Source organism: Rhodococcus sp. IEGM 1302, from assembly GCF_030056935.1.
Lineage (GTDB): Bacteria > Actinomycetota > Actinomycetes > Mycobacteriales > Mycobacteriaceae > Rhodococcus_F > Rhodococcus_F qingshengii.
On record NZ_JASHKY010000003.1, the window covers coordinates 57,672 to 114,929 of the forward strand.

56 protein-coding genes and 1 tRNA gene (2 of these 57 running past the window's edge) are annotated in these 57,258 nt (G+C 60.4%); 18 read left to right on the forward strand and 39 right to left on the reverse strand.

The annotated features are described in order from the left end of the window. From QM609_RS07365 to QM609_RS07375, 3 genes are all read right to left on the reverse strand, one after another. On the reverse strand, positions 1–403 hold the 5' end (the start) of the coding sequence (locus QM609_RS07365; RefSeq protein ID WP_050656812.1) for an acyl-CoA thioesterase. The gene continues 419 nt to the left of window position 1, outside the view; 403 of the gene's 822 nt are visible here — the first part of the coding sequence; its start codon is at positions 401–403; the stop codon falls past the left edge of the window. A 75-nt stretch (positions 404–478) separates the two neighbouring features. After that, entirely contained in the window at positions 479–1,318 is an 840-nt protein-coding gene (locus QM609_RS07370; RefSeq protein ID WP_003945355.1) for an alpha/beta fold hydrolase, read from the reverse strand. 35 nt (positions 1,319–1,353) lie between these two features. Then, positions 1,354–2,049: a TetR family transcriptional regulator gene (locus tag QM609_RS07375; RefSeq protein WP_003945327.1), complete on the reverse strand. Its 696-nt coding sequence runs from the start codon at positions 2,047–2,049 to the stop codon at positions 1,354–1,356. Positions 2,050–2,217: 168 nt separating this feature from the next. Between QM609_RS07375 and QM609_RS07380 the strand changes: the two genes are divergently transcribed. From QM609_RS07380 to QM609_RS07390, 3 genes are read left to right on the forward strand one after another with little or no spacing between them, the layout of a single operon-like run. Then, a complete protein-coding gene (locus QM609_RS07380) occupies positions 2,218–3,351 on the forward strand; it encodes a ferredoxin reductase (RefSeq protein ID WP_050656813.1) in 1,134 nt (377 codons plus the stop codon). Positions 3,352–3,386: 35 nt separating this feature from the next. Continuing rightward, entirely contained in the window at positions 3,387–4,559 is a 1,173-nt protein-coding gene (locus QM609_RS07385) for a fatty acid desaturase family protein (RefSeq protein WP_003945297.1), read from the forward strand. A gap of 13 nt (positions 4,560–4,572) precedes the next feature. Beyond that, positions 4,573–4,818, forward strand: a complete 246-nt coding sequence (locus QM609_RS07390) for a hypothetical protein (RefSeq protein ID WP_003945295.1) — start codon at positions 4,573–4,575, stop codon at positions 4,816–4,818. Positions 4,819–4,972: 154 nt separating this feature from the next. Here the strand turns inward: QM609_RS07390 and QM609_RS07395 are convergent, their stop codons facing one another. The 4 genes from QM609_RS07395 to gdhA all read right to left on the reverse strand — a co-directional run bounded on the left by QM609_RS07395 (position 4,973) and on the right by gdhA (position 8,978). Further along, on the reverse strand, positions 4,973–5,140 hold the full coding sequence (locus tag QM609_RS07395) for a hypothetical protein (RefSeq protein WP_003945367.1): 168 nt from the start codon (positions 5,138–5,140) through the stop codon (positions 4,973–4,975). Positions 5,141–5,383: 243 nt separating this feature from the next. Beyond that, positions 5,384–5,527: a hypothetical protein gene (locus QM609_RS07400; protein ID WP_003945326.1), complete on the reverse strand. Its 144-nt coding sequence runs from the start codon at positions 5,525–5,527 to the stop codon at positions 5,384–5,386. 363 nt (positions 5,528–5,890) lie between these two features. Further along, positions 5,891–7,150, reverse strand: coding sequence for a PucR family transcriptional regulator (locus tag QM609_RS07405; RefSeq protein WP_047270262.1), 1,260 nt, complete (start codon positions 7,148–7,150; stop codon positions 5,891–5,893). A gap of 484 nt (positions 7,151–7,634) precedes the next feature. Continuing rightward, the gene (gene gdhA / locus QM609_RS07410; protein ID WP_003945368.1) at positions 7,635–8,978 is read right to left on the reverse strand and encodes an NADP-specific glutamate dehydrogenase; all 1,344 of its coding nucleotides are present in this window, start codon (positions 8,976–8,978) and stop codon (positions 7,635–7,637) included. Between the two features lie 268 nt (positions 8,979–9,246). On the opposite strand from gdhA, the gene QM609_RS07415 reads away from it, so the two are divergent. Continuing rightward, the gene (locus tag QM609_RS07415) at positions 9,247–10,581 is read left to right on the forward strand and encodes a glycoside hydrolase family 183 protein (RefSeq protein WP_007733338.1); all 1,335 of its coding nucleotides are present in this window, start codon (positions 9,247–9,249) and stop codon (positions 10,579–10,581) included. Positions 10,582–10,664: 83 nt separating this feature from the next. Here the strand turns inward: QM609_RS07415 and QM609_RS07420 are convergent, their stop codons facing one another. Further along, positions 10,665–12,842: a glutamine synthetase III family protein gene (locus QM609_RS07420; RefSeq protein WP_003945365.1), complete on the reverse strand. Its 2,178-nt coding sequence runs from the start codon at positions 12,840–12,842 to the stop codon at positions 10,665–10,667. 225 nt (positions 12,843–13,067) lie between these two features. Here QM609_RS07420 and QM609_RS07425 point away from each other — a divergent pair, with 225 nt between their 5' ends. After that, positions 13,068–13,337, forward strand: coding sequence for a putative quinol monooxygenase (locus QM609_RS07425; RefSeq protein WP_223257903.1), 270 nt, complete (start codon positions 13,068–13,070; stop codon positions 13,335–13,337). Between the two features lie 211 nt (positions 13,338–13,548). Here the strand turns inward: QM609_RS07425 and QM609_RS07430 are convergent, their stop codons facing one another. The 6 genes from QM609_RS07430 to QM609_RS07455 form a co-directional block, all read right to left on the reverse strand. Beyond that, a complete protein-coding gene (locus QM609_RS07430) occupies positions 13,549–13,701 on the reverse strand; it encodes a hypothetical protein (RefSeq protein WP_003945315.1) in 153 nt (50 codons plus the stop codon). Beyond that, positions 13,702–14,517 (reverse strand): class E sortase, encoded by an 816-nt coding sequence (locus QM609_RS07435; RefSeq protein ID WP_042923869.1) that lies wholly within the window; start codon positions 14,515–14,517, stop codon positions 13,702–13,704. A gap of 66 nt (positions 14,518–14,583) precedes the next feature. Then, entirely contained in the window at positions 14,584–14,727 is a 144-nt protein-coding gene (locus tag QM609_RS07440; RefSeq protein WP_167398201.1) for a hypothetical protein, read from the reverse strand. Positions 14,728–14,854: 127 nt separating this feature from the next. Further along, positions 14,855–19,462: a DUF5979 domain-containing protein gene (locus QM609_RS07445; RefSeq protein WP_050656181.1), complete on the reverse strand. Its 4,608-nt coding sequence runs from the start codon at positions 19,460–19,462 to the stop codon at positions 14,855–14,857. A gap of 1,115 nt (positions 19,463–20,577) precedes the next feature. Then, positions 20,578–20,769: a hypothetical protein gene (locus tag QM609_RS07450; RefSeq protein WP_039973327.1), complete on the reverse strand. Its 192-nt coding sequence runs from the start codon at positions 20,767–20,769 to the stop codon at positions 20,578–20,580. Between the two features lie 419 nt (positions 20,770–21,188). Next, positions 21,189–21,347, reverse strand: coding sequence for a hypothetical protein (locus QM609_RS07455; RefSeq protein WP_003945304.1), 159 nt, complete (start codon positions 21,345–21,347; stop codon positions 21,189–21,191). 300 nt (positions 21,348–21,647) lie between these two features. Between QM609_RS07455 and QM609_RS07460 the strand changes: the two genes are divergently transcribed. Continuing rightward, the gene (locus QM609_RS07460) at positions 21,648–22,754 is read left to right on the forward strand and encodes a tyrosine-type recombinase/integrase (RefSeq protein ID WP_283337220.1); all 1,107 of its coding nucleotides are present in this window, start codon (positions 21,648–21,650) and stop codon (positions 22,752–22,754) included. Positions 22,755–23,775: 1,021 nt separating this feature from the next. Here the strand turns inward: QM609_RS07460 and QM609_RS29255 are convergent. The 6 genes from QM609_RS29255 to QM609_RS07485 form a co-directional block, all read right to left on the reverse strand. After that, positions 23,776–24,186, reverse strand: a complete 411-nt coding sequence (locus tag QM609_RS29255; RefSeq protein ID WP_502942712.1) for an HNH endonuclease — start codon at positions 24,184–24,186, stop codon at positions 23,776–23,778. Positions 24,187–24,412: 226 nt separating this feature from the next. Beyond that, the gene (locus QM609_RS07465) at positions 24,413–25,825 is read right to left on the reverse strand and encodes a phage major capsid protein (protein ID WP_283337222.1); all 1,413 of its coding nucleotides are present in this window, start codon (positions 25,823–25,825) and stop codon (positions 24,413–24,415) included. Between the two features lie 11 nt (positions 25,826–25,836). Next, entirely contained in the window at positions 25,837–26,442 is a 606-nt protein-coding gene (locus QM609_RS07470; protein WP_283337224.1) for an HK97 family phage prohead protease, read from the reverse strand. A gap of 232 nt (positions 26,443–26,674) precedes the next feature. Beyond that, positions 26,675–26,977 (reverse strand): hypothetical protein, encoded by a 303-nt coding sequence (locus QM609_RS07475; protein ID WP_283337225.1) that lies wholly within the window; start codon positions 26,975–26,977, stop codon positions 26,675–26,677. Positions 26,978–27,316: 339 nt separating this feature from the next. Beyond that, positions 27,317–27,541: a MarR family transcriptional regulator gene (locus QM609_RS07480; protein ID WP_147343766.1), complete on the reverse strand. Its 225-nt coding sequence runs from the start codon at positions 27,539–27,541 to the stop codon at positions 27,317–27,319. After that, positions 27,538–27,666: a hypothetical protein gene (locus QM609_RS07485; protein ID WP_283337228.1), complete on the reverse strand. Its 129-nt coding sequence runs from the start codon at positions 27,664–27,666 to the stop codon at positions 27,538–27,540. The genes QM609_RS07480 and QM609_RS07485 overlap by 4 nt, the downstream gene beginning before the upstream one ends. Positions 27,667–27,910: 244 nt before the next feature. Between QM609_RS07485 and QM609_RS07490 the strand changes: the two genes are divergently transcribed. Further along, positions 27,911–28,054: a hypothetical protein gene (locus QM609_RS07490; protein WP_283337230.1), complete on the forward strand. Its 144-nt coding sequence runs from the start codon at positions 27,911–27,913 to the stop codon at positions 28,052–28,054. 51 nt (positions 28,055–28,105) lie between these two features. On the opposite strand, the gene QM609_RS07495 is transcribed toward QM609_RS07490, so the two are convergent. From QM609_RS07495 to QM609_RS07530, 8 genes are all read right to left on the reverse strand, one after another. Further along, the gene (locus tag QM609_RS07495) at positions 28,106–28,531 is read right to left on the reverse strand and encodes a hypothetical protein (protein WP_283337232.1); all 426 of its coding nucleotides are present in this window, start codon (positions 28,529–28,531) and stop codon (positions 28,106–28,108) included. Then, positions 28,531–29,205 carry a hypothetical protein gene (locus QM609_RS07500; RefSeq protein WP_283337234.1) on the reverse strand — a complete coding sequence of 225 codons (675 nt, stop codon included), beginning with the start codon at positions 29,203–29,205 and terminating at the stop codon, positions 28,531–28,533. The genes QM609_RS07495 and QM609_RS07500 overlap by 1 nt, the downstream gene beginning before the upstream one ends. Continuing rightward, a complete protein-coding gene (locus QM609_RS07505) occupies positions 29,202–29,393 on the reverse strand; it encodes a hypothetical protein (protein WP_283337236.1) in 192 nt (63 codons plus the stop codon). The genes QM609_RS07500 and QM609_RS07505 overlap by 4 nt, the downstream gene beginning before the upstream one ends. Beyond that, on the reverse strand, positions 29,390–30,196 hold the full coding sequence (locus QM609_RS07510; RefSeq protein WP_283337237.1) for a hypothetical protein: 807 nt from the start codon (positions 30,194–30,196) through the stop codon (positions 29,390–29,392). Before QM609_RS07510 ends, QM609_RS07505 begins: the two co-directional genes overlap by 4 nt. Beyond that, the gene (locus QM609_RS07515; RefSeq protein ID WP_283337239.1) at positions 30,193–30,360 is read right to left on the reverse strand and encodes an excisionase family DNA-binding protein; all 168 of its coding nucleotides are present in this window, start codon (positions 30,358–30,360) and stop codon (positions 30,193–30,195) included. The genes QM609_RS07510 and QM609_RS07515 overlap by 4 nt, the downstream gene beginning before the upstream one ends. A 327-nt stretch (positions 30,361–30,687) precedes the next feature. Beyond that, positions 30,688–31,566, reverse strand: coding sequence for a hypothetical protein (locus QM609_RS07520; protein WP_283337241.1), 879 nt, complete (start codon positions 31,564–31,566; stop codon positions 30,688–30,690). Positions 31,567–33,520: 1,954 nt separating this feature from the next. Further along, complete coding sequence (locus QM609_RS07525; protein WP_042923865.1) at positions 33,521–34,279, reverse strand: hypothetical protein; 759 nt, start codon at positions 34,277–34,279, stop codon at positions 33,521–33,523. A gap of 927 nt (positions 34,280–35,206) precedes the next feature. Next, positions 35,207–35,279 (reverse strand) — tRNA-Arg (locus QM609_RS07530). Between the two features lie 97 nt (positions 35,280–35,376). Between QM609_RS07530 and QM609_RS07535 the strand changes: the two genes are divergently transcribed. Both QM609_RS07535 and ssb read left to right on the forward strand, forming a co-directional pair. Beyond that, on the forward strand, positions 35,377–37,512 hold the full coding sequence (locus QM609_RS07535) for a bifunctional copper resistance protein CopD/cytochrome c oxidase assembly protein (RefSeq protein ID WP_042446115.1): 2,136 nt from the start codon (positions 35,377–35,379) through the stop codon (positions 37,510–37,512). A 181-nt stretch (positions 37,513–37,693) separates the two neighbouring features. Beyond that, positions 37,694–38,107, forward strand: a complete 414-nt coding sequence (gene ssb / locus QM609_RS07540; RefSeq protein WP_007733347.1) for a single-stranded DNA-binding protein — start codon at positions 37,694–37,696, stop codon at positions 38,105–38,107. A gap of 4 nt (positions 38,108–38,111) precedes the next feature. Here the strand turns inward: ssb and QM609_RS07545 are convergent, their stop codons facing one another. Next, on the reverse strand, positions 38,112–38,570 hold the full coding sequence (locus QM609_RS07545) for a MarR family winged helix-turn-helix transcriptional regulator (RefSeq protein WP_050656179.1): 459 nt from the start codon (positions 38,568–38,570) through the stop codon (positions 38,112–38,114). A gap of 106 nt (positions 38,571–38,676) precedes the next feature. Between QM609_RS07545 and QM609_RS07550 the strand changes: the two genes are divergently transcribed. Next, complete coding sequence (locus QM609_RS07550) at positions 38,677–40,494, forward strand: ABC transporter ATP-binding protein (RefSeq protein ID WP_007733348.1); 1,818 nt, start codon at positions 38,677–38,679, stop codon at positions 40,492–40,494. Between the two features lie 119 nt (positions 40,495–40,613). Here the strand turns inward: QM609_RS07550 and QM609_RS07555 are convergent, their stop codons facing one another. The 10 genes from QM609_RS07555 to QM609_RS07600 form a co-directional block, all read right to left on the reverse strand. Further along, the gene (locus tag QM609_RS07555; protein WP_283337244.1) at positions 40,614–42,302 is read right to left on the reverse strand and encodes an FAD-dependent oxidoreductase; all 1,689 of its coding nucleotides are present in this window, start codon (positions 42,300–42,302) and stop codon (positions 40,614–40,616) included. 147 nt (positions 42,303–42,449) lie between these two features. Continuing rightward, positions 42,450–43,649, reverse strand: coding sequence for an acyl-CoA dehydrogenase family protein (locus tag QM609_RS07560; RefSeq protein ID WP_007733351.1), 1,200 nt, complete (start codon positions 43,647–43,649; stop codon positions 42,450–42,452). Positions 43,650–43,674: 25 nt separating this feature from the next. Continuing rightward, entirely contained in the window at positions 43,675–44,655 is a 981-nt protein-coding gene (locus QM609_RS07565; RefSeq protein WP_039973333.1) for an NADPH:quinone oxidoreductase family protein, read from the reverse strand. Further along, the gene (locus QM609_RS07570) at positions 44,652–45,074 is read right to left on the reverse strand and encodes a MaoC/PaaZ C-terminal domain-containing protein (protein ID WP_007733354.1); all 423 of its coding nucleotides are present in this window, start codon (positions 45,072–45,074) and stop codon (positions 44,652–44,654) included. The genes QM609_RS07565 and QM609_RS07570 overlap by 4 nt, the downstream gene beginning before the upstream one ends. Next, complete coding sequence (locus QM609_RS07575; RefSeq protein ID WP_003945322.1) at positions 45,071–45,520, reverse strand: FAS1-like dehydratase domain-containing protein; 450 nt, start codon at positions 45,518–45,520, stop codon at positions 45,071–45,073. The genes QM609_RS07570 and QM609_RS07575 overlap by 4 nt, the downstream gene beginning before the upstream one ends. A 27-nt stretch (positions 45,521–45,547) precedes the next feature. Beyond that, positions 45,548–46,333: an SDR family oxidoreductase gene (locus QM609_RS07580; protein WP_076948677.1), complete on the reverse strand. Its 786-nt coding sequence runs from the start codon at positions 46,331–46,333 to the stop codon at positions 45,548–45,550. Continuing rightward, a complete protein-coding gene (locus QM609_RS07585; protein WP_007733359.1) occupies positions 46,326–47,201 on the reverse strand; it encodes an SDR family NAD(P)-dependent oxidoreductase in 876 nt (291 codons plus the stop codon). The genes QM609_RS07580 and QM609_RS07585 overlap by 8 nt, the downstream gene beginning before the upstream one ends. 1 nt (position 47,202) lies before the next feature. After that, entirely contained in the window at positions 47,203–48,333 is a 1,131-nt protein-coding gene (locus tag QM609_RS07590) for an NAD(P)H-dependent flavin oxidoreductase (protein WP_042446094.1), read from the reverse strand. Then, a complete protein-coding gene (locus QM609_RS07595; RefSeq protein ID WP_042446091.1) occupies positions 48,330–49,088 on the reverse strand; it encodes a CoA-transferase subunit beta in 759 nt (252 codons plus the stop codon). Before QM609_RS07595 ends, QM609_RS07590 begins: the two co-directional genes overlap by 4 nt. Beyond that, the gene (locus QM609_RS07600) at positions 49,085–49,948 is read right to left on the reverse strand and encodes a CoA transferase subunit A (RefSeq protein ID WP_007733364.1); all 864 of its coding nucleotides are present in this window, start codon (positions 49,946–49,948) and stop codon (positions 49,085–49,087) included. Before QM609_RS07600 ends, QM609_RS07595 begins: the two co-directional genes overlap by 4 nt. Before the next feature lie 160 nt (positions 49,949–50,108). Between QM609_RS07600 and QM609_RS07605 the strand changes: the two genes are divergently transcribed. The 8 genes from QM609_RS07605 to QM609_RS07645 all read left to right on the forward strand — a co-directional run. Further along, positions 50,109–50,741, forward strand: coding sequence for a TetR/AcrR family transcriptional regulator (locus QM609_RS07605; protein ID WP_007733365.1), 633 nt, complete (start codon positions 50,109–50,111; stop codon positions 50,739–50,741). Next, positions 50,738–51,784, forward strand: a complete 1,047-nt coding sequence (locus QM609_RS07610; protein WP_007733366.1) for a phosphotransferase family protein — start codon at positions 50,738–50,740, stop codon at positions 51,782–51,784. Before QM609_RS07605 ends, QM609_RS07610 begins: the two co-directional genes overlap by 4 nt. Positions 51,785–52,101: 317 nt before the next feature. Continuing rightward, positions 52,102–52,896 (forward strand): IclR family transcriptional regulator, encoded by a 795-nt coding sequence (locus QM609_RS07615; RefSeq protein ID WP_007733367.1) that lies wholly within the window; start codon positions 52,102–52,104, stop codon positions 52,894–52,896. 407 nt (positions 52,897–53,303) lie between these two features. Next, positions 53,304–53,507 (forward strand): hypothetical protein, encoded by a 204-nt coding sequence (locus QM609_RS07625; protein WP_007733369.1) that lies wholly within the window; start codon positions 53,304–53,306, stop codon positions 53,505–53,507. Continuing rightward, positions 53,504–53,743 (forward strand): hypothetical protein, encoded by a 240-nt coding sequence (locus tag QM609_RS07630; protein WP_007733370.1) that lies wholly within the window; start codon positions 53,504–53,506, stop codon positions 53,741–53,743. The genes QM609_RS07625 and QM609_RS07630 overlap by 4 nt, the downstream gene beginning before the upstream one ends. A 127-nt stretch (positions 53,744–53,870) precedes the next feature. Then, entirely contained in the window at positions 53,871–55,049 is a 1,179-nt protein-coding gene (locus QM609_RS07635) for an acyl-CoA dehydrogenase family protein (RefSeq protein WP_076948656.1), read from the forward strand. A 166-nt stretch (positions 55,050–55,215) separates the two neighbouring features. Beyond that, positions 55,216–56,895, forward strand: a complete 1,680-nt coding sequence (gene ettA / locus QM609_RS07640; RefSeq protein WP_007730925.1) for an energy-dependent translational throttle protein EttA — start codon at positions 55,216–55,218, stop codon at positions 56,893–56,895. 4 nt (positions 56,896–56,899) lie between these two features. Beyond that, positions 56,900–57,258, forward strand: partial view of an acyl-CoA thioesterase gene (locus QM609_RS07645; RefSeq protein ID WP_050654618.1) — the 5' portion only. 61 nt of this gene lie beyond the right edge of the window; the window shows 359 of its 420 coding nt (coding positions 1–359); it begins with the start codon at positions 56,900–56,902; the stop codon falls past the right edge of the window.

Below are 57,258 nucleotides of genomic sequence, written 5' to 3' on the forward strand. Positions count from 1 at the left end.
CGTCTTCGGCCGACGGAACTTCCGGCATCGTGATCTCGGTAGACGACCAGGTTTCACGCCTGGTACCGAACACTGCCGTCGCGGTAGTGGCGACGGTTCCGTCCTGAGACAGTTCGATGGACCAGTGCTGCGTCGAGCGGTTGGTGCGCACCGGCCGGGCGGAGATCTCGAAGGCGCCCTCGGTGATCGGACCGGCAAAGTTGACGGTCAACGACAGCGGATCGCCGAGGCGTTCGGGGTGCTTCAGTACGGATTCGAGCAACGTGGCAGCGGTGACGCCGCCGAATGGCCCGACCATGTTGTTGTACGCCGGATTGGTCTCGCCGGTCGACAAGCCGGCGGTGAGTGGCGTCAATCCGACAGCAGCGTCGAAAGGATGGGGTGGTGAAACGGTCTCGGTCATCGCAGAACTCCTGGTGATGGAATCAATTCGGCTCTATGTATGACAACATACATAGAGCCGAATTCGTCGCGGCGATCAGGATCCTGCACGTGCGAGGATCGCCTCGGCCAACTCTTCGGCTCGCTCTTCCGGAATCCAGTGACTTCCGCCGTCGAGCACGACGAACTCGTAGGGGGCGTCCACGAATTCACCACAGCGTTCTGCGCCTGCGCGGCCGAGCGCTGTGTCGCCGGTGCTCCAGACATACGTGGTCGGCACGGTGGTGCGATCGATGTCGCCGAAGTCGCGGGTCATCGCGCGGTACCAGTTCAAGGCGCCGGTCAGCGCGCCCTCCCCGCTCAGGACACGAATGTGCTCGTCGGCGAATTCAGGATCGATCTGGCCGTCGAACATGGCGCGCAGCCGGCGAAAGTTGTCCTCCGACAACACTTCCTCGGCTTTTCCCTCCTGTCGGAGAAGTCCGATGTAGGACGAGCGTTGTTTCTGGTCCTCGTCCTCGCGGAGTGCCCAACCGAAGGCGGTGGGGTGGGGGACCGAGATCGCCGTTAGGCTGCGGATCCGGTTCGGATGGCGACCGGCGACCTGCCAGGCGACCGCCGAACCCCAGTCGTGACCGACAAGATGCGCGTCGGACAGGCCGAGCGCGTCGAGCAATCCGACGACGTCGGCTACCAGGTGCTCGATCTTGTAGGCATCCACCCCTTCGGGGCGCGCGCCGGCGGAGTAACCGCGCTGATTCGGTGCGATAACGCGGTAGCCCGCTGCGGTGAGCAGTGGTGTGACCTTGCCCCAGGATGCGGCGCTCTCCGGGAAGCCATGCAGCGCTACCAGCGGAATGCCGTCGTCCGGGCCCGAGATCAGTACGTCGAAGGTGAGGTCGCCAACGGGGATTTCGTATGTACTCGTGGAAGACATGACTCTCACCGTACGTCGAAAAGGTGAACCCGAGGTCAGTTTCGAGGTGGATTCCAGGTGGCCATTCCGAGCATGATGACTCGCAGTTGCTTCTCGGCTCGTGTGATGACGGCGGCTTCGTCGCGATACCCGGCCGTCCCGGCGTCCAGCAGTTCGACGACAGCACTGAACATCGTCGAGACGATCAGGTCGGCAGCCATTTCCAGATCGTCCGACGACCAGCTTTCCAGTCCGGCAATTCTGGAGAGGTCGATGGTCAGTTCGCTGACGAACAACCGCATTTCAGTGGCTATCGCACGTCGTACCTCACTGACGCCGCTGTAGCGTTCGCGGCAGAGGAACCGAAACTGTCGCTCGTGTGTATGCACTTGTCGCACAAGGATGCCCAGTGACGTAGCGGCGTCCTTGGTGCTGGGATTACGCCTTGCGTCGCGCAGCATCTGGCGCAACATGCGCATGCTCTCTTCGACGAGGACGACACCGACGTCCTCCAGTGAAGCGAAGTGGCGGTAGAACGCCGTCGGAACGATCCCGGCTTCCCTGGCTACCTCTCGCAGGCTGATTCCGGCGAAGCCGCGATCGGCCGAGAGGTCCATGGCAGTGTCCAGGAGTGCTTGGCGTGTGCGTTCCTTCTTTGCGGCACGACTTTCCGGCTCCCTGTTGTCGGGTTCCCTGCGCTCTGGGTTCACCGGTCCGGCCTTCGTCACGACGTCGAGTGTAGGTACAGGCATTCCGGCTCCTTTCGGCAACTCGTGTAACTCGGATCACATTCTTGTTGACATGTACTTATGTGCACCTGTCACACTATCTTCGGTGAACATTTGTACACTGAATTCACGCAGTCGGGGGAAGCTAGCCCAGCAATCGATACACCCGGCAATCGAAGTACGAGGAGGGTCATGACAATCGCATCTGCTCCTGAGAACACGACACCGAAGTCCACACCTCGGCGCGGACTGTCCTTGGTGGGACTGATCGAAGCCATGGCTGCTCCACATCAGATCGATCGGTACCTCGAGTTGGTCAACCCGATGGCGACCGTTCGTGACATCCGCGCGCAGGTTGTCGCCGTCGACCATCCGACGGCTGACTCCGTCACTCTCACGCTGCGCCCGACTCGCCAGTGGCGCGGTTTTCAGGCGGGCCAGTTCGTGCAGTTGGGCGTGGTGATCGACGGTGTTCGTCACACTCGCTGCTACTCGCCGGCCGGGGGCGCGTCTACGCGCAGCGGGCTGATCGAGCTCACCGTCAAAGCGCATCCGGGTGGCTTGGTGTCGCAGTATCTGTACGCCAACGCAGCGCCCGGGCTCGTTGTCAGCCTCTCGCAGGCAGACGGGGTGTTCTCCCTTCCCGTCGACCGCCCGCGTCGGGTGTTGTTGATCAGTGGCGGCAGTGGAATCACCCCGGTCATGTCGATGCTTCGGACGCTGGTGGAGGAGCAGCACTCGGGCGAGATCGTGTTCGTGCATTACGCGAACACCGATGCCGACGTGGCGTACACGCGCGCGCTGAAGACCATCGCCGAGCAGAACCCGAACGTGAAACTGGTACTCGTGTACACCGAAAGCGGTGGAGGTGACCTCGAAGGTTTCTTCGATCGCGGGCACCTCGACGCGGTGGCTCCTTGGATCGCCGATCCGGACACGATCGACGCTCAGGCTTATCTCTGCGGACCTCCCGGACTGATGCGGGGAGTGCGTGAGGTGTTCCGTGAGGTCGACGTCGAGCACTTGCTCAACACCGAGGAGTTTGCGCCGGCGGTGGCCGAGCCGGGGGAGGCCGGCGGCGAGGTGTCATTCACCAAAAGTGGGGTGGCGGCCGAGAACTCCGGCGAAACACTTCTCGAACAAGCAGAAGCTGCGGGCCTCAATCCCGAGTACGGATGCCGGATGGGAATCTGCTTCTCCTGCACCTCCGTCAAGAAGGCGGGCCGTACCCGAAACGTGCGCACCGGTGAGACAGACGACGAGCCGGACAAGAAGATCCAGCTGTGCGTCAGTGCTCCCGTCGGCGACGTCACCGTCGACATCTGAAGTCCCATTTTCCACACGACTGTCTGGAGACCGACATGTTTGGACTTTCACTTCCCACCCTCCCGTTCCTCGGCAACGGTTCCGATGCGAAGGACGACGCTCCCGTCGTCCTGACGTACGAGCAGGTCGAGGAGATCGGCCGCGAGTTGGACGCATTGCGCGATCGCACCGTCGCCTCGCTCGGGGCGGAGGATCGGGAGTACATCTACAAGATCATCAAGGCTCAGCGCGGGTTCGAGGTCGCAGGTCGCGGCTTGATGTATCTCGGCTTCCTGCCTCCGGTGTGGCTCGCGGCAGTCGGTGCATTGAGCGTGTCCAAGATCCTCGACAACATGGAGATCGGCCACAACGTCATGCACGGTCAGTACGACTGGATGCGTGAACCAGGGCTCAATTCCGAAGTCTTCGAATGGGATACGGTGTGCCCGGCCGACCAGTGGCGTCACTCGCACAACTACATGCATCACACGTACACCAATATTCTCGGCAAAGACCGCGACATCGGATACGGCATCCTGCGTATCGACGACGCGCAGAAGTGGAACCCCTATTACCTCGGTAATCCGGTCTGGGCCTTCGCCTTGATGGTGCTCTTCGAGTGGGGCGTGATGATGCATGATCTCGAGATCGAGAACGTCATTCAGGGCAAGCGCAAGTGGCACGACGTCAAGCCGCTCCTGAAGGGCTGGTGGAACAAGGCGGGCAAGCAGGTCCTCAAGGACTACGTCATCTTCCCGGTTCTCACGGGGCCGCTGTTCGTGACCACTCTCGCGGGGAATGTCACCGCCAACCTGGTCCGGAACGTGTGGACGTACTCGATCATCTTCTGTGGCCATTTCCCCACCGGTGTCCAGAGCTTCACCGAGGACGAGACGGCCGACGAGACTCGCGGGCAGTGGTACGTGCGTCAGATGCTCGGCAGCGCCAACATCGAGGGAAGCCCGCTCTTCCACATCATGTCCGGCAACCTCTCGCACCAGATCGAGCACCACCTGTTCCCGGACCTGCCTGCGCATCGTTATCCGGAACTCGCTCCCCAGGTGAAGGAATTGTGTGGGAAGTACGGTTTGCCGTACAACACCGGTGGGTTCTTCAAGCAGATCGGTTCGGTATGGGGCAAGATCTTCAAGCTCGCTCTTCCGCCCGGTTTGGTCAAGTCGACGACCCCTCCCGGTGTTATCGTCGAGCGCCAGCGAACTGCAGCCTGAGAGGCACACACTGATGGTCGGGAAATTCGAACGCCGCAAGGACACGGTCCAGGAACTGACCGAAAGTGCAGCCAACCACGTGGGCTCGATCGCGATGATCATCGCCGGGGCCGTTCGAGACGTGACGCGCGAGATCGGCGACTGGGTGTCCGACGGAATCGAGATGCGTGAAGCAGCGAAAAAGGCTGCAGCTGACGATCGTTCGGAGTCCGTGACCATCGAGCACGACGATAGCGATCCACCTGAAGACTGGCGTTGATTCACCGCGGCGGACGGCCTGATCGCGCAACCGCGAGCCGTCTCGCCTGAACGACCACGTTGCCCTCCGTCACAGATGACGGAGGGCAACGTGGGTTTCGTGGACTGTTTCGGCGGCCGAAGACGCGGATCGAACGCCGATCACAAGTGAGGTCCTAAGCAGCGCTGCCGAGGCTCGCCGAGTCGAAGCTGCCGAGCCCGGTGCTACCGAGACCGCTGCTACCGACTCCGCCCAGTGCGAGTGCATTGCTGCTGCCCGCGCTCAGTAGCTGGACGATGATGTTGATGACGATGGGGTCGCCGGTGAGCGGAATTGTAGGCACAGGGGGACCTGCTTTCTGTTTCGAGATGTGGTGAGAAGGTGAGCGGCGACGGGATCGTCGACGTGGTCAGGCGGGCTGTTTCAGCCACTTCCGGTGCTGCCGAGCGACACGATGGAGCCGTTGCCGAAGCCGAGTGCTCGGGAGAGTGAGCCGAAGTCGATGACCAGGCTGCCCAGGGTGTGCTGGTTTATCACGGTGGTTCCTGTCTGTGCCGCGACTGTGTGATGCGAGTGGGTAAGTCGATCAGGGAGCAGGCGTCGTGGGAGTTTCGCCGCCGCCGCCAATCGGAGAGTTGTCGGTGTAGAGGAAACTGCTGCCGGCGTTGAACATCTGTAGGACGGTGTTCAAAACGACGGCCAAAGCGCCTGTGGTTGGTGCGGCGATCATGTGCTTGCTCCTGGTTTCAGCGGTGGCGACGTGGTGGTCACCGTGGTCACCGCCATCACAGTGTCAGGCGGCTTGGAGCGGGCCCTGTGCGAGAGATTCTCTCGCACAGGGCCCGAGATTCGTCCTAGGAGACGCCGCCGCCATCCGTCGAGCCCGTGCCGGTGCTGCCCGCGTTGAAGAGCTGCAGGATGGTGTCGAAGAAGGCACCGAGGAGAGCGTTATCCTGGCCGTTGATCATGTGTTTCCCCTTAATTGTTACTGGTTTGCGCGGTGATTCGCACCACACTTTTATAGCCCGGTTCGGAGCGGAAAAGTGGGGTCCAGGCGCCACACGTGGACAGCTAATAGCGAGGATGTGAGTGTTCACATTTTCGCTGGACGATTGTCCACATCAGTGCTTGCGAAGGTCAGCGAGATCATGGCAGCGCGCAGTTTGAGCAGTTCAGAGGGCAGGGCCGGATCCAATCCGGTCAGGGTTGCGATGCGCTTGATTCGATTGTCGACGGTGTTGGTGTGCAGGCCGAGCGCCGACGCGGTGCGCTGACGATGCTGGCCGTTGGCGAGATGTATGGACAATGTCTGCAGCAGTTCCGGATTGCCGTCGAGTGGCTTGAGAAGATTGATCAAGCTGTCGCGGCCTACGCCACCCCGAGTGAGTTGATACTCGAGCGCGAGGTCTTCCATTCGGTACGACCGCGCCGGCAGTCTCAGGCGCCGCACGAGTTGTGCCAATTCGTGAGTGGTTGCTTGGGCGGCGGCGATATCTCGTACCGCGGCGTTCTCGGCGATTGCTGTGATCTCCACCCCGACCGTTGCGCGTGCACGTTGGATGACCTCGCACACTGTTCCCCAGTCGGGTGTGCCCTCGATCAGGACCAGACCACGTTGCGGTGCAGGAGCTTCGAGCAGCGCCGACCCGAAGTGGGCCGCGATTTTCGATTGAGCGACGGAGAGGTCACGGTAGGCCTGTATGCGCTGGTGGTTGCCGTTGCGTGCTCCCGGGCGGATGGGCGGCAGGTTCACCAGGAGCCGCAGGACGAGATAGCGGGGTGCGAGTTCGACGCCCATCTGCAACGCAAGCTGGGTGGGATCGTCGCCGTCCAGCATGGCCTTCACGAGGGCGCCGGCGGAGTATTCCCCGAGTTGGGAACCGGCTGGAAGAGCCGAGAGATAGCTGATCGAGATGAACGAGTGAAGCCGCTGCGCAAGTGCGAACAAGAACTCGTTGAGATCCCCGAGATTGGCGGAGTCCTCGGCGTCGGCCCGGCTGAGGATGAGGGTGCGAAAAGTGCTGATGCCCTCGTTGGTCAAGTTGAGGATCGCGCTGAGTGGCACGCCTTTCAATGCTTGTTGGACGGTCATCGTGTGAATGCCGTCCAACTCTTGGTCGGTGGGAAGTTTGCGGTGATCCAATAGCTGGATCCCCACTTGGAGCCCCTGCACGATCACCGCAATCAGTTCCCGACGAACTGCCTCCGTTTGGAGGGAAGTCAACGTCGGGTTGGCACGGGACAGGTGATCTACGAGATCGCTTGCCAGTGGGATGACGTCGTTGACCGCTGTGGAGGCGGGCTTGCCTCCCAACATGAGCGGTCCCGGGTTGTTCAGCAGCGCTGGGGACATGGGTGGCCTCCTCTAGACAGGTGCGTCGCCTGGCACAGGCACCCGGAGGCTCGGCGCGTTACGAAGCGGGGTACACGCTGAGGCCTTGTTCGGGGGCATACTCGCCGCTGAAATTTGCGGATCGAATTGCGCCAGGCGTTGTGATTTCTACCACATGAACGATCGTCCAACTGTGAAATGGACAAATGTGAAGATAAGTCCATATGCCCCACGCGCTGCGGACCTAAACAATCGTCCACTTACGGTGTTTTTCGACGTCAGAGCGGAAAACGGTTTCGGAGGACACCACGAGTTCCGTCTGGGATCATTGCCGCGCCTACGGTGCTCGTCGCGGGCGATTTGCTCGGAGCAAGCTCGAGGGCCCTGGGTCCTCGCGGACCCAGGGCCCTCGAGGCCTAGGTATTGATTCGACCAGTCCGATGTACGGGAACCGGTCCAGGGTGAAATCACCCTTTTTGTACTGCTGTCTGTGGTGCGGAAATCTCTAGATGACGCCCAGTGAAATCATGGCGTCGGCCACCTTCACGAAGCCGGCAATGTTCGCGCCGTGCACGTAGTCGCCGGGCTTTCCGTACTCGGCAGCGGTGTTGATGGTGCGCTTGTGGATGCCGCGCATGATTCCGGCGAGACGCTCGTCGGTGTACTCGAAGCTCCAGGAATCACGCGAAGCATTCTGCTGCATTTCGAGAGCGGAGGTTGCAACGCCACCGGCGTTGGCCGCCTTGCCGGGTGCGAAGGCTACGTTCGCGTCACGGAAGAGCTGGATGCCACCGGGGGTGGTGGGCATGTTCGCGCCTTCGGCAACGGCCTGAACGCCGTTGGCGATCAAGGTCTTTGCGGCATCTTCGTCGAGCTCGTTCTGAGTCGCGCAGGGGAGTGCGACGTCGCACGGCACGTCCCAGATGGAACCGTCGGCGATGAACTCGGCATGCGGAACTGCGTCGGCGTACTCGCTGATGCGGCCGCGGCGAACTTCCTTGATCTCCTTGAGGAGGTCGAGATCGATGCCCTTCTTGTCCACGATGTATCCCGAGGAATCCGAGCAGGCGATCGCGACGCCGCCGAGCTGGTGGATCTTCTGGATTGCGTAGATGGCGACATTGCCGGATCCGGAGATCACGACGTTCTTGCCTTCGAGGCCTTCACCCTTCGCCTTGAGCATTTCGGCGACGAAGTACGCGACGCCGTAGCCGGTGGCCTCGGTGCGAACCTGCGATCCGCCCCAGGTGATGCCCTTGCCGGTGAGGACGCCCGACTCGTACGTGTTGGTCAGCCGCTTGTACTGACCGAACAGGTAGCCGATCTCGCGACCGCCGACGCCGATGTCGCCGGCCGGAACGTCGGTGTATTCACCGATGTGACGCTGCAGTTCGGTCATGAAGGACTGACAGAAGCGCATGACCTCTGCGTCGGAGCGGCCCTTGGGATCGAAGTCCGAGCCACCCTTGCCGCCGCCGATGGGCAGGCCGGTGAGTGAGTTCTTGAAGATCTGCTCGAAGCCGAGGAACTTCACGATGCCCAGGTTGACGCTGGGGTGGAAGCGCAGGCCGCCCTTGTAGGGGCCGAGTGCACTGTTGTACTGCACGCGGAAGCCACGGTTGACGTGAACGTTGCCCTGGTCGTCGGTCCACGGCACGCGGAAGATGATCTGGCGTTCCGGCTCGCAGAGCCGCTCGATGAGTCCGGCGTCGGCGTAGCGGGGGTGGCGTTCGAGCACTACGTGAAGAGACTCGAAGACCTCTGCGGCGGCCTGATGGAACTCGGGCTCTCCTGCATTGCGAACCAAAACCTGATCGTAAATCTGCGCTACGCGGTCACGTACGGACACCGCTCACCTACCTCGTTGTGAGAACTCTTTTACATTTCCGTTACATACTAGGCGCCTTTATTGCTGTATCGGACAACTGTCCTGTGAAGGTGAAATCGGACACAGCTGTCACTTGTGTCAGTTGAACGGGCGATTTATAACAATTTGCTCAGCTTTCACTCTCTTAACACATTCCAAATGGTTTGCTTCTGCGGTCGGGGATCACTGTGCCTGTGGTCCGAACGAGTCGAAATGATCAGAGGGGCTGCACGTGCGTAATAAACACTCCATGTCGGCGATGTTGTCGATAGGCGTCGTCACGATTGCCGCGACGATTGCCGCAGCACCGTCTGCGTCGGCGATCGGTGGACCGTGCGGTTCGGGAGGAAGTGGTTCCGCCGGATCGATGACGGGTTCGCTCGGCTCGCTGACCGGATCGCTCGGCAGTGGATCCGCCGGTACCGGCTCCCTCGCCAACGCGCTGCCTTGGATCACCGGCGCCCCCAACGGTGCTCTGCCGGTGCTGACCGGCCGCACCAAAGCGATCGAAATGGTCACTGGCCCAGGCAGTCCCAACAACACTATCGAGCGGTTCAACGTGTCGGGAACCGACCTCGGAATCATGTGGGACAACGGTCTTTCGGGGCCGGATCACGACGTTCTGATGGCATTCGGCGACACGGTGGGCGACTGCGACACCCCGGGTGACGACTGGCGCAGCAACGTATTGTTCCGCAGCAACGACACCGCCATTGCCGACGGGATGAAGATCGACAGTTCTCCTTTGGACGGCCCCAATCATTCCAAGGAGATCATTCCGGGATTCGGCATTCCGGGTGAGTTCACCACCATCCCGACCGCTGGAATCTCTTACGGTGGTGTGCAGTACATCAGATTCATGTCCGTTCGGTCGTGGGACGAACCTGGAGCCTGGACCACCAACTACTCGGCTCTGGCCTTCTCCACGGACAACGGTGAGAACTGGGAACTCGATCCGGCGACAGTTCGCGCCAATACCGAAGGACTTGGCATTCCGGGGATTCCGGCAGTATCGCCGATCAATTCCAACTTCCAGCAGAGCGCCTTCCTCGACGGTCGGGACGGCTACATTTACGAATACGGAACTCCCTCAGGTCGTTTCGGTAAGGCGATCCTGGCGCGAGTGGCCGGCGCCGACATCAGAAATCTCGGCGCCTACGAATACTGGGACGGCTCCGGTTGGAGTCCGCGAGATACCGATGCCGTTCAGGTCATCAAGGCACCGGTCAGTGAACTCGCAGTGCAGTGGAACGACTACCTGAACAAGTACGTTGCCATGTACACCAGTGCCGAGGGCAACCTGGTGATCCGTCAGGCCGACCAACCGCAAGGCCCGTGGAGTGGTACGCAGACCCTGTTGAGTGGAATCACGTTGCCCGCGTTGTACGGCGGATTCATGCACCCGTGGGCGAGCGGACAGTTCCTCGAATTCGTCGCCACCACGTGGGACCGTTACAACGTCATCTACATGCGGACCGATTTGAACGGACTCCAGATGGCGTCGTCGGATTCGCGCGATCGTCCTGACCCCGCGACCACCGGTGAGGCTCGCGTACTCGAAGTCACGATGCCGGAAGACCGCTAGCCGAGCAAGATTCGACAACTATGGCCTGCAACTCGATCGAGTTGCAGGCCATAGTTCTGTGGGTAGTGATATTCGGGTGATACTCAGAGAATGAAGAGCATTTCCTGATACGTCGGGAGTGGCCAGTGATCGTCGGCGACGATGGTTTCGAGGAAGTCGGCCGCTGCACGTACCTCTGCCATGGCGGGCAGGAGTGCGTCCTGTGCGTGCTTGGCCTGATCGAATGGCGACTCGCCGGCGTCGGTGTCGATTGCTGCGCGCAGGGCCGCGAGCGCTGTGCGCAGAGCCGCAACGGGCGCCGACACTTCTTCGAGCGGTGCTGAATCCGGTTCGAGGCCGGCAGACTTCAGTGCGACGAAGTTCTGCGCAACTTCCGTCTGGTGGCGCACTGCGGCCGGAAGAATCAGCGTCGTACCGATTTCGGCGGCCAGGCGTGCCTCGACGCCGATGCTCAGTGCGTACTGTTCGAGTCCGACCTCGTAGCGGCTGTGCATCTCCCGGTGGTTGAAGACCTTGTACTTCTCGAAGAGTTCCATCGAGGATTCGGTGATCAGTTCAGGAAGGGCGTCCAGCGTGGTGCGAAGGTTCGGCAGGCCGCGAGACTCGGCCTCGATCTGCCAGTTCTCCGAGTAACCGTCGCCGTTGAAGACAACCGCACCGTGGTTGGTGATGATCTCGGTGAGCAGATTCTGGACGGCGGTGTCGAAATCGGCGCCGTCGGCGACCGCGGCCTCCAGTTCGGTGGCCATGTAGTCCAAGGCCTCGGCCATGATCGTGTTGATGGTGACCATCGGGCCGTTGACTGTTTGCAGCGATCCTGGCGCGCGGAACTCGAAACGGTTGCCGGTGAAGGCAAATGGGCTCGTGCGGTTGCGGTCGCCCGGGTCGGTCGGTAGGACGGGAAGGGTGTCGGCTCCGATCATCATGGTGCCCTTGTCCTTCGACGATGTCGCTGCGCCCTTGGCGATCTGCTCGAAGACGTCGGCCAGCTGATCGCCGAGGAAGATCGAGATGATGGCCGGGGGAGCCTCGTTGGCACCGAGACGGTGATCGTTGGTTGCCGATGCGACCGACGCGCGCAGGAGGCCGGCGTATTTGTGGACGGCCCGGATGACTGCGGCGCAGAATACGAGGAACTGGGCGTTGTCATGCGGATTGTCGCCGGGGACAAGCAAACTGCCGAGTTCGGAGTTGCCCAGCGAGAAGTTGACGTGCTTGCCGGAGCCGTTGACACCGTCGAACGGCTTCTCGTGGAACAGACATTCCATGCCGTGCTTCTTGGCGATTGTCTTGAAAGTGGTCATCAGCAACTGCTGGTGGTCCGCGGCGATGTTGCCTCGCTCGAACATCGGGGCGATTTCGAACTGGCCGGGCGCAACCTCGTTGTGCCGCGTCTTGGCGGGGATACCGAGTTTGAAAAGTTCCCGCTCGGTGTCCATCATGAATCCGAGCACACGTTCCGGGATCGCCCCGAAGTAGTGGTCGTCGAACTCCTGGCCCTTGGGCGGCTTTGCGCCGAAGAGTGTTCGGCCGGCGTTGAGGAGGTCGGGGCGGGCGAGGAAGAAGTGTCGATCGATCAGGAAGTACTCCTGCTCGGGTCCGCAGAACGACACGATGTGCTCGGGATCGGTATGACCGAACAACTTAAGGATTCGTTCGGCGTGGAAACCCATTGCCTGTTGTGAACGCAGCAGGGGAGTCTTGTGGTCGAGCGCTTCGCCGGTCATCGAAACGAACACGGTCGGGATACACAGTGTGTTGCCGTTGGGGTTTTCGAGAACGTAGGCCGGGCTCGTGACATCCCAGCCGGTGTATCCGCGAGCCTCGAACGTGTTGCGCAGCCCGCCGTTCGGGAAACTCGAAGCGTCGGGTTCACCTTGGATCAAGGTCTTGCCGGCGAACTCCGCCAGTGCACTGCCGTCGCCGACCGGCTCGAGGAAGCTGTCGTGCTTCTCGGCGGTCAACCCGGTAAGCGGATAGAAGACGTGGGCGTAGTGGGTTGCGCCTTTCTCCAACGCCCAGTCCTTCATCGCGGATGCGACCGCGTCGGCGACCATGGGATCGAGCGGTTTGCCTTGCTCGATCGTCGCCATCACCGATTTGTAGACAAGCTTGGGCAGTCGCTTCTGCATGACCACCTTGTTGAAGACGTTGGCTCCGAACACCTCTCCGGGTGTCTCGTCGGTCGTGAAACTGACCACCGGAGGTGTGTAGGCCTCGACGTCCTTGATCGCTTGCAAGCGAACTGCATTTCCACTCATGTGCTTACCCCTCGCCCGGGCCCAGGGCTGCGCTGCTGATTGCGAGCCCGACTTCGGCAAACCCTACGAACCTCCGGTATCGGGGGTGTTTCGTAGATATTGCGCCTGTCCGCAAACTTCGAGTCACAACGGAAATGTCGATCTGTCGGAGGTCTACGGCAGACTTCGAGCCGACGGGCTATTGCAGGACAGTCGAATCGGAGAGTCTTTGTGATCAGGGTGTTGGTGCCAACAACGGTGGAGCAGGGCGATCTCGCGGAAGTGCTTCGGTTGTACGACGAACTTGTCACCGAGACCCGAAAAGAGGTCGGCTGCATCAATTACGAGTTACTGCAGCGCACCGACAATCCCTGCGAGCTCGTGTTGGCGGAGGAATGGGAATCGCAGGAGCACCTCGACGCCCACACTCATACCGAGCACTTCGTCAGGTTGGTTGAGGCGCTGGACAAGCTCGAGACGGCAGCGCCGGCGCAGATCTTCACGAAGGTTCTGTAGCGGCGGAGTCAGGTTTCAGTGCTCGCTCAGGCGTCGAACAACCATTCCGGAGAGCCCCGAGCGTCAACTAGGCGACCCGTTCCGACACACGCGGAAACTGGTTTGCATCGACACGCCAGAATCATCGTAGATCCGTCGAGTCCGATGTAGGACAGCACCTTCGGGCTCCAGCCGGGCTTTGTGCAGGTGTCGGCCGACCTGCACGGGCGCTCTATACGGTGACGTCGGAGTAGGGCATATGCTCTGACACCCAAGGAAATACGAATTCCATGAGTAGCAGCACCACCGCGACCACGAGAACGATCGCCAGCAGGGCCTTCACTGGTCGGGGGCCGGGGAGCGCTCCCCAGAGGTATCCGTACATTCATTGCTCCTGGAATGCCGCGGGAATGGTGCCCGAAGTCTTCGAGATTGTTTCGACGAGAACCGCGTGGACGATCAAGCGTTCGCTGTTCGAGTAGAGCGGATGGCACGTGGTCAGTGTCAACATACTTTCCAGCGTGGCGTCGGGCTCGGCCCAAGGGCTTCCGGGCAGCGGGTTGACGACCGCAACATCCCCGGGCACGGTGATGCGCCGCCCGAGGAGATGGACGTAGTCGCCTTCGGAAACACGATCGGCTTGCTCGGGATTCAAGCAGGCTTTCGCCGCAGCGCGACGTTCGGGCGAGGCCTGGTCGAGTGGGAGCAACCGGTACGTCATCCATTGGAACTCGGTCTCCACGACGACGGCATCGCATGCATCGAGTCGATCCAGGTGTTGGAAGACTGCGCCGGAACCATTGCGGTGCCCGGCGAGCGCGAAGTTTCCGGCTTCGCCGGGCATCTGCGAGTCCGGGTAGTGGCCGGGGCCGGCCCGCAGGTCCTCGTTGCGTGTGCCCTCGACGATTGCGTACGCGGCGCCGAGTGTGGGGAAATGCACGCGCGCGAATCCCTCGCCGAGCACAGGGATCAGCGGGGACACCGGCTGACCATCGATCGCTCCTGAGGCTTCGGGGACTTCGGCCCAGGATTCCTCCAGACTGTTGTTGAGCTCGTCCTGCAGCCGCCCTGAGACGATATTGGTCCAGAACGCCTCATAGATGACGAACAGCAGGATGACGACCCCGGCCGTGAGGAGCAGTTCGCCGATTACCTGGCCTGCGCCCGGCCGACGACGCCCTGGAACTTCGGTATCGCTCACGGACCGGGGTCTCCTCTTCACAGATCTACCGAGCTAGCTGATGGGTCGAATTGGTGCCGTATCGAACTAGCTGCCCGCGTTGATCGTGGCGCTTCCGGTACCGCCGAGGAGATCGTAAAGGAGTACGGACAGGCGACCGAGGCCGTCGATCGCGGCAGAACCAGTGGTCTCGATGCCTTCGATGACGGTCGGGAACGGGAGGAATGACATGGTGTTTCTCCTTCGAGGGGTGGGCCACGGGGGCGGCCGCGAGATAAATACGTCGTGACGGTGAAACAGGGCGGGTGCGACCAGGCGTATGTCGCACCCGCCCTGTTTCGGTATTCCTGGTTGGGAGTTACTCCTGGCCGGGTGCACGCTTGCGGTTACGCAGGGTGAGCCATGCTCCACCGCCGATCAGTGCCAGCGCCAGACCGGCGAGCCAGATGACGTTCGCGCCGGTTACCGGCAGGGACGATGACTGGTCCGGTTTGGCCTGAGCAGGATTTCCCGGAGCAGGTGTGCCCGGAGCACCGTTGTGTCCACCACCGTTGTTGCCGGGAGCGTTGTTGCCGGGAGTCGACACGTCAGTGCCTGGTCCTCCGGGTACTTCAGAGCCCGGCCATGTCGGGATTTCCCACGGCGGCAGCGGGATCGGGATCGGGATGATGATCAGCCCATTGCTGCTGGTGTTGTTCTCGAGTCCCAGGACCACCGACTTGTTTGCTTCGCCGGTGAGCTCGACGGAAGTTGCGGTCGGTTCGCCGTCGATCTTCGAGACATCCGCCTTGCCTTCCTTGACGCCCCAGATCACTTCACCCCACTTGACGTTGGTGACGTCGGTGTGAGCACCGGTTTCTGTGAAAGTGATGTCGGTGTTCAGCGGGAACTGGACCCGGCCGTCGATGACGGCTGCGTCGCACTGGGCGGTCGGAGTGACCGAAGCGCCCGGCTTGACATCGAGAACACAAGACCGCGCCTCATTGTCGATGTCCGTCCACGTAGCCGTGACCTGGAAGATCGTGGATCCGTCCTTGGCCACCTGGCTGCCCTTGGGGCCGGTCACGATCTTGTCGATATCCACCTCGGTGGTCGGGATCGGGCGGTTGTGGATCTCCACCACAGCCTTCTCACCGGCCACCGCCTTGACGGTGTCGCGGTAATCGGCGTCACCGGCATCCGCGGAGACGTAGTAGTACGGCCGCGCCCAGTCGATACCGGCCAGTGGCTTGGGGTCGACCTCGGAGAAGGTGATCACGGTGTTCCGCGGCACAACCTCGTCGGACGTCCAGCTCCAGTCGTTTGCGGCATCGAGGGTGATGGTCTGGCCCACTGCCGGGAAATCAGTTCCAGCGGGGAGTGCCGGATCGATCCCGTCGATACGGACCTCGAACGTCGCGCTGTCAGGCAGGTCGGCCTCGGGTGCGCGGACGGGGTTGCCGTCAGCGTCGAGGATGAACTTCGTGAATTCGACCGATCCGAATTTCCACAGCGCCTCGTTCGACAGCGTGATCAGCCGACCGTCGGTCGGGTCGTCGGAGACTATGCCCGTCGCGGTGCCGTCGAGGTTCGAGTGCAGCCACGATTCGCCTTCCGGGCTGGTGCCCCAGGAGATCGTGCCCCACTCGACTCCGTCGACATCGGGACGGCCGGTCTCGGTGAAGGTCACCTCGGTGCCGACAGGGAGGTCGACGCCGAGCGGTGTGGTCTGTCCCTGCTTGACGCTCAGCACCTGGGTGCGGTACTCCACACCGTCGCGCCAACGCGCCTCGACCGTGAACTCCACGTCGTCGCCGACGGCCTCGGCGGCCTCACCGCCGACCTGCTTTGCGATGCGCAGAGTGCCGTCGTTGACGTCGACGAAGTTCGACACCTCGATCTTGCGCAGATCCTTGCCGATGGTCACCACGGCTGCGTTGTCCGGACTGATCCTGACATTCCCGGAGTATGCGGGCACGCCATAGGCGAGACCGTCACCGTTTGCCGGAACCAGCTCTGTCAGTGTGACTTCGGTGCCGCCCGGCAGGTTCTCGCCGAACGGAACCGGGGTGCCGTCGGACGGAAGAGACAGCGTCTTGCTCTGCGGGTTGTCGTCCGTATCGAGCCAGGTGGCAATCACGTCGAAGCTCGCCGGTACGGCCTTGTCGGACGCCTTCGGGCCCGTGAGCTTTTTGCTCACTTCGAAGGTGCCTTGCGTGATCGTGGCCTCGTTGGTGACGGAGACCGTGTTCGCCGACGCGTCGGTGCCGATGGTGAGCGTCTTCGGGCTGATCACCGGCAGCGACCACGTCACGAGGTCGGTGTTCGTCGGTTGGACCTCGGTGAAGGTGACTTTCGCTCCGATGGGCAATTTGCCCAGGTCGTAGTGCTGACCGTCCTTCAGGGTGAATTGACGCAGCTCGTTGCCGGCGGCGTCGTCACCGAAGGCGATCTCTGCGTTGACGACGAAAGCCTCGAGCCCCGTGCGCGCTCCGTCACCGATGACGGATTTGGTGATCCTCGCCGATCCCAGGCTCGCTTTGTTGAGCAGTGTGACACCGACATTGCTCTTCGGCGTGATGGTCACCAGCGCCTCGGTGCGGTCCCCGTTGAGCGTCACACCCTCCGACGGGCGGAACGTCCCTCTCTCGAAGTACACACCGTCAACGGTCGGGAGGTTGATCTCGGACAGGCGGATCTGCCAGCCGGTTCCGCGGGGGTTGATCCCACTGACGGGTGTCCCGTCAGCCTTCACCTTGATCTCGTAGGAGCTCACCGGGGCGTCGGTCGCTGGATCTTGCCCGGGGGCGAACTCCTCGACTTTCACAGTGAACTCGGTGTCTTCCGGGAATTTCTCGGAGAAGGGAGCGATCTCCTTCAGAAGCGAGAACGAGCCCCGCGACACACCTTGGCCGGTGCCGCCGCCGCCCCATTCCTGCTTGACGCTCTTCGACAGCGTCTGCTTGCCGGCATAGGTGAGGGTGTTGGAGTATTCCGTGTCGCGCTGGTCCAGTCCGCCGCTGCTGGTGCACAGGGTGTAGCTGACGAGGTACTTCGTCTGACGGCTGTAACCGTCCGCGTCCCGAGGGAGGGTGAGATCGAAACCGCCGTCGGCGCGCGCCACCGAGGTGGCGTCGGTTATATCGCGTTTCTTGTTGCCGTCGAAGAAGTCTTGCGCGACGACCTTGAGATTGAGGTTGCTCTTGAGATCGCCGCCGATTTCACACACCGTCATGTTCGGTGAGAACCTGTCGTTGATGACCGCCGGTTCCGTAAGGCCCTCGAGATCGTGTCCGGAGATTTCCACGGTCCAATTGAGGGTGGTGCCTGCCGGCTGCTCCACACCGCCGATCGTCTGCGACGTGGTGTTGATCGCGCCGTTCTTGCCGCTCGTGAACCCAGGTCCCTCAGTCTTTCCCGTGATCGACGTCTTGTTGACGACCGCCGAGTTGGTGAGATGGTCCTCGGAGTCCGGCACCTCGGTGGTGGTCAGGCAGGTCCGGTACGTGAAGTAGTAATACTGTTCTTCGTTGAATGTGTCCGGGTTATCCACAGTGATCGCCGCGGTGAAGGTACTCGCGCCGGCTACTGCGCCGATGGGAGCAATGGTGAATCCTGCGGCAGGAGTGCGGTAGTTGGGTTCGTTCTCCCGCCCTGGGAGGTAGTCAGACTTCTCGATGACTACCTGCACGCCCGAGGCACAGACCGCATGGGGGCCGCCGAAGGTGTCGGTGATGTCGATCTTGTGGTTGTTGGCGGCAATGTCGGTGCCCGGAACCACAATCGTCCAGACGGCTTCCGTATTGCGCTTACCGCCGTCGAGGTAGCCGCCCTTCCAGGGCTCGGTCTGCGGCGCGTAGTCCTGTCCCACGCCATCCGAAGCCACCGTGTTGTCACCGATCGTCACGGAGTTGGTGTACTGAGTCCCCTTGAGATCCACAACGCCGCTGGTCGTGCATGAGGTGTACTCGATGCGGTAGAGCTTGCTGCCCTCGAAGGGCCCGCCGTTGTTGATGTTGATCGTGACCTGAACACCCGCGTCGGGTTGGGTGACGGTGACGCCGCCAGGGGTCTCTTTGAGATCGCCCGGGCGACCGGACCACAGCTTCGCGTTGAGCAGGCTGCCCGCACACACCTTCATGTTGTCGGAGAGCTCGTCGCTCAGGGTCACCGAACCGGTGTTGCCTGTGTCCAACTTGGCCAGATCTGCGCCGGGGATGTCGATGGTCCACCGCACTGACTGCTTGTTGTCCTGGAGTTTGCCGGACTTCGTCGACTCGCCGATTACGCGGCCGTCGGTGATGCCGCCCGTGCCGGGCAGGTCGACCTGCGTGACCTTGTTGTTGATCGTGAAATCCACAGTCTCTGACGTGGTGTACTCGACTGCCTTCGTGTAGACGAAGAAATCGCCCTTCACCTCGTCCGGCCGATCCGCCACAGCGTCGGAGAGCACGCAGGTCATGAGATTGGTGGAAGCAGCCAGATCGCATGTGCCCCAAACCGTCCCATCGTCGCCCTCCAGCGCGATCGTCGGGTTGGACTGAAGCTTCAGCTCGCCAGGGAATTCAATGGTGAACTGGTCGCCCGGCTGCGGACTCGCGCTTGACGCGTCCCAAATGCCCTTCACCGTGACGGAGTCCCCGACCGTGATCTGCTGGTCGTTCTTTCCCTCGACCTGGACGTCGGTGATTTTCACATCGATGCCGGGATTGACTCCGCGTGCGGCCAGTCGCTGCGCCGCCACAGAAGTCGTAGACGGGGGCGCCGTGGTTGTGATCGGCGGTTTCGCAGAAGTGGGTGACTCCGACGTGGAAGTAGGCGGCGCCGTCGTTTTCAGTGGCGCCTCCGTCGTAGTCGCGGGCGGCTTCGTTGTGGTCGGAACTGTGGTGGTCGGACCTGTGGTGGTCGAGGTCCCGATGTCATCTGCTGAGGCAACTTGGACGAATGAGAACGACGATATGACCAGCGCCAGGACCGCAACGATCATCCCCAAAACTGCCCACCGAGACACCACCCCCTCCCCGGCACGGCGTGGGAAGACACGGTTACGCATGACGAACACCTTTCGTTCAGAACACATGATTTAGGCCCCGTTTCCGGGGCCGTCGAATAGGGAAACGGGACCTTTGAGCCGCTCTGGAGCCTGGTTGCGAGCGTTGGTGATTCTCAGGCGACCTATTGCGGAGCCGAACAGTTGGTAATCGGACCTGGTTGGCGCCAGCGCAGACCGACGGCCGGCTCTGGGTAGGCCAGGAAATTCCAAGAAAAATCGACCGCCGGTATTACCTAACGCGACGACCTACGAGGTACTAAAGGCTGCGGCCGAGGATCTTTCCTGCGCGATTCATTGCAGTTCGAGCATGAGCACCATCCCGGATAGCAAAAGCAACAGTGCGATGGCTCCGAGGGGGGAGTCTTCGTGCTACGTGCTTCGCTGCCGTGACGGTTTTCATGAAATTCCTTTCTTTTGCACAACGTAAAGAAATGTGCGCGGGGCCGTTCGCGAGAAGATGCAAATTCCGCGCAAACAACGCAGAAGGCGCAAACCGGGCGATGCGCAATCAGGAATCTAACACGAGCAAATCGCATAGCTGGACACGCCATGGACGTGCGTCCATGCAAAAAAAACTGCGCTTACCTGGGTATATCTATCTTCCGTTGATTTCTTTCAAGTTAACTGGCTGGTTCATCACAATTCGATCTCGACCATCGTTTGCATGCCTGCCTTTGCCCTTGTCGACAATCGGTGAGCGGCCGAGCCGAGTCGGCGCTGCTGTACCGAATGAGCCTTTATGCAGTTCACTGCCCCTTATTTGCTGTCGGAACGACAAGGTGTGGAGCGAATTATCTGTGCGCACACGCTCGACATAAATGCAAATCATTTTTCTGTGTATAGGAGGAGGGTGAATTAGGGGGTGAATTCAGTCGCGGGTCATCGAAACCCCTGTTCTGAAATGATCCAGAGATAGGGGTCACATTAGATTCGTTTTTCTTAGCAGATTGAATTCCGGCCTGAGTTAACTGTCGATAATGCTTCGGGGGCCGACATGGCATTTCGAGACAAAGAATCGCCCAGCTTTTCGTAGAAAGCCTTCGGTACGGTTACGTCAGTCCAGCTGATCGCGCGCCGCAGCGACTTTTGGCGACGCTCTTGTGCGCACGGATGAGGCACTGCCTGGGATGTGTGTGGATCTCGGAAAATGCCACGTCGGAGGCTTCTTCGAAGATCGCGAGACCCCACAGGTTCACGTCGTCCTCGCGCGCCTCGGCACGATGAACTGGCTTACTTTTCAAGCGCTTTCGATGCCTGGAGTCAAATGGTGACGGTCGTTGCGTAGTTGCTGACGGTGGAAGCGACCGGTTCGATCGGCGTGCAGTCGCCACATCCGAGCAACCGCACCGAGTGGCCGCGAGGTCCCTCATCCGGTACTTTTCGCAGCTCTCTGGACACTTCGCGAAATCGGACCTTCGAATCGAGTTCTCGCGCAACCATTCTGACGCAGCTTGTGTCAATGGCGCTACACCCGCGGCTGCCCGCAAGGTTTGACTGCCCCGGCTGCTGTGACGCCTTGGGATCCGGAGCGCAGAGATTCTGTGACAGTCGCGGCCGCTCCGCGCAGCGTGTTGCATGCGACTCAGCCGCCATTGGTGGACTCTTGCCTACCGACTCGTCGTCGTAGAACTTCGTGAGACGACCTTGTCGCAGGGAAGGGCTACAACGATTGGTCGGGCCCGGTCAACGACGCGGGACCGGTCGTCGGTTGGTGTGCGCCGGTGAACCGCTCGACGACGGATACCACGACGATCGCGAGTGCCAGGATTCCAACGGTCCGGGCGAGTGACTTCAGGGTCTTTGGAAGCGCCTTCTTCATACGAGGCAGATTACTGCGGACGGTACGCAATTTGTGGGCTAGGTTTCGGTCCGGATCGGATCGGTCTGGAGAGAGATCGCTTTATCCACGCAGCGTGACTATTCGTGATGCAAATCTTGTGGTGCCCCGGCAGGATTCGAACCTGATCACGCCACAGGGGATAGGTGCAGGTAGGCACGCCAAAAAGTCATTCTGACCAGCATGCAAAGCTCTCAGCCGATGTTGCAAGTAGGTACATAGGTATGCAGAGAACTACTCTCGTAAGGGAACGCAGACGGAACGATTCCAGGGGAGTGCAGCATGACGGTCAAGCGGCGTCGTAGCTGGGGAACGATCAAGAAACTGCCGAGCGGCAACCACCGTGCGAGCTATGTCGGCCCTGACGGGATCACCTACGCCGCGCCACAGACGTACAAAGCGAAGATCGACGCGGAGGGCTGGCTCGGCAACGTCAAACGCACCATTGACCTGGAGACCTGGACGCCGCCTGGTGCGGAGAAGTCGCGCGGTCTGAGCCTGGCAGCGTATTCCGCGATCTGGCTCTCTCATCGCACGCTCAAGCCGCGCACCCGCTCCCTCTACGACGATCTGCTGCGCCTGCACATCAATCCGAAGCTCGGGGATCTGAAGGTGTCGGCAGTCTCTCCTGCTGCTGTTCGGGTCTGGTATGCCGAGCTGGCGACCGGACCGACTCGCAAGGCTCATGCCTACGCACTACTGCACGCGATCATGGCGACGGCTGTCTCGGACGAGGTGATCGACGCCAACCCTTGCCGTATCCGTTCGGCAATGCAGACCAAGAGGAAGCGCGACATCGGTCTACTGACGCCACAGGAGTTGTCTCGGCTCGCGGGGGAGATGCCCGAAGCGTTGGCCGTCGCGGTGCTGCTGCTCGGGTGGTGCGGTCTACGGTCTGGTGAGCTGAAGGAGCTTCGGCGCAAGGATGTCGGCAAGGATGCGGCGACGTTGCGTGTCGAGCGGGCCGTGACGTATCGGTCCGGCGTTACCACTGTGGATACGCCGAAGACTGCTGCCGGTGTCCGTACCGTCGCGGTGCCTCCACATATCCGTAGCGCGATCACAGTGCACCTGGACCGGATTCCGAAGCATCCCGACGCCCTTCTCTTCGCTGCCGACGATGGCGGGCACATCACCGATTGGGAGTTCCGCAAGCCGTTCAAGAAAGCCGCTGCCGCGATCGGTAAGCCGGATCTGCGCGTGCACGATCTTCGCCACGTCGGCGCGGTGCTGGCCGCTCAAGCCGGTGCCACCACCGCCGAACTGATGTTGCGTATCGGGCACACGACTCCGGCGATGGCTATGAGATATCAATCGGTAGCGGCTGGACGTGATGCCGAATTAGCAGAGAAGTTATCGAAGATGATGGCGGAAGATAATTCAAAATAATAGGGCTCGGCCACAGAAAGAATAGGTGGGGTAGGTGCTTACTGTGGTGATCGGAGCTTTATCGGACGGCATTAGCGCTTGGCTGTCGGCCATTCTTCGATCCATTCTTTTGCCATTGTTTGGTGCCCAGGAATGGCGCTCGGCGGTGCCGGTTCTCGTCGTCTCATGGCGGATTCTCTTTTGGACCCCGTTTCGGGCCACGTACATGCCGCCAATAATGCTTTGAACTGCGGTTATGCAAAGTAGTTGAAGAAAAAATCATAGAGGGAGAAGCGATCGGAGGCAGGGTCAGGGAGTGCCTGACAGCACTACGCAAATAGATGACCCCCCTACCCTCGGCCCATGGGGCACCATTCCCTTGAGTACGCTCCTACCTATGTGACAAATAGAAAGAATGGTATTAGCGTCGTAGATATCGAAAGGAATGAATCCCTTTAGTGCGGTGTTCTCTTTGATATCTATTCACCAACTGGAAGGGGTGAATACAATGACTACACAAGCGGTAGGCGATTGGACTGCATTAGTCCGGCAGGAGCTACCAAGCGGTGCCACAGTGAGGAGGGTGGGTTGGGCAGCGTTGCGTGCATGCGTTGGTCTGCTGGTCGTGTCCTTCGCGGTCGCTGCTGCACTGCTGCTGGCTCTGCTCGTCGTCGTCGGCAGCATCGTGCGCAATGGACCAGCGATCGTGGGCAATGGTGTGCAGTGTGACGTGAGGAAGCTTCGAACGAGAGACATGAGTTGCAGTCATGCATGGTCAGCGTTGGGCAACGTGCTGATGGCAGTGCATCGTTGGGTGGTAGGTAGCAGCAAGGCATAGCATGCAGTGTCATGGTGTGCAGTGTGGTTGTGGTGCAAAGGCTGAGATTTACTGAGACGTAAGGGATCTGAACTAGGCAAGGGCACAAGGCATGCAGTGTGGTAGGCATGCAACATGGTAGGTGTCACATGCAGTGCAGTGTCAGTCAGTGTGAAGCAATGTTGTGTTGATCAATGAGTGTGATGGTGTGAGATGCAGTGTGGCTTACCAGATCTGGCTACCAGTCACGTCGTCGGGTCCAACAGGTTCGATCGTGATGGGCTGTGGTGCGGCCTGCCTAGGCTTCGGTGTTGTGCCTGGTGCACGTCGTGCTCGGCGTCGGAACGGCGCTTGATACGGCGCGGATACGGTGCCAGCCAGGTTGCGACCCTCCCTCTTCCCTGAGTTGCATTTACCGTGTGCGGGAGCGGTGTTGGCTAGATCGAACAAAGCACCACCACGACTGACCGGCACGATGTGGTCTATTGAAAGCCCGAACCTGGTGCGACCACTGACGTTTGGATCAATTCGCTCGTTGCAAAGATGACACGTCCAGCCGCCCGGAGGAGTGTTGTCCTTGTACCACTTGCGTATGGCGACCCAACGTGCATCCTTCAACCACCACGAGTCCGACATGATATTCCTAGCCTTCCAACAGGTTTCAATATGTGTATCAGGGTTTGTAGTAAGACCCTATAGGTTTCAATACACCAAAGGCTCTGTCTCCCATAGTGAAAGAGACAGAGCCTTTGGCGGGTAGATGATGCCGCGTCCGATATGGGGACCGCCACTACCTAACCGGGCCGATCAAACTGGTGAACTCCGTGCGAGGAAGTCCAGATGACCGACCCGGTAGCTTTCATCAGGCCGTGGTGTTGATGCGGAGCAACTTGAACGCTGCCGGATTCACCACGTCACTGCCGATGCGCCGATGCAGGAGCAATCCGCGCTGTCCCGTTGGTCGGCGGTTCGGGCCGAATACCTGAGGGACGAGTTCGACTGTGCTGCCGAGCTTGTCAACGATCACAAAGTTCCCGAAGTCCCCGTAGATCGCGACGTAATTACTCTCGGTAGCGGCCGGATTCAGTGTCCCGTCGATGTTGCTGACCTCGTGCAGTGGCCGCCCCAACAGTGTCGCCGGAACATTCTGAGCCGAAGGAAACTTCAAAGCCCCTGAGCCCGTTTCGAATTGCCGAATCGTGTTGATAGTCGCCAGGTTCGCTGCAAACGATGCATTCGGCTGGAATCGCGGCCCCAGGGCATTCTGGAGGTTGTAGAGGTCCGCTGCCGCAAGAGCTTCGGTGCCGCTGCCCGGTACGATGACGCTGCCGCCCGCTGCGACCAAGGATGTCACGATTCCGGTCGGCTGAGTCGTTCCGTTGCCGTTCACCAGTGCCGCGTTTTCGAGTTCGAGTGCGCCGTCTGCCAGGAGCCGCTGGAGTTCACTGAGCAATCCCAACGCGTCTTCCTCGGCTTCGAACGAAAACTCGATCCACGCACTGGATTTGAATAGCGGGACAGGCTCTGGCGCAAAGGACGGACTTGCGTCGGCTGCCTCGGCGGTCTCTGCAAGCCATTCTGCCGTGACACCAGCCGAGCTGACCCCGTTCCACTGATTGCTCGAAGTCGTGACCACCCTGGAGATTTCACGCAACGGCGAAACACTCCCTGCGCTGGTCAAGATCACTGCCGGGTCCAGATCCCAAGGGACGAGGTGCTTTCCGGTTCCGCTGCTGCCGGAGATGATCGAACGCACCGACTCTGCATTGCGGTAAGCCTCGGATTCCTGCGGGGTCCACAGGAGATGCCCGCGCTCGGGGTTCACGACCAGCTTCGCGAACGCACTGCGGTAAGCATCACTGCCCGTAGTCGCTGCGAGTCGTGCGGCGATACTCTCACTGCCGATCAGCTTCTCGGACAGTGCTGCAGCGGCGTCGGTGAGCCTGCCTGCCTTGTGCGAGCGTTCGACGTTGGACAGCGCTGCATCCCTCGTCGGGTCAGTGTCCTTTCGCTTCGGACCGTCGAACGATGCACCCGCTTCGATGTGCCCGCCAGCGTCGGCAAGGCTCAACATACGTGCACGGGACTCGCTGCGGATCTTGAAGTACTCCAGCGTATCTGCCAGCTCTTCGAAGCGGTCAGCATCGGCCCCCTGCAATTCGGAACGCTCAGCCAGCTCGTGCGCCTCGGCGCGGATCTTCTGAGCCTCGGCGGCAACCTGAGCCTCCGGGAGGCCGTGGTACTTCGCCCAGCGTGGATCTTTGATGTCAATCATTGGTCTATTCCCTAAAGTTCGATGAGTCGAAGCCGCCGTGCGGCCTGGCTCGAAGTGATGGTGGTGGTGTCTCTCACGCCAACCGATGTGCCCGCGTATGCCGGTGAGACAACGGGACCGGCCTCGCTGAGCGCAACCTCGCGGATAGTGCGCGCCACAGGGTTGCCTCGGTACATTTCATCCTCGGCCTGGTTGGCGTCGAGCTTGCGGCCCTTCGAATCCGTCCAGGTGTCTTGAATGACCCTGAACCGGAACGACATACCTGTCAGCGCGCCTGATGCGATCGCCTGCCGAATCGGCAAGACCAGATCGTTGTCATGCAAGCGGCCAGCAACGAATAGTCCGTGGGTGTCCTCGCGGAGTTCGGTGTAAACGCCGATGGGAACGGTGCCTGTGCGAGGGTCGTGGCCGTGGTCGAACTGCATGACCGGGGTGCGCTCGGAGAGTGTTTTCTTGAATGCACCTGGCGCAATGCGCTCGGTAAAAGTGCCTTCCCACGACGATATCTCGGTGTCCTGGTTGAACACTGCGGCATAGCCGGAGAGAGTGAGACCGTCGCCGGGATCTGCATCGCTGCGGAACTCGACGGCCCTGGTGATGAGAGATTTGGTGCGCATTTCGGTGATTCCTTCGAACGAAGTGGATACGACAAAACAGGCTGTACCTGCTTGGACCCGGCTTTCCGTTCGATCAAGTGATGCGCGCTTGGGCACCGGCTTGTCTCTCCGAAACTATCTGGGGTGAGTGATTTCTCGGCTCACAGGTCCAAGTGTAGTGGAAGTTCTGGGATAGTGCGGGAGAAGTGGCCCCCTCGGCAGTGCGGGCTGCGTTGGGGGCCACAGGGATCGGCTAGTCGGTGAGCTGGCTGGGGTCCAACTCGTCAACAACGATCCACTCGGGATGAAAGCTGTCGTCGTCAGGGTCGGTGAGCCAGGAGCGGTCTGCGATCGCAATGACTTCGCCGGTCGCTTCGAGGATGAACGACACCTCGTCTCCGTTGGTGTGGCACATGATTCCCGGCTTGAACGCTGCGAGTACCTTGTCGGCAACGCTTAGCCGTTCGTAGGCAAGTGCAAGTAGTTTCTTCACCTTGTCGCTAGTGGTGTGGATAGGGTCGATTCCGAAGTCGTAGTTTGGATCGTCGGGTGTCATTGTCCTGCCTTCTCTTTCACTGGAAGTAGTAGTTTTCGTTCAATCGGTAGACCTGTGCGGCTGGCTTTCCTTCCAGCTCGTAGGTAATTCGTCCCTCGTAGAACAATTTCTCTACGGCTGTGATCACGTTTTGCAGACTTACCCTCACTCGGTCCGTAGTGAGGTGCTCGTGAATCTCTCCGCGTGTGAGTCCAGGGTGCCTGCGCAGTGTTTCGGTAATCGCGTAGTCCAACTTCCGGCCTCGCGCTTGTTGTTTGGTCCTGCGCTTCGCATGCTTGCGGTGCGTCTGCGGAGTCAGGTCCAGGTTCACGGTCGGGCCGTACGGTCTGCGCGCTACCGTCATAACCAGACCGATTCCGTAGTACGCCAGCGACTCGCGAACCCTCGGCGGCTGTCCGGGACTCGGGCCACCAGTTCCGCTGCCTCACTTGCCGCCAGGGCGTCGAGAACGATCGGCAAGGGTAGTTGAGTCCGGTCGGCCAGTTCGGAAGCTGTGAGGGCACCAGGCGCGGCTTTGAGTGCAACGATCACGCGGAGCGCTTCGGCCACAGGGGATCTGGTCATAGCGTGCACATCACATCGGCTTCGACTTCGCCGGTCTCAGGGTTCACGTATTCGCCCGGTTCGTACCAGGTGACCCCGTCGATCTTGTAGTTCGGGACGAACCAGGTAGTAGTGTTCTCGGTCATTGCCTTCTCCTTCATTCGATGTCCTGCAACCGATTTCGGCCACTGGGAGGAGAACAAGCGCTGTTGAGTCGTCGGTGAGATCCCAAGGGATGCAACCGTTTATCTTGGGCGAGCGAAGCGAGCTGCAGTTGGCGGCGAAGCCGCTGCCCTGTGGAATCGCACTTGGTCGATCGTTCGCTAACCGGTATAGTTATTCGTGTTGCCGGGAGACCCGCCCCAGGCATTCTTCGAAAGGTTGTTCGACATGACTGCTGCCGCAATCGACACCCACGAACTCACCGTCGTCGCCTGGACGGTTCCCGAACATCCGCTGCCGGGTGTCACCTGGTATCAGCCAGGTGAGAGGTTCAACCCCGACAACGGAAATCCGGTCCTCTTCACGATGTAAAGCGAAACTAGGCTCTCAGTTGACCGCTGAGGGCCTTTTTCGTGCCCATCCTCACTCGGAGATCTGGGAGGCATTTTCGAGCGTCTCCGCGAAGCTCAGGACGCCCTCCAGCCATTCTTTGCCGCGACAGACGATCCGCTGGACGGCTTCGATTCCCACAGGGAGTGCCTGCCAACCTCTGCCGTCGAAGTCGCTGGTGACGAGCAACCACAATCCGATCGACTGCTGCTGCGGCGTGCCGGAAGGCGTGAAGGGCTTGCTGACGTAGGCGTCGACGCGAGGGACGTACTCCACGAACCCCGGCATCGGTTCGTCGCCGAACTCCTCGGTCAGCCAGCGTCGAACAAATTCCATCGCGTTGCTCAGATGAACTACGTTGCCACCGAGACCGACCAACTTGTACTTGACGAACCATCTTCCGGCATCGTAGATCGGCCCGTAGTTCGTGAAGTCTTGTTCGAACCGAAATTTGATCATCAGAACTCGAACCTTTCACGACCGTCGGCGGTTCTCGTCGCCACAGGAGTGCTCGGGCTTCGCTTTTCGCTTTCCGGAGGCGCAGCGACCGGAGCGTCAGCGGAGGGCGGCGGAGCCGGAGGTTTCTTCTCTACTTCGCTTCTCACTCCACTCTCGCTTCGCTTCGTTTCGTGACGCTTCGTATCGTGCAACGTCACATCGCTAATCACATCTGTGGTCACGTGACCAGGGTCGTGACGCGTCACATTCTGTAGTGACCAGCACCGCTTCGGATCGCATTTGCTATGGTCACCGGCCTTGTGGCGTCGATTCCGCTCGGTGGTGATTGCGGAATTTTTGGCGCGCGTTTGAACTTCTTCTGCCGACAACTGTTCGTCCAGGAAATCGACAATCCGCCATCGTTTCGACTGACATCTGACCGACTTTTGACCATCATTTTGACTGACATCTGACCAAAGTCCGGCTGCGACAAAGGCCTGCGCGATCATCGCGGGTTTGCTTGCATCGGTGAACAATCGGAGATCGCTGTATTCGATCACGCCATCGGTGCCGTACTCGTTGGCGTGAGCCAGAGCCTCGAAGTACATGAGCCGCTGCGACCGTGGGAGCTTTGTCAGTCGCGGGTCGCGGATCGTCTTCAGCTCGTACTTGGTCCACATCCTCTTCTGACTCATGATTCCTCTTTCTCCTTCCTGGCTTTCTTGTGAGCTTCGTAGTGCTTTCTGCAGAGTCCGCGCGCATGGATCTTGTAGTGACAACCCTGAGCGTCCGCGCAGTGCGGAGCGTCCTTGGCAGGCTCGTCTACGGGGTAGGTGAACTCGTCGGCGTAGTGAGTGCCGTTGTACTGGCCGATGCTCTTCATTCGCCTGCCCAGACCTTCAGTTGTTCGCGGAGCTGCTGAACCTTGTCGAGGTGACGGTCGAGGTACTTGAGCGCCTCGGCGGCAAGGGCGGGCGTCGGCGGCGTGCTGTCGTAGTCGGGAACATCGGCCCCGTCGTATATTCCGTCGATTTCGTAGTCGAGGGTGTTCATGTCCGCAATGGCTTCGGTGACCGACGACGTGTAGCCAGACCCTAAGCGCTTGGCAGACAGTCCCATTGCGTCGAGGCATTGCGGGCAGTAGATCTCGGCAATGTGCTTCGCCATCCCTGATGTTGTCTCGACTTTGCATCGCGTGCAGGGCAACGGCATCGGGCCGGTGTAGAAGTCGGGCTTCGTCGGCACCTTGTCGAGGGGTATCGGCTCGGGCTTCGGCTTCGGGGTGTATGTCTTGCCGTCCGCGCCTTTGGCAGGTGTCGCATTTGCGACAGGTGATTTCTTCAGCTCGCGCGCAACCGTGTCCTTACCGACCTTCAGTGCGGCGGCGATGGTGCGCGTACTCATTCCGGCCTCGCTCATCGCCGAAACTGCGAGCTGCCGGTCGGCACCCTTCACGCCCGCGAGCACGCCACCGATGTTCTGGTCGAGGTACTGCTGCCAGCCGTCCTGGCTCTGATCGAACCCCATCGCGACGTGCATGTCAGTCCGGTACGCGTAGACCACGAGGTCGAGGAGCTCATTGCAAGAGTCGGTGTAGCGCTTCGCGGCCGGAATTAGCTTCTCATCTGTGAACCGCTTGGCGTCGAGAACATCGTCATCGGTGACCAAGCTCAGCGCGGCGCTCATGGCTTCACCTGGACGGGAACCAGGAGGGCTTCGACCTCGGCGGCGTCGATGCGGAGGAGGTGTCCACCGACGCGGAATCCGGTCAGTCGGCCATCCGCGAGCATGCGGCGAATAGTGATGGGGTGCACCGCAAGTCGCTTGGCGGCGTCTACAACGCTGATCAACTTAGTTGGCGTACTTGGCATTTCGGGCCGTCCTATCCACAGAGATATCCTGTGGACGGCTCCCGATCAGTGACTCTCAGCTCCAGTCAGACCGGCGATGTCCTTCGCGCCTCGTTGCTCAGTTGGATCTACGTTTCCCAATCGCGGCGTCCGCTGAGTGGACTTGATTGGCTACATCAGTGAACATACATGCCCCCGGAGGAACTGTCGCATACACCTAAAGTCAGGTTGAGGTTTTGCGGATCTTTCGAGGGGGCGGTAGTCCGGTCAAACACCACCGCCCCGGTCCTCGTGTGAGGCCAGGGCGGCGGTGTATGGGCATGTGGGCTAGACGTGAGCGAGTTCGCGGTAGCGTTGCGTTGCTGCCTCTAGTAGGTCCATTGCGATTAGAATGCCCTGGTCCAAAAGCCACGCCGGTGGATTCCAGCTTGTTCGCACTCCGGTGATCGGATTCGTTTCAACTCGCGCCGATAGATTCGCCGCCCATGCTTGACCATGTGCGTGGGCGCTGAGTGTGCGCCACTTTTGACGAATCTCGACCACCGGGCCGAAATCCTCATAGTGAGGTTTCGTCGGCGATACAAGTTCGGCTGCTTCTTCAATAAGGACATTGTCTCGAGGCTGCCTCGTGATGGCGGTCGGCTCAAGTTTCAAGCGAGCAACATCTGACTCGATCTGTTGAAGGGTCTCATTCATTCTCTGCACTGCTTTCTTTGCTCCCTCCGTCCGCGTGTTGTAAGCCTCGTTTTCGGGTGTTTTTGGCCGATCTGGTCCGATCATCTCTTCTGCGGCAACCTTCTCGTTCCGGGCTTGCTGCCTGTTGAGATTCAGCGCACGCTCAAGTCGGGTTGCTTTCTCAGGGGCGACCAGCCATGCCGCGACTGCCGCCGCCGTAATTGCAGATCGGACGACTGTGAAAGTGGCAAACGCCGTCAGGCGCTTCTCGGCCAGCACGAACGATGCGGTCAAATGCAAATGGTCGAGCGCGACCATTGCCGCCTCTGCCGCCAATACGCTGGTTGATCGAACCGTAAGGGAATCTTCTTCGTCTGCAAGTTCGCTTCCGGGTGCGGGAGTGGAATTGTCACACCAGAAATCCGCATATCCCCTGCATGCCTCCAGCAAGTGCTCCATATGTTCTCGTGTTGACTCAGTGATCTCGTGAAGCGGATCAATCGTTGCTCCAACGTCCTCTATGTCGGTCATCGCGCAAGGATAAGTGCAGCTTCCGGGCATTCCGTGATGGTCCCGCTTTTTTCTTTGCATCCACGCCGCGACCGAGTTGTCGTGGGGCAGTGGTGGCCCGACATGGCTAAAACACCACCGCCCCGGCCTCATTCGAGGTTCGGGGCGGCGGTGTCTATGCAGGTGGTCTAGGCAACGGTAAGGGAACGGAACCTCCCGAAACATGCTCTGACCTGGTGCCCCCGGCAGGATTCGAACCTGCGGCCACACAACTAAGTGCACCACAGCACCGACAAGACACCTCTCGCGAACTGGCGGGCTGTGGTGCAGCGGGCGCCGCAATCTAGACCGATTTCGACCGTGCAGTGTGCCATGACTGGCGACATGTCGGAGAGTCGCGGTGACGCAAGATTCTCCTACGTGGGATTCTGTGCGAAATCCCCAACCAAATGGCTAGGGCCCGCGTCCGACGAAGGATATGGCTGAGGCTTACTCTTCACTCGGCGGTGCTCCGCGATGGACCAACACGCGAGCACTGCCGAGGTCGCGAAAAGGATTGGGCGGTTGTAGCCCCAGGGTGAAAATACTACATCCCAAAGGCCTTGTATCGACACGAGGATCACCAACGCGGCGTATTGCCCTCGCGCTCGGATGGCTGCAGCGGAAAATAGGAAGATTAGCAAGGCAGGGAATCCGGCGGCCAAGATTCCACCAGCGGCCCACGATTCGAAGAATACCGAATGCAGGGAGACTTGCCCCCCGTCTCGAATCCAGATCTTTCGGTACGAGTCGGGGTTTGCCATTCCGAGGTCTTTGGCGATTTGGACGCCCGACGCTTCGGTGGCGCGGTCAATCTTGTTCAGATTGCCCCACCCTATTAGCGGCTTCTCTGAGATGGCCGCGATTGAGAATGGGGGCTCGACCCGGCCTGCGAGAAAGGATGGCGCGTCGGAAACTTGTTCCTGAGCAATGGTCCGAGCCTGTACGTCAGCTCCGAAAGTGCCAGACGAAATAGCATTCGGCAGGAGCACCGCCAAAGCATAGATGCCGACTAGTGCGACCCCAATCTTAGCCCATCTGGGACGGCTTGATGGACCCTTCGCTATCAGCATGACCACAGAAATCAGGCAGACGAGTGCGTGGGACCGGAACCCTAGAGACATGCTGGTGACGCCCAGGGTTGCGAGCAGTACAACTGACACCCATGTTTTACCAGTCGACACGGCCATGTAAATCAGAATTATCGTCACGGGTGTGGCGATCCCGTACTTCCACAAGTGTTCAAATGAGTCTGATGTATTGCTAGTGCCGATCAAGATGAAAAACAAGGCATGGCCAGCAGCGGTCCAAGCGATCAATTGCCCTGCATCTCGTTCGCCAGCCGTCAACTTAACCGCCGATGATGCGAACAGTGCCGCAGCGAGAAGCGATACGACCGCTGTCACGGGAAGCGGCACTCCTTGAAGGAAAGCGCTGACGGCGATCATAGATGCAGCCCCGATGGCCGCCCCAATGAGCGCCTTACTCCATCGGGGCCATCCATTCAGGGGCTTTATCGGAATCAGAAATATTCCAGGTACTGATGCTGCGCAGAACGCGGAGCGAAACCACGGCATAGGCACGGCGGCAAGCAATCCGAAAACTCGTCGGTAATTGTCATATGTCGTCGACTTGGTTCGTGGCACCCTTCCGAATGCCCATGGCATGACGCTCGCAGTGACTGCCGAAATGGCCGTTCCGATGAAGATGGCGAGGATCGCGGTGTCTACTGTTTCAGGTTCAAGCATCGACACGGTCCTGCGCAAGGTGAGCCATCGTTTCATTGTCCGGTAAACCGGTGTGTTGGCCTATGGATTTTGGTGCGCGGATTGTGCGACGAAAGTCCTGTCTTTCCTTGCGATGTCTCGATAGGGAAGCCCCCCAACCTCGCAATGAGGGTGGGGGGCTTTCGTCATCCGCAGTAGAACTGTTGCTGCTAGCTGCCGAAGATGTCGCCGAGTGAACCGAGCGAACCGGTGCCTGTCTCGGGCTTCGGATCCTTCTTGGCGAAGTTGGTGGTGCAGCCGTTGAACTTCACCGCGTCGACGAAGACGCTCGAGGCCGCCGAGCCGGTGCCGACGCTCACACCGTAGTGCTCGACCTTCGCGCCGGGGTTGGCTGCCACGATGGCATCGAGTGAGGTGGGCTCGCCCTTTACTGCACCGCCGATGGTACGGGTGCTCCACCAGAGTCCGTCCTGGATGTTCTCGTGCTTGACCGCAACGTCCGTGACAGGTGCGTCGTTCTGGCTCGGCACCCACACCAGAGTGGTGAAACCGTTGTCTTTCGGATTCGTGGTACCGGTCAAACGCAGCTGGAACGCGGCGCTGGTGGTTACGGCGCGCTCGGAGAACCCGATTTCCTTGGCAGCCGCGTCGGCGAGCTTGATGCTTCCAGCCGCGTGGTACGACACCGAGCGGTCGTTGACGTCGGTGACTTCGAGTTTGAGTGAGCCGTCCTTGTCGAAGACATTATCGGCCGCGTAGGAGGCGATCTGGTCCTTCTCGTCGGTGAACGGGATTCCCCAGCCGTTCGCGGTGGTTTCGGTAGACGTTGTGGAGCAGGTGAAGCCCGCTTCCGGCTCTGCGGAACCGAGTGAACCAGTGGGTGCTGCGCCCGCGAAAGCCGGTGCAATCAATGCAGCGGAGCCGACAAGTGCGGCAACGATTCCGGCGCGGCGGGTGGCTTTAGACATGCGTGATGAACCTCTCGGAGGGTAAAACGGGGGTGAAGGTCTGTAAAAATTAGCACAGACTGTCCGGTTTGTGAATGTTGAGGATGGGGAACGATTGCCCAAGGTTGTCCAAGGAAAAAGGCTGGCAAGTAACGTATTTCGGTTTCCCGCGCGAATTACGATCAAGGTTTGTGTGAATCGGCACTTGTGATTTCTCAGCGAGTGAGAACGAGCTGCCTTGTGGCTGCCCCTTGTAGTGGGGTCGCCTGCCGGGGTGGCCCCCGCGTGCACTCCGGCAGGTCGGCGCACCTGAGCTGTCGGGAACACGTGCACCCAGGATGACCCACTGGGCGACCGGCCAGGTCGAGGCCGGTGGATCAATGCAGGGCGAAATGACGAATCGCGACGTGCGTTTGATCGGCCACCGCAGCGTCCGACTCAACGAAAGTAATTCGCGATCTACCGATTAGCGTGCGGATCGTACAGAGTTCCACCATTCGAACGAACGCTGCGCCCAAACTTCAGGGGAGGGTCGGGTGCCGCGCTTGACACCACGGGGGTTCCTGTTCGGCGCCCACGCGAGTACGACACTCTTGCGCCAGACGTGCTGGCGCCCGAGCTTGAATCTGAGAGGCCCATTACTGATGTGGGCCCAAATAGCCTGGTTCCCTTTGGAGTTCCGGGTGTGACAGAAGCATTGCAGGGCTTTCCAGAACTCGTCTTCCGTACCAATTCGCTCCGCCGCTGGACAGCAAGATTGTCGATGACAAGCCGGGATTCGGCGCCCAACTTATGGTGTGTCCACTGGACTCACCTGAGAACCGCACAACAACACTTACTCAACACTTTGGTCGGGATTGAGTGGGATAACGCAGGAATGCCGCGTCGGTCATGGCTTCGTACGTGCAGGTGTAGAGGGTATTCGTTCCTGGGAAAACGATACAAAAGTGCCCCCGGCAGGATTCGAACCTGCGACCAAGAGATTAGAAGGCTCTTGCTCTATCCCCTGAGCTACGGAGGCGCGTGGAACATCATACTCGAGGGTTCGGGATGTGACGCGCGCCGCCCAACTCCGACGCGTTGTCGTAGTCGGTTCGCGAAGGTCCTACCCTTGACGTATGGCTACACCCGACCTCGCGCCGACAGATTCCCCACCGGAGTCCACACAGCACAGCGGTGCACCCGCTTCTTCGACCGCGATATTCGTGGTCAGCGGACTCATCGCAGGGCTCACTGCAGCCATCGTGGTGGGATTCTCCGCGTCGCAGGCACTGACTCTTCTGGGTATTCCGGATCCAGGCCCGATCACCACGTACGGCCTGCCCGCGATGCGGGCACTGGGGGAGATCGCCGCGGTCATCGCGATCGGGTCACTGCTGCTGGCCGCGTTCTTCGTGCCGCCGCAGAAGTCGGGCGTCCTCGACGTCGACGGCTATCGGGCAGTCCGAACTGCATCGCACGCCGCGATCGTGTGGGCGATCTGTTCGTTCATGATGGTGCCTCTGACGCTCTCTGACACGTCGGGTCAGCCGTTTGCCGAAGCGATCAAACCGGCGAACCTGTGGTCGGGACTCGATCAGGTCGAGATCGCCGGCGCTTGGCGTTGGACGGCGATCATCGCGGTTGTTCTGGCGATCCTGGCCCGACTGACACTGCGCTGGTGGTGGACCCCGCTACTGCTGCTGGTCGGTCTTCTCGGACTGATGCCGCTCGCTCTCACCGGTCACTCGTCTTCGGGCGGGTCGCATGACATCGCTACCAACAGCCTGATCCTGCACCTCGTGGCGGCTTCGCTCTGGGCCGGCGGCTTGTTCGCGCTACTGGCACACGCGCGGCGCGGCGGCGATTACACCGACGTAGCAGCCCGACGCTTTTCGACGGTCGCATCCATCTGCTTCGTCGTCATGGGATTCAGCGGCGTCATCAATGCGATTGTCCGTCTGCCTCTCGACGACGTATTCACCACGACGTATGGACGATTGATCGTCGCGAAAACCGTTGCACTGATCATCCTCGGGTTCTTCGGTTGGGCTCAGCGGAGTCGGGCGCTACCGGCGCTGGCGGAGAACCCCAAGAGTCGCTCTGCCCTGATTCGATTTGCCGGCGCTGAAGGCATCGTGATGGCGGCAACCATCGGTCTCGCGATCGGCCTCGGTCGTACCCCGCCGCCCCCGCCGCTGTCGATTCCCTCGATCCCCGAGGTCGAACTCGGTTACAACCTTCCGGACCCGCCGTCGTTCATGGCCTTCGTGACGGACTGGCGATTCGACCTTATGTTCGGCACCGCCGCGATCGCCGCGGCGATTCTGTACGGAATCGGCCTGCGCAAGCTGGCCAAGCGTGGGGATTCCTGGCCTGTCGGCCGAACCATCGCCTGGATGAGCGGTTGTGCGGTGCTCTTGATCGCCACGTCTTCGGGCGTCGGCAAGTACGCGCCGGCAGTATTCAGCGTTCACATGGGTGCGCACATGGCGCTGTCGATGTTGGGCCCAGTCCTGCTGGTTCTGGGTGCGCCGATCACTTTGGCTCTGCGGGCCCTGGATCCGGCAGGCAAGGACGGCGTGCCCGGCATTCGCGAGTGGATTCTGACCGCTCTGCACAGCCCGTTCTCGCGATTCATCACCCACCCGATCGTGGCGGCAGTTCTCTTCGTCGGCGGTTTCTACGCGCTGTATCTCGGCGGAATCTACGGTGCGACGGTCGACTCGCACAGCGCTCACCTGCTGATGAACCTGCACTTCATCCTCAGCGGCTATCTCTTCTATTGGGTGGCGATCGGAATCGACCCGTCACCACGTCAATTGCAGCCAGTGACCAAGCTGGCAATGGTCTTCGGCTCACTTCCGTTCCACGCCTTCTTCGGCGTGGCATTGATGAGCACCACCGCCGTCATGGGCGGCGCGTACTTCCGTTCGCTCGGCCTCGGCTGGAACAACGACCTGATCGGCGATCAGCAGCTGGGCGGCAGCATCGCGTGGGCGACCGGCGAGATCCCGCTCATGGTGGTCATGCTCGCGCTACTGGTTCAGTGGTCGCGCAGCGATGGCAGGACAGCGCGCCGAACCGACCGTGCGGCCGAGCGCGACCACGACGCCGACCTCGCCGCGCACAACGCGATGTTCGCCGAATTGGCCAGGCGGGACCGCGAAGGGTGGAAACCCCGTGAGGCTGCTGACGCGGAGACCGCAAGCGAGGACTCTGCGGACGAGACACCCAGCGAGAAGAAATCCGACGAATCCTCCACTAGCACCTAGCTCCGACACTGCCCGGGCCGTTTGGCTCGGGCAGTGCTGTTTCTCCACAGCTGTCCCGCCGATGCACAGGTGGAAATCGAAATCCCGAGCCAGGCGTTTGCCGTTCCACAATCGAAACTGCCGACGCAGTGATCGGCCCCGCGGCAGTTGGCGGGTTCTGGAGTTCGAAGGGGGATCGGACATGTACGAAACGCATGCAACGGTTGTCGGAACCGTCATCACCAATCCGGTGAAGCGGCAGACCACCAATGGCGAAGAGGTGCTGAGCTTTCGGATGGCGAGCAACACGCGTCGCAAAGACGCGGTGACCGGAGAGTGGACGGACGGAGCGACCCTCTATCTCACGGTGAGTTGCTGGCGGCGGTTGGTCACCGGCGTCGGCGCATCCATCATGAAGGGTGATCCGGTCATGGTGGCGGGGGAGTTGCGCACCAACGAGTACACGACCAAAGAGGGTGTGCCTCGTTCCGATCTCGAGCTACGGGCGACTGCGGTAGGCGCGGACCTTGCTCGTTGCATCTCGAAGATCGAGCGTCAGAGCAAGCCGACGTCGGCGGAGAATGTCGAGGACGCAGTCGACACCGTCGCTGCGTGAGGACTCAGACCGAAGGTTTCGGGCAGTCGCGGGGCCGCGAGTCGTGCCCCGCGTCCACTCGCTCGAGAAGTTCGGTGAGAGTTGCTCGCTCCGATTCGTCGAGGTCGTCGAACACATCCGAAGATTCGCGTCGTTGAGCTTTTGCGACGTCGGCAGCGAGGGTAGCGCCGGCGTCGGTGAGCGCGAGTAACACGGCTCGCCGATCGTTCGGATCGGGAGTGCGGCGCACCCATCCGGCCTCTTCGAGGGAATCCACGACGTCGGTCGCCGACCGCGGAACGATGCGCAATCGCTCGGCAAGAAACCCGAGTCGAACCGGCTCGCCCACTCGGGTCAGTACTCGCAGCGCTCGGCTTTGCGACGGCGAGAGACCGAATGGTTCCAGCGCTGCCACCTGACGTCGGCGGATGAGCCGTGCCACGGACATCACGACGTCGGTGAGTTCGCGCTCTCGGGAATGCATGGCGTCAGTCTAGCGTTGTTGGTGTCAGCCTCATAGTGAGGTAACCTCATCAATATGAAACTAGGGTGAGAAAGCCTCCAGGAGGTAGAACGTGAAACCAGATCACATGCGAAACATCGAACGATCCGCTGTCGAGATCACTCCGGCGGAATCCGTACCGGCAAAGCGCGTACTCGGACTGTTCGCGCCGTATCGAACTCAGATCGCCATCGTCACCGCGGTCATCACACTCAGCGCGATCGTGGCGCTGGGCAGCCCGCTGCTCCTACGCGAAATGCTCGACAAGGCGATCCCGGACAAGAACCTCGGACTCGTGAGCGTTCTGGCCATCGGCATGATCGCCATTGCCGTGATCACGAGCTGTCTCGGCGTGGCCCAGACATGGATGTCCAACAGCATCGGCCAGAAACTGATGCACCAACTGCGCGTGCGGGTCTACTCGCATCTGCAGAATCAGTCGCTCGGATTCTTCGCTCGAACCCGAACCGGAGAAGTTCAGTCGCGTATTGCCAACGACATCGGCGGTATGCAGTCGGTGGTCACCAACACGGCAACGTCCATCGCGCAAAATGCAACGACCGTGGCAGCCACCATTGTTGCTCTGTTCCTTCTGGATTGGCGGCTTGCCATCTTCTCGCTGGCGATCTTGCCGGTGTTCATCCGTATCGCACGCAAGATCGGTGACGAGCGCCGCAAGATCTCTGGTAAGCGGCAGAAGCTACTCAGTGATCTGTCGGTCCAGGTGGAGGAATCTCTCTCCGTCAGCGGCATTCTCCTCGGCAAGACGACCGGCGCGAAGTCGGCTCTGACGGATCGATTCACCGAGCGTTCAGCGGAAGTCGCAGACGTCGAACTCCGAGCCATGATGGCCGGCAAGTGGCGCATGGCGACCATGTCGATCACCTTCGCAGCCATGCCTGCACTGGTCTACTGGTTTGCCGGTTTCACTCTCGATCACGGCAACACCATCACCGTCGGCACCCTCGTCGCATTCACCACGCTGCAAACACAATTGTTCCGCCCCACCATGATGCTGCTCAACACGGGCGTCGAGGTGCAGAGCTCGATGGCACTGTTCAGTCGCGTGTTCGAGTACCTGGATCTGCCGATCGACATCGCGGATCCGGAAGAGTCGAAGAGCTTCGACCGCACCAAGATGTCCGGCGAACTTCGGTTCGACCACGTCGACTTCTCGTATCCAGGAACCGACAGCAAGACCCTCGACAACATCGACCTCACGGTCCCGGCCGGCGGAACCTTGGCGCTTGTCGGCTCCACGGGTTCGGGCAAGACCACTCTCGGATACTTGGCCGCACGTCTGTACGACCCGACTGCGGGATCGGTGAGAATCGACGACGTCGATCTGCGGGACCTCGATCTGGCGACGGTCTCCGACCTGGTAGGTGTGGTGTCGCAGGAGACGTATCTCTTCCACACGACGATTCGTGAGAACCTTCGGTTCGCGAAACCCGACGCCACGGACGCCGAGATCGAGCAGGCAGCGCGCATCGCGCAGATCCACGAGTTCATTTCCGGTCTCGACGACGGGTACGACACCATGGTCGGCGAGCGCGGCTACCGATTCTCCGGCGGTGAGAAACAGCGCATAGCGATCGCGCGCACAGTCCTGCGGAATCCGCCGATCCTCGTCCTCGACGAGGCGACGAGCGCCTTGGACAATCGCACTGAACGTGCGTTGCAGGACGCGCTCGACGAGCTGATGGTCGGACGCACCACTCTTGTTGTGGCGCACCGACTCTCCACGGTTCGAGATGCGGATCTCATCGCGGTCCTCGACCAGGGCGTGGTTGTGGAAAAGGGCACCCACGACGAACTGGTGAAGCAAGGCGGGCGGTACGCGCAGCTGCTTGCGGCTTCGGGTAGCGACGCGGTCGAACTGCCTGCGGAATTGCAGACTGTGTGACAGTGCATCCATCGCGTTGGCGAGTCACCTAGCACCGACCAGAGGTGGCATGGATGGTTCGTCCAGGCCACCTCCGCGTGGTTGTACGTCGTGCCGACGGGAACGGGAACGACTCCGATCTATCGCGGGTCCTGTCGGCGGTCAGCTGCGTGGCGCGCCGCGATGTATCCGAAAACCATCGCCGGCCCGATGGTCGCGCCTGCCCCGGCGTAGTCGTTGCCCATGACCGCGGACGAGGTGTTGCCCGTCGCGTAGAGACCTGCAATCGGTTCACCGGAACTGTGCATGACCTGTGCATGTTTGTTGTAGACGAGCCCGCCTTTCGTTCCCAGATCGCCGGTTCGTAGTCGAATCGCGTAGTACGGACCTTCGTCGATCATGTCCATCGAGGGGACTGGCAATGTCGGGTCCCCGTAGTAGTTGTCGTACGCACTTTTTCCACGCTCGAAGTCTTCGTCTACACCGTTGTGCGCAAACCTGTTGTATCGATGCACAGTGAAAGCTAATTGTTTCTTCGGAAGTCCGAGGCGGCCGGCCAACTCGTCGAGCGTGTCGCCGGTGTAGAGGAGTTCGTTGTCGAACCAGGATTTCGGGAACTTCTGCCCCGGCATGATCGCTCCGATCTGATAGCGATTTTTGGCCTTCGCGTCGAAGATGAACCACGCTGGGTCGTGACCCCCGGCAATCTGGTTGTGGACGAATGTCACGTAGGGAGCGGATTCATTGGTGAACCGAACTCCGTTCTGGTTCACGATGATCGATCGGGGAACCGACCGTTCGGAGACCAATCCGTGCATGATCCCGTCAGGTCTCTTGAACGAGGGCATCCACCACGCGTCATCCATCAGGTCAACTGCGGCACCGATTTGTTGTCCCGCGCGGATGCCGTCTCCAGTGTTGTCGACTGAACCGAGGCTGTAGTTGGCGCTGGCGTTTTCCGGGAGATATTGCCGACGCATCTCGTCGCTCTGTTCGAAACCGCCGCAGGCGAGCAGTACGCCTTTGGAAGCTCGGATTCTGACAGTGCGGCCGTTGCGCTCGGCCACCACACCCACCACGCAATCATCGTCGTCGGTGATCAGCGATTCCATCGCAGTGTTCAGCCAAAGCGGAACGCCGGCTTGTTTGATCGCCAGGCGCAGACGGCCGACCAGGGCCTGCCCGAGTGTCTCCATGTGCCTTCTGGTCAGAACACTCTTCGCTGCACGCCACCCGGTTGCCAGCGCAGCACGTCGCCCTGCCCAGGTACGCATGACCATGTTCAGTTTCACGAACTCTTTGGATGTGATGTACAGACCGGCGGGAGTCGGAAGTGCGCCGGGGCGCAGACCGGACTCGTCGGTGCCGAGCGTTTTCAGGTCGAAAGGAAGCGGTTCGATGGTACGTCCACGTGGGCGACCGCCCGGCTTCTCCGGGTGATAGTCCGAATAGCCCGTACACCATTGGAATCGCATGAGCGGGCTGGTCTTCTCGAGGAACTCGAACACGCGTGGACCTTCGTCGACGAATGCGTCGATGTTGTCCTCGGGAACTCCATCACCAACGACAGCTCGCATGTACGCCCGGACGTCGTCACGGCTGTCCGAGAGCCCTTCACGGATGAGAGTTGGATTGTTGGGCACCCAGATGTTGCCGCCCGACAGCGCGGTGGTGCCGCCATAAACGTCTGCTTTTTCGATGACGAGGGTGTTCAGACCATTGGCGGCGGCTGCCAACGCCGCGGTCAACCCACCGGCACCGCTGCCGACAACGAGGAAGTCCACTTCGTGATCGAAGGACACTTCCCTTGATTTTGACGCGCGAGGCATTTGCCTCTCCTATTCAATTGGTTGAGGTTTTCTCTTCACGGGCCGCAGCCCGAAGGGGTTGACCGAGGTCAACCATGCGCTCGAGTGGACGAAGGCTGATGATTCAGCAATACAACGGCTTTCGCGGGCCTCGAACACCGATCGCCGTCAGCGGTGCTTGCGCAACTCGTGGCGTGCGACGCTCCTGATATGCACTTCGTCTGGTCCGTCGGCGATACCGAGGATCCGGGCACTCGCCCACATTCTCGCGATCGGGAAGTCGTCGGTGACACCGCCACCCCCGTGGCACTGGATCGATCGATTCAGGACGTTGCGCGCCACACGAGGACCGATGACTTTGACTGCCGCGATCTCGATCTGAGCGCCCTTGGCTCCGACCTGGTCGATGAGCCATGCTGTCTTCAGCACCAGAAGGCGGGCCTGCTCGATTTCCATTCGCGATTCGGCGATCCAGGTCCGGACAACTCCCTGATCCGAGATCGGCCCGCCAAAAGCGTTACGAGACTGGGCACGTCGAACCATCAAGTCCAATCCGCGCTCCGCCATGCCGATACAGCGCATGGCGTGGTGAATTCTGCCTGGACCCAGGCGCGCCTGTGCGATGGCGAACCCGTCTCCTTCGGACGCAAGCATATTTGTTGCCGGTACTCGAACGTTATCGAACCGAATTTCACAGTGGCCGTGTTGGTCGTGGTATCCGAATATCGGTAAACTGCGCACGATTTCGACTCCAGCGGTGGCGACGGGCACCAAGATCATCGATTGCTGCTTGTGGGGCTCTGCCTCGGCATTCGTCTTCCCCATGACTACCAGAATTTCGCACCTTGGGTCTGCTGCACCGGTCGTCCACCATTTTCGACCGTTCACGATGTATTCGTCGCCGTCCCGAACAATCGACGTCGTGATGTTTCGGGCATCGGAGGACGCAACATCGGGTTCAGTCATGGAGAAGCCCGAACGCATTGTGCCGTCGAGCAGTGGTTGAAGCCATCGCTCCTTCTGCTCGCGGGTTCCCACCAGGTGCAGGATCTCCATGTTTCCGGTATCGGGCGCCGCGCAGTTGAGGGCTTCGGGGGCAATGTAGGGCGAGCGTCCCGTCACCTCGGCGATGTGGGCGTAGTCGAGGTGAGACAGTCGTGAGAGCGCCGGCATGAACAGATTCCACATGCCCTGGCGTCTCGCTTCCAACTTCAGCGACTCGACCACGGGTGGCAAGACGTGACTGCGAGGTCCTGCGGCCTCGAGTTGTTCGGAGTAGACCGACTCAGCTGGGTAGACGTGTTCGTCCATGAATGCTTCTAGACGCGCGATGATTTCGCGCGCGGCGGGGCTCGGAGCTAAGTCCATTGACGGCACCTTTTGTCGTGAATTGTCATTCGGGGTTGGTTGAGAGGATGACTTTGCCCAGCGCTCGTCGACTCATGACTTCCTCGAGTGCGGTAGGAGCATTGATCAGCGGGTGGATGCTGTTCACATGAGGAGACAGAGCGCCACCGTCGTACATGTCGAAGAGCGCTCGCATGTTGTCCGCGTTGCACTCCGGATTACGCTTCGCCCATGCGCCCCAGAGAACTCCATGTAGCGCCCCGCCAACGACGAGGAGGCGATTCATGCCGATCTTCGGAATCTGCCCCGAAGCGTAGCCAACCGTCAAATATCTTCCTGCGGTGGATAATGCGCGCACCGCTGTAGCGGCGTGATCTCCACCGACCGGGTCGTACACCACGTCTACACCGGACGGTGCGACCTGTGCGACTCGTTCGCGAAGGTTGCCCGTTGTGTAGTTGATCAACTCGTCTGCTCCATGTTGCTTACAGACCTCGAGTTTCGCTTCGGAGGACGCCGCCGCCACCACGCGTGCACCCAATGCTTTGCCGATCTCGATTGCGGTGAGCCCGACGCCCCCGGAGGCACCCAGGACGAGCAATGTCTCTCCTGGTTGGATCGCAGCTCGGTCGACGAGTGCGTGGTAGGACGTTCCGTAGGTAACCACGAATCCGGCAGCGTCGGAGAAACTCATGGAATCAGGGATGACAAAGACCTTGTCACTGGTGACCGCCACGAGTTCCGCGTATCCGCCCATGCCGCAGAAGGCCATGACTCGCATCCCCGGGGTGACCCCTTGGACGTCCGAGCCGACACTGTGCACTACACCCGCGACTTCCGACCCGGGAATGAAGGGGAGTGGGGGTTTAGTTTGATACGTTCCGGCGACGATCAACCCGTCGGGAAAATTGACACCCGCCGCCTTGACCGAGACGAGAACTTGGTTCGGTGTCGGCGTGGGATCGTCAATTTCTGTGAACTGCAGTTGATTCGGCAACCCCAGCTGGGTACATACGTGCGCCTTCACGGCCGCTCCGACGGTACGAGGGGCGTCCGCACGAAGGTTGCCCACGCCTTGACCGCCAATCCGCCGGTCTGCCGCGTGCAGGCGAGTTCGACGTCGATCTTGTCACCTTCGTCGTCCGCATAGGTTCGTTCGACAAGCGCTGAGCATGTCAGAGTGTCATCGGGCCAAACCTGTTCGAGGAACCGAACTCGTATCGCTCGGATGTTCTCTGCACCCAGCCAATCGGTGGCGAAGGTGGCCAGGAGCCCAGCTTGGAACATCCCGACCGAAAACGGACTCGGGTACCCCGCCGCCTCGGCGAAAACCTGGTCGTGATGAATCGGATTCATGTCTCCCGACGCACCTTGGTACCTGACGAAATCGGTGCGGGATACCGGACCGACAACCCACGGGGTCGGGACTGACACTGTGTTGATCAAGATTCCTCCACAGTCGGTCGAGCAGTTTCCACTCCGGTCATAGTTGCCCGAGCAATGAGATTTCCCTGTTCGTCTTCGAAATCCGTTGTCATCACGGCAAAAGTCATCTCGCCGCCCTTCCGTCCCTGCTTCGTGTAGATGTCGACGATCCGCGAAGTGCAGTTCAGACGAGTACCTGCGCGGGGAGGTGGACCGAAGAACTCGTACTTCTGTTCGGCATGGAGTCCGCGTTTGCCGTCGAGCTCTACCTTCCGCCACGGATCCGAGCCCTCTGTCTGCCAGAGGAGGGTCGTGGTGAGAAACGTCGGGGGCACTACCGGGAACTCGTCTTCGACATAGTTCCGATTGCTCGAATACGTGGCAACGGCGAACTCACGAATCTTGCCGCGCTCGATGTCCATACGGAACGGGGTGCCCGTGATACCTAGTGACTCTTTGTCGACCACAGCTTCTCCTTCAGACCCCATGGGTGGCTATGCATGTTGGCTACTTACCGAAACGACTTCGCCCGTCATGTACGACGAGTAGTCGCTTGCAAGAAAGACCATGACGTTTGCGACCTCCCACGGCTGTGCCGCACGACCGAAAGCCTCACTCTTGCTGAGCTGTTCGAGCAGTTCGTCGCTGGTCACCTTGGCAAGGTGAGGATGCATCGCGATGCTCGGTGCAACCGCGTTGACCCGGATTCCGTGCGGTGCCACGTCGAGGGCAGAGCATCGTGTGAGCGCCATGACGCCGGCTTTCGCTGCGGCGTAGTGCGACTGCCCTTCCTGCGCACGCCAGCCGATGACCGACGCGTTGTTGACGATCACCCCCGACCCTCGTGGAATCATGACTCTCAACACTGATCGTGTGGTGCGGAAAGTGCTCGTCAGGGTCACATCGAGTACCGAACACCACTGCTCGTCGGTCATACTTTGAATGCTCGCCGTCCCGCCGAGGCCTGCGTTGTTGATGAGGACGTCGATGGATCCATACTCGGCAACCACCCGATCGACCATTGCGTCGATCTGCTGATTGTCCGTGACATCGCAAGGAACAGTGAGTGGGCGGGTGCCGAACTCGGACTCGATGCGGTCGGCGGCCGCGATCAATCTGCGCTCATGCCGGTCACTGATCGCCAGTCGGGCGCCTTCGGCAGCAAAGCGTTGTGCCGCTGCGAATCCGATTCCAGTTCCCGCTGCTGCTGTCACCAGAACGGATTTGCCTTGAGCAAGGCCGTGTCCCGGACCAGCGATCGGCGCAGTCGTCTCAGACAATTTCACTCATCGCCTCTGTCAACTCTTCCACCGTCCATCGCGAGTCTCTGGCGATGGTCTTTCCGTACTGCCACCCGAGAAACTGGCGGACTTCGCCGCCTTTGGCGTAAAACACCTGACCAGTGGCGGGGCACTTCTCGGTGAGCAGATAGGCCACAACTGGCGAGACGTTGCCTGGATGATAGGTGTCGAATGCACTCGGATCGTCAGGTGCTGCAACAAGTTCCTTGATACCGGGAACGTTCTCGGTCATCCGTGTCCTGGCCACGGGCGTAATTGCGTTGACTCGCACACCGTATCGGGCGACCTCCTGTGCGAGGATCGTTGTCAACGCTGCGATCCCGGCCTTCGCGGCGCCGTAGTTGCTCTGACCGACGGCACCGAGCAGCCCGGAGGTGCTCGATACGTTCACGATCGACGCCGCGACGGTTTCGCCCGACTTCGAACGCTCGCGCCAGTAGTTGCCGAATACAGTGCAGGGCGCGAATGTAGCGCGTAGTTGTCCCGAGATCACGTCGTCCCAATCGGCCTCGGGCATGTTCAGAAACATTCGATCACGCAGGATGCCGGCATTGTTGACCAGGCCGTCGACCGAGCCGAATGCCTCGAGGGCCAGGTCCAGGAGTTCGCTCGCGCCGTCGATCGTCGTGACGTCCGCGACACTGGCAACTGCGATTCCTCCGGCCGCGACGATTTCGTCGACGACCGATGCCGCAATACTGATGTCGTTTCCGTGCCCGTCCGGTCCGGCGCCGGTGTCGTCGACAACCACTTTTGCGCCTTCGGCCGCAAGTAGCAGGGCGTGCTCCCGGCCCAAACCACGACCGGCACCGGTTACTATGATTACTCGATCTTTCAGCTGATTCATTTCAGTTCGTTGTTCCTTTCACGTTTTCAGTTGACAAGACTCGACTGTCCAATTCGGGTGCGGGTGTGAGTCGAGCAAGGACGGCCTCCGCGTCCTGCATGATGCGTTCGACGAGTTCTGCGCTACTGGGGATGTCGTCGATCAGTCCGACGACCTGCCCGGTCGCCATGACTCCGATATCCGTGCGGCCGTCGAGGAGTGCGGATCGGTACAGCATCGGTGCGTTGGCGGCCATCACAACTTGCCGCCAGCCGAGTTCGTGGCTCTTCCGCATTTCCAGGCCTTCACGTATCAACTTCGACCAGGGTGTTCCCGAGAGACGTTGGAAAGCAACAGCATTGCGGGCAGCACGTAACATGCGCGTCGGTCCGTGGCTTGATTCGAGTTGATCGATCGTTCCTGCGCGCAGCACACGCTGAGGAACCCCGTCGATCTCGAGTGTGACCACGGTGTCGTTGACCGACTTCGAGAGATAGACATCTTTGACTGCCTGAGACACCGGTGAATCGCTGGTGAGCATGAAGCGAGTCCCCATCGCGATTCCGTCTGCACCGTAGGCGAGTGCTGAGACGAGACCTCGGCCGTCGAAATATCCGCCTGCCGCGATAACGGGGATGTCGACGGCGTCGACTACCTGTGGCAGAAGCAAACTCGTGGGGACTGCGCCTGTGTGTCCGCCGCCCTCGCCGCCTTGAACGACAACTGCGTCAACTCCCCACGCTGCAACTTTCTCGGCATGTCTGCGAGCTCCGATCGACGGCACGACAACAAGGCCTGCATCTTTGAGTCGGCCGATCAGCGCCTGGTTCGGTGCGAGCGCAAAGGAGGCGATCTTGACCCCCGATCGAATGAGAAGTTTGATTCTGCGATCGATGTCGTCCTGGTTGGCTCGCAAGTTCACGCCGAATGGTTGGTCGGTGCGGTCTTTGACGTAATCGATGGCGCTGACGAGTTCGTCGTAGGTCAGCATCGCCCCGGCGATGATTCCCAAACCGCCGGCTTTGGTTGTGGCCGCCGTAAGTCGGGCGTCCGAGACGTACCCCATGCCGGTCTGCACAATCGGATACTTCACACCGAAGAGTTCGCAGATACGGGTGTGCAGTGGCCCGGTACCTGAGTTCAGCACGGTCATGCCGGTACTTCCTTGTCACGTAGGTTCCGTGGATCGATGACGTTGCGAATCAGGTCGAGCTCCTCGCTTGTGGGGGTTCGAGTAGTGGGTACGGCTTTGGGCAGGTGGAGTTCGAACCCGGTTGCGGCTACTACTTCGTCGACGGTTACGCCGGGGTGAGTCGACACCAGACGCAACTGTCCGCTATCCGGCTCGAAGTCCAGAACTGCGAGATTTGTGACAACTCGTCGTAACTCGTGGTATCGGCTGGCCGACGGTCCGGCCTTGCGTGCATTGTCGTTTCCGACACCGGAAACCATGTCGACCTGTGAAGTGAGGACGCGTGCACTGTGTTTCGGCACCCAGTAACTTGTCGGGTGATGCACGGTATTGCTCGGCGCTCCGCGGACTCCCAAGAGTTGCACTGTCGGCCGCGAATGATCACCTATCGCGGAGATGTTGCAGTTCCCATAGGAATCGAGCTGCGTGGGAATCATCATGATGTGCCGTTTGCCATTCCAGACGAGATTGAAGATCTGGTTGAAGGGCAACCACGATTCGACCTCGCCTGCCGGAGTTCGGTCGACGGCCCACGTGCCGCGCACGGCTGACGCTTCTCCGTCGGACAACACGAGATCGGGTTCGAAAGTGTGACGCGCCAATCGCACACCGATTGCAGGTATCACGCCGAATGCGCTCGCGATCACTTCACCGTTGCCTCGGTACGCCTCGGCGCACGCGATCGCGCAGACCTCTGCCCGAGTGGCGTCACTCATGCCGGCACTCCTTCGAATTCCGCAGCGACGAGTCTCTGGTAGTCGGCCTCGGAGCCGGACAGATATCGGTCGACGAAGCGTTGCCAAGCTTCTGGATCTTTTGCTGCAGTGGCATATTCGAGTTGGAAAGCCTCGTCACGATCGTAGTCGGGTACGCAGGATGTGAAATGCGCACCACCTGGAGCGTGAACGACTCCCGATACAAGCAACCGGGGAATTCGAATCGTCGACGGATGTGCATCCGCGGTCAACTCCGCAGTGGGAACCACTTGTTCGCAAGAGACATAGACCGATTCGGCAGCTAGGCAGAACAGGTCGTCGAAGTACAGGTCCGGCCCGAGGTATTGGGCATTGCCATGCATGTCCGCGCGGTTCATATGTACCAGCGCGGCATCGAGGGGGAGCGCCGGCATCGCAACCAATGATTCGCCCGCATAAGGATCGACGATCGTCTGCAGTTCCGGATTCACCCGGAGGACGTCGGAACCGAGTCCCGCGCGAGTCGGCAGGTAGGGCATACGGATCCCGGCCGCGTACAGGCCCCATTGGAGCATGCCCTCGTCGTATTCGCTGACCTCGATACGACCAGCCTGTCGGGCTGCTCTGAAGTGAGGGTCCAGGGGTATCGAGTCCAGCGAGACGAAACCGAACACAACCTTTCGAACCTTTTCGGCTGCGCACAACAACCCCACATCAGCTCCGCCGTACGACACAACGGTCAGATCGGTCAGTTCTGACTTGAGGATCTCTCGGATGAGTGACATCGGCTTCCGGCGCGAACCCCACCCGCCGATTCCGATTGTCATTCCCGATCTCAGTCGACTTACGACATCTGCTTCCGACATTGTCTTGTCCGACACGCGTCCGTCCTCTCCTGGTATTTCACGAGCGCTCAAAGTCTCGTATCAAACGTTTGCTACGCGGTACGGAGCGACTGTAGCAAACGTTTGATTCGCGGTATAGAGTCAAAATTGCAACCTCGTCAGAGGTGACACGTGAAGACTCGTCAGGAGGACTTGAATGGAATGGTCGGATCGTCACGACTTGATACTCGAACAGGCTGCAGAACTGTTCGCCACCAAGGGGATCGCGGGCACCAAAGTTCGCGATATCGCTGATGCGGTGGGAATTCTGTCCGGAAGCCTTTATCACTACTTCCCATCGAAGGATGCAATCGCGAATACGATTGTCACACAATATCTTCAGGCGCTCACGAGCGCATACGGGTCGATCCTGGAATCTGCCGGTGACCCACGTACTCGCCTCGGTTCGCTGGTTCGAGCTTCGTTTCAGGTCAGTCAGGCGCACCCACACGCCTCCGAGATCTATCAGAACAACAGCACCTATCTCCGGAAACTTGACTCCTATCACGACATCCGTGAGGCCGCCCGTAGCACCAAGGACGCCTGGATCGCTGTTATCGAATCCGGAATGAGCGCAGGCGAGTTTCGATCCGACCTGCCGGCGGAGATTCTCTACGGACTGATTCGCGACGCTGTGTGGTTGTCGCTCCGATGGTTCAGCCCCACAGAGGAGTTCGGTCTTTCAGAGCTCGCCGATGCCGTCGTTTCGGTGTTTCTCGACGGCATCGATGCGCCGCTGAAATCAGCATCTGTCGGAAGTGGTCCCGCGCGAGAGGGTGTGAGGTCGTGAACCCGGCACCGCAGGGCGACAACGGTTTGTGTGAGCCCCTGGTGGCGGCGTGGTTCCGTGAGTATCTGCCCGATGCCACGCAAGGATTGCTCGAATTCGAACGGATCGCCGGTGGACGCTCGAACCTGACTTACTCGGTGAGCGACGAGGCAGGTTCTCGATGGGTGCTACGTCGACCCCCGCTCGGAATCAGGCATGCATCCGCCCATGATGTAATTCGCGAAGCTGACATTCTCGAGCGACTGCAGAACGTGCCGGTTCCGTCACCGATCGTTGTAGGCAAGTGCATTGACGAATCTGTGACTGGTGCTCCGTTCTTTGTCATGGACTTCATCGACGGCGCAGTCCTGCGTGATCCGGAGGTAGTACGCGCGAAAATCCCGTACGAAACGCGAGCCGGATTGGCCGCGGAACTGGTTCGCAATCTTGCCGCCCTGCACTCGGTCGACCCTCGTGAGATCGGATGGAATGCTCTGGCCGATCGGACGGACTACATCGATCGTCAGTTGAATCGGTGGTTGCGGAACTGGAAGGGTGATCGTGTGCGAGATAGCCTCGACCTCGAACGCACACATGCCAAGTTGTCTCGAAATATTCCCCCTCAGTGCAGTAGCAGCGTCGTGCACGGTGACTTTCGCCTTGACAACTGCATTGTCGGCGCCGACGGCGTGATCGCCGGAATACTGGATTGGGAACTGGCCACGGTGGGTGACCCCTTGGCAGACCTGGGCCAACTGTTGGTCTATTGGGCCGAACCCGATGACGATGTTTGTGCATTGGAGAATGCTCCGACTCGAATCGAAGGGTTCCCGTCGCGCGATGAGCTGTTGGACGTCTATATCTCTGCGGCCCAACAAGATGCGGACTTCAATATCGACTTCTACATTGCGTTCAACTGGTGGAAGATCGCATGCATTGTCGAGGGTGTGTACAGCCGCACGCTACGTGGCGCGATGGGCGAAATCGAGCGGTCGGCGGAATCGTTCGGCGCCCAGGCGGACAGGCTTGCGGCACAAGCGTGGCGAATGGCCCAACGGATTTGACGGAAATCTTCCGTGCGACTTTCTGGTCTAGTGGAATATGCCTCCGGGGCAACGTATTTCGCCCTTCTCTGTTCATGTTGCGGCGTTAACGTCCACCGTGATCCTTCTGTGAATGCTCCTGAGGTTTTTCTCTTCACACCCGATGTCAACATGGCACAATTTGTCACACTGAGATCGTTCGAACATCCGACGGTGACGGACGGCCTGGTGTCGCGGTGCTGTTGCAGCGGGCCGTAACCAGTAAGCCCGGTAGCGCTTTTCGGCTCCACGTGCCCCACATGCACCATAAATTGTGGGAATGACTTCAAGGAATTCGCATGCAAGCTTCCGCTCGTGCAGACGCTACGACCCCGGCGGGGTTCCTGGATCGACTGGCGTCGGTCATGGATGCTTTCGAAGTGTCCGGACAGCTCACTCTCAGTCAAGTTTCGCGAATTACCGGCTTGCCTCGTTCGTCGGTGCATCGCATGCTCGAGCAGCTCGTCGCCAAGAAGTGGCTCCGGCGGGATGGCACTGATTACTGCCTTGGAATCAGATTGATGGAGCTGGGAAGCCTTGCAATACAACAGGATCGATTGTATTCGGTCGCTTTGCCCTTCCTCCGCGAGTTGCATCGAGTGACCGGACTGGTAGTGCAGTTCGGAGTGCTGGACGCGCCGGATGTCGTTTACCTCGACAAGATCGGCGGAATGCTGTCCGGTGTAGTTCCTACTCGTGTCGGCGAACGTTCTTCGGCCGACAGGTCGGCTCTTGGACGTGCGCTCCTTGCGTTCGGAGGCTCCCCTGTGGGCGCTGAAGCGCCGATGACTCTAAGGCAGGAACTCAGTCGAATACGTGATACCGGCGTAGCGTACGGCGCGGGGCTGTTGAGTCCCGGCCTCAATTGCGTTGCTGCACCGGTTGGGCCGCAAGGAAACGCGATTGCTGCCGTTGCTGTTTCCGGTCCGTCCGCGATGCTCAAACTCGACTACCGAAGTGCGGTACCTGTCCGCCTTGTAGCGTCATCGATTTGGGGGGCGGTTGGCCAAACTGCGACACATTTCGATGTTCAACGCACCATGCGTGAACTGCGAGCGTTGCCGTCGGCGGGACCCAGGCGTATGCGTTCGTGAACGTCGATGATCCGTAGACTTGGTCCTGCGCTGCCGCCTCGAATCGCGTCAAATGGCGATGGGGGTGAGACGAGGCTGGCCTGGCGTCTCGATGTCCAGCCGGTGGCGGAACTGATCGAAGGCGAAGTGGACGGTTCATGGCTTCCGCAGCCGATGCCAGGGTTCTTCCTGTTCGACTCCGAAGCACGGTGGCGCACCGTGCGATACTGGCATGAGCATGGTTCAGTGTCTAACTCCCCGTCGCTCACCCAACGGCGGAAGGAGCAGGCAAAGTTGGAGATATCACGTTGTGCTGCAGAGCTTTTTGTCGTTCGCGGCGAGAATCCGGTGACTGCCGAGGGCATTGCACGCGCAGCTGGAATCGGACTTCGCACGTTCTATCGATGCTTCGGACGAAGGAAGATGCGGTGAGGCCGATACTCGCCAACGGGATCGACGAATGGCTCGGGTATATCGCGTCCAGTTCGCCGGGTACGCCTGTTGTTCAGGTGCTGGCATCCGCCGCCCGCGTCGCACTGAATTCACCTGCTGCAACACCCGATGCGATTGCGTTGATTCGCCGACTTCAAAGGATTGTTCCTGGCGATCCGGCGCTTCGGAACGCGTGGTGAGCTTGGTCAACGACACCGAGACTGCATTGGTGCTCGTACTGCGTGATTTGATGGGACCCGGCGCAGACCCACTGGAAGTGCGTTTGCTTGCAATTGCAGCGAACACGGCCCAGCGGATGGCCGTTGTCGCGTGGGTTGACGGCGACTCCCCGGCGTATGGCGACGGCTCGCCTGCGGAAGTTGCGATGAGGTGTATTCGCATTCTGACCGCGGGACTGGGGCACGTGTCGACCTGAACGCCACTGGCCTTGTCGCATTCGTATTGATCGGCGCTGAATGAACTGGCCGTTCTACTTCCGCATTTTTCTAGAACGTGTTCTACTTTATTGAAGGTTGGCGGGCTATCAATGGAGGCGGAAGATCATGGGTCAGGTTCTGGACAACATCTCACAGTTCGCCGACGAGATCCGCGCCGACGGGGTCGAGGGTGACAAGCTGATGCGCTTGACGGACGGCAGCGCGAAGCGTTTGCGCGACTCCGGCGTCATCCGGATGTTGCAGCCGAAGGAGTTCGGTGGCCTCGAGGCGCATCCGCGTGAATTCGCCGAGACGGCAATGGCTATCGGCGCGATGGATGGTGCCACGGGCTGGGTCAGCGGCATCGTCGGTGTGCATCCGTGGGAGCTTGCGTTCTTCGACCGCAAGGCTCAGGAAGAGGTGTGGGGAACCGATCCTGATACGTGGATGGCGTCGCCGTATGCGCCGATGGGTGTGGCGAGGCCGGTCGAGGGTGGGTACATCCTCAACGGTCGTTGGTCGTTCTCGTCCGGTACCGATCATTGTGACTGGATCATGATCGGCGCGATGGTCGGTGACGAGTCCGGTAAGCCGTTGATGCCGCCGAAGATTCTGCACGTGTTGTTGCCGCGTTCGGATTACGACATCGACCAGGACAGCTGGAATGTCGTGGGTCTGCGCGGTACGGGGTCGAAGGATCTGATCGTCAAGGATGCGTTCTTGCCGACGTACCGCACGATCGACGCCGGAAAGGTTTTCGACGGGACGGCGTGGAAGGAAGCGGCTCGTACGGAGACGTTGTACAAGTTCCCGTTCTCGTGCATTTTCCCGTTGGGGATCACTTCGTCGTTGATCGGTATCGCCGAGGGTGCGTTGGCGTGCAACATGGCGGCGCAGCGTGAGCGTGTGACGGTCAGTGGTGTTCCGATCAAGGAAGATCCGTACGTGCTGTTCGCGATCGGTGAGGCTGCGGCCGAGATCGCTGCTTCTCGGGCTGCGATCTTGGAGACGGTGGATCGTTTCTGGGACATGACGGAGAAGGGGCAGGAAGTTTCGTTCGAGCTTCGTGCGATCGGTCGGCGTACGCAGACTGCTGCTGCGTGGCGGGCGGTGCGTGCGGTGGACGAGATCTTTGCTCGTTCCGGTGGTGGGGCTTTGCAGTTGAGCACGCCGATGCAGCGGTTCTGGCGTGATGCTCATGCCGGTTTGGCGCACGCGATCCATGTACCCGGTTCCATTTTCCATGCGTCGACGCTCTCGCAGCTCGGTGGCGAGCCGAAGGGCATCCACAGGGCAATGATCTGAGCCGTCCTGGGGACACCCGGAGGTGTCCCCATCGCGGTTTTCGTGGGGGTCGATGAGCATGTCGGTGAATCTGGTCGATGACCTCGGACTGTCCGCAGAACCCGCATCGGAGTGACGGCCAACGCGCAATGTGGGTTATAGGGCAAACACCGATAGGCTGGCGGTCATGGCTGAGTTCATTTACACGATGAAGAAGGTGCGCAAGGCGCACGGTGACAAGGTCATCCTCGATGACGTCACGATGAGCTTTTACCCCGGCGCGAAGATCGGTGTCGTCGGACCGAACGGCGCTGGTAAATCCAGCATCCTCAAGATCATGGCCGGACTGGACCAGCCGGGCAACGGCGAGGCCTTCCTGGCTCCGGGCGCGACCGTCGGCATCCTCATGCAGGAGCCGGAGCTCGACGAGACCAAGACCGTTCGCGAGAACGTCGAGGACGGCCTCGGTGAGACGATGGTCCAGCTCAAGCGGTACAACGAGATCGCCGAGCTGATGGCCACGGATTACTCCGACGAGCTCATGGAAGAGATGGGCGAACTGCAGGAGAAGCTCGATCACGCAGATGCGTGGGAGATCGACTCGCAGCTCGAGCAGGCTATGGACGCCCTGCGCTGCCCCCCGCCGGAAGAGATGGTCACCCACCTCTCCGGTGGTGAGAAGCGACGCGTTGCACTCTGCAAGCTGCTGCTGAGCAAGCCCGATCTCCTGCTCCTCGATGAGCCCACCAACCACCTCGACGCCGAATCGGTTCTGTGGCTCGAGCAGCACCTCGCTGCTTACCCCGGCGCAATCCTCGCCGTGACCCACGATCGTTACTTCCTCGATCACGTCGCGCAGTGGATCTGTGAAGTCGACCGCGGACGCCTGTACCCGTACGAGGGCAACTACTCCACCTACCTGGAGCAGAAGGCTGCACGCCTCGAAGTTGCCGGCAAGAAGGATCAGAAGCTGCAGAAGCGCCTCAAGGACGAGCTCGCATGGGTTCGTTCCGGCGCCAAGGCCCGCCAGGCCAAGAACAAGGCTCGTCTCGATCGCTACGAGGAAATGGCGAACGAAGCAGAGAAGACGCGCAAGCTCGACTTCGACGAGATCCAGATCCCGGCACCGCCGCGCCTGGGTGACGTGGTCGTGGAGGTCTCGAACCTCGACAAGGGCTTCGACGGTCGCGTTCTGATCAAGGATCTCTCGTTCACGTTGCCGCGCAACGGAATTGTCGGCGTCATCGGCCCCAACGGCGTCGGTAAGACGACGCTGTTCAAGACCATCGTCGGTCTCGAGGAGCCTGACGCCGGTGAGGTCAAGATCGGTCAGACGGTCAAGCTGAGCTACGTCGACCAGAACCGTTCCGGAATCGACCCCAAGAAGACGGTCTGGGAGACCGTGTCCGACGGGCTCGATTTCATCGTCGTCGGCCAGACCGAGTTCCCCTCGCGCGCGTACATCAGCTCGTTCGGTTTCAAGGGCCACGATCAGCAGAAGCCGGCCGGCGTCCTCTCCGGTGGTGAGCGCAACCGCCTGAACCTGGCGATGACGCTCAAGCAGGGCGGCAACCTGATCCTGCTCGATGAGCCCACCAACGACCTCGACGTCGAAACCCTCGGCTCGCTGGAGAACGCTCTCGAAGAGTTCCCCGGCTGCGCCGTCGTGATCTCGCACGATCGCTGGTTCCTGGACCGGACCTGTACCCACATCCTCGCGTGGGAAGGTGGCTTCGGCGACAACGAGGCAGCTTGGTACTGGTACGAGGGCAACTTCGAGGGCTACGAGGCGAACAAGGTCGAGCGACTCGGCCCCGACGCCGCACGCCCGCACCGCGTGACTCACCGCAAGCTCACCAGGGACTGATCCGGTGTCCGACGTATACACAGCGCAGATCCAGGTCCGGTGGGGCGATTCCGACCGGTTGGGTCACGTCAACAACACGCGTTACGTCGAGTACATGCAGGAAGCGCGCATCCACTTCCTGGAAGCGAAACTGGCGCCGCTCGGCGGCCGGCCGGGATACCTCGTGGTTCGAAAGATGACCGTCGAGTTCCTCAAGCCGGTCACCGATCGGTCCGGTCCCTTGAACGTGGAGATCTTCACGACTCACGTCGGGACTTCCTCGTTCACGGTTCGGCACGTCATCCGTGACAACGCGGGTGTCGAATGCGCTTTCGGCGACGCGTTGATGGTCGGATTCGACACGGTGTCCGAAAAGTCCAGACC

Coding starts and splice junctions, on each gene's coding strand:
- QM609_RS07370 (WP_003945355.1), bottom strand. CDS start 1,318: ATGTCTTCCACGAGTACATACGAAATCCCCGTTGGCGACCTCACCTTC.
- QM609_RS07375 (WP_003945327.1), bottom strand. CDS start 2,049: ATGCCTGTACCTACACTCGACGTCGTGACGAAGGCCGGACCGGTGAAC.
- QM609_RS07380 (WP_050656813.1), top strand. CDS start 2,218: ATGACAATCGCATCTGCTCCTGAGAACACGACACCGAAGTCCACACCT.
- QM609_RS07385 (WP_003945297.1), top strand. CDS start 3,387: ATGTTTGGACTTTCACTTCCCACCCTCCCGTTCCTCGGCAACGGTTCC.
- QM609_RS07390 (WP_003945295.1), top strand. CDS start 4,573: ATGGTCGGGAAATTCGAACGCCGCAAGGACACGGTCCAGGAACTGACC.
- QM609_RS07400 (WP_003945326.1), bottom strand. CDS start 5,527: ATGATCGCCGCACCAACCACAGGCGCTTTGGCCGTCGTTTTGAACACC.
- QM609_RS07405 (WP_047270262.1), bottom strand. CDS start 7,150: ATGTCCCCAGCGCTGCTGAACAACCCGGGACCGCTCATGTTGGGAGGC.
- QM609_RS07415 (WP_007733338.1), top strand. CDS start 9,247: ATGTCGGCGATGTTGTCGATAGGCGTCGTCACGATTGCCGCGACGATT.
- QM609_RS07420 (WP_003945365.1), bottom strand. CDS start 12,842: ATGAGTGGAAATGCAGTTCGCTTGCAAGCGATCAAGGACGTCGAGGCC.
- QM609_RS07430 (WP_003945315.1), bottom strand. CDS start 13,701: ATGTACGGATACCTCTGGGGAGCGCTCCCCGGCCCCCGACCAGTGAAG.
- QM609_RS07440 (WP_167398201.1), bottom strand. CDS start 14,727: ATGTCATTCCTCCCGTTCCCGACCGTCATCGAAGGCATCGAGACCACT.
- QM609_RS07445 (WP_050656181.1), bottom strand. CDS start 19,462: ATGATCGTTGCGGTCCTGGCGCTGGTCATATCGTCGTTCTCATTCGTC.
- QM609_RS07455 (WP_003945304.1), bottom strand. CDS start 21,347: ATGAAGAAGGCGCTTCCAAAGACCCTGAAGTCACTCGCCCGGACCGTT.
- QM609_RS07460 (WP_283337220.1), top strand. CDS start 21,648: ATGACGGTCAAGCGGCGTCGTAGCTGGGGAACGATCAAGAAACTGCCG.
- QM609_RS29255 (WP_502942712.1), bottom strand. CDS start 24,186: ATGTCGGACTCGTGGTGGTTGAAGGATGCACGTTGGGTCGCCATACGC.
- QM609_RS07465 (WP_283337222.1), bottom strand. CDS start 25,825: ATGATTGACATCAAAGATCCACGCTGGGCGAAGTACCACGGCCTCCCG.
- QM609_RS07470 (WP_283337224.1), bottom strand. CDS start 26,442: ATGCGCACCAAATCTCTCATCACCAGGGCCGTCGAGTTCCGCAGCGAT.
- QM609_RS07475 (WP_283337225.1), bottom strand. CDS start 26,977: ATGACACCCGACGATCCAAACTACGACTTCGGAATCGACCCTATCCAC.
- QM609_RS07480 (WP_147343766.1), bottom strand. CDS start 27,541: ATGACCAGATCCCCTGTGGCCGAAGCGCTCCGCGTGATCGTTGCACTC.
- QM609_RS07485 (WP_283337228.1), bottom strand. CDS start 27,666: ATGACCGAGAACACTACTACCTGGTTCGTCCCGAACTACAAGATCGAC.
- QM609_RS07490 (WP_283337230.1), top strand. CDS start 27,911: ATGACTGCTGCCGCAATCGACACCCACGAACTCACCGTCGTCGCCTGG.
- QM609_RS07495 (WP_283337232.1), bottom strand. CDS start 28,531: ATGATCAAATTTCGGTTCGAACAAGACTTCACGAACTACGGGCCGATC.
- QM609_RS07500 (WP_283337234.1), bottom strand. CDS start 29,205: ATGAGTCAGAAGAGGATGTGGACCAAGTACGAGCTGAAGACGATCCGC.
- QM609_RS07505 (WP_283337236.1), bottom strand. CDS start 29,393: ATGAAGAGCATCGGCCAGTACAACGGCACTCACTACGCCGACGAGTTC.
- QM609_RS07510 (WP_283337237.1), bottom strand. CDS start 30,196: ATGAGCGCCGCGCTGAGCTTGGTCACCGATGACGATGTTCTCGACGCC.
- QM609_RS07520 (WP_283337241.1), bottom strand. CDS start 31,566: ATGACCGACATAGAGGACGTTGGAGCAACGATTGATCCGCTTCACGAG.
- QM609_RS07525 (WP_042923865.1), bottom strand. CDS start 34,279: ATGTCTAAAGCCACCCGCCGCGCCGGAATCGTTGCCGCACTTGTCGGC.
- QM609_RS07535 (WP_042446115.1), top strand. CDS start 35,377: ATGGCTACACCCGACCTCGCGCCGACAGATTCCCCACCGGAGTCCACA.
- ssb (WP_007733347.1), top strand. CDS start 37,694: ATGTACGAAACGCATGCAACGGTTGTCGGAACCGTCATCACCAATCCG.
- QM609_RS07545 (WP_050656179.1), bottom strand. CDS start 38,570: ATGCATTCCCGAGAGCGCGAACTCACCGACGTCGTGATGTCCGTGGCA.
- QM609_RS07550 (WP_007733348.1), top strand. CDS start 38,677: ATGCGAAACATCGAACGATCCGCTGTCGAGATCACTCCGGCGGAATCC.
- QM609_RS07555 (WP_283337244.1), bottom strand. CDS start 42,302: ATGCCTCGCGCGTCAAAATCAAGGGAAGTGTCCTTCGATCACGAAGTG.
- QM609_RS07560 (WP_007733351.1), bottom strand. CDS start 43,649: ATGGACTTAGCTCCGAGCCCCGCCGCGCGCGAAATCATCGCGCGTCTA.
- QM609_RS07585 (WP_007733359.1), bottom strand. CDS start 47,201: ATGAATCAGCTGAAAGATCGAGTAATCATAGTAACCGGTGCCGGTCGT.
- QM609_RS07590 (WP_042446094.1), bottom strand. CDS start 48,333: ATGACCGTGCTGAACTCAGGTACCGGGCCACTGCACACCCGTATCTGC.
- QM609_RS07595 (WP_042446091.1), bottom strand. CDS start 49,088: ATGAGTGACGCCACTCGGGCAGAGGTCTGCGCGATCGCGTGCGCCGAG.
- QM609_RS07605 (WP_007733365.1), top strand. CDS start 50,109: ATGGAATGGTCGGATCGTCACGACTTGATACTCGAACAGGCTGCAGAA.
- QM609_RS07615 (WP_007733367.1), top strand. CDS start 52,102: ATGCAAGCTTCCGCTCGTGCAGACGCTACGACCCCGGCGGGGTTCCTG.
- QM609_RS07635 (WP_076948656.1), top strand. CDS start 53,871: ATGGGTCAGGTTCTGGACAACATCTCACAGTTCGCCGACGAGATCCGC.
- ettA (WP_007730925.1), top strand. CDS start 55,216: ATGGCTGAGTTCATTTACACGATGAAGAAGGTGCGCAAGGCGCACGGT.